The organism is Nostoc foliaceum FACHB-393 (assembly GCF_014698505.1).
Lineage (GTDB): Bacteria > Cyanobacteriota > Cyanobacteriia > Cyanobacteriales > Nostocaceae > Nostoc > Nostoc foliaceum_A.
The window spans coordinates 346,028-403,698 of record NZ_JACJTD010000002.1 but is presented as its reverse complement, the minus strand read 5'-3'; the positions used below and the strand labels follow the sequence as shown (position 1 = coordinate 403,698).

Genomic DNA, 57,671 nt, shown 5'->3' with positions numbered 1-57,671 from the left:
GATGGTGATGACGATAATACAAAGAGATATGAAACACCTTTAGCAAAATTAGATTTAGAGTTACTTCAGAAACTCAAGCTACTGTGTCAAACACATCAGGGAGATATAGGGGCTGCAATAGAGTTTGATATTGATACCCATAGAGCAAAAGTTGTCTTGCTATGGCAAAATGTAGAGCGTTATGAGTGGATAGACTTTAAAAACTTATTTATCTCAGAAGCAGATTTTATATCTACGACAAGCTCATGCGAAAAGACTGAATTAGAAAAACAAGAAGGGAATACCGCCTGCATAAAGATAATTAAAACAGAAAGAATTCCTTACAATATACTTAATCCAATACAAAATTGGAGCCAGGAAACTGCAAGTAGAATACAAAGACTCAAAATAGGTGACAGATGTACCTGGATGGATGCACCCAATTGGTGGAATCCGAAGGGAGAAGAAATCAATGATATTGCCCAAGATGGAAAAGTGCGTCTTGCTTATAGTGGTAGATATATTCCTAGAGAGGAAGTGATTCTTATTGAATCTGCGGAATAAAAACCAAGCAATTGATCGCCATTAGTCCAGAAACTGTTTCCGCTTATTGATGGGCTGAATTTTTGTCTAAGTCGTATTCTTTAAGTGCCAGTACCTGTAGCATTTCTAATTCTTCCCTTACAGATAAAGGCTGATACCCCAATGCAAATGCTTTGGAACTATCTAAAGAAACATCTGCTGGTCTAGGCGCTGCCATTTTCACATCTTGTTGCCGGCAGGATTTCAGACCAGTGCTAGGAAGTTGAAATACTTCCACTAATATCTTTCCAAAATCATAACGTGAAATCCGCTCTTTACCACCTAAGTGAATGATGCCGTTGACTTCTTCTAATGCTAATAAAAGTCCTTTGGCGGCGGTTTTTCCACTTACTGGGGTGCGAAATTCATCAATAAATAAATTTAGCTCTTTTTCAGCTTTTAAAGTTTCGATAAATGGCTGAATAAAGCTTTTAGCTGTGGGTGTTGCCGCACCAAACATCAAGGGCATTCGACACACTGCTGTCATGGGATATCTTTCTAGCATATCTGCTTCTGCGATCGCTTTCTGCTCACCGTAAAGATTGACAGGACACACGGCATCTGTTTCTTGATAGGGGGCATTTAAGCCATCAAAAACTAAGTCGGTTGAGGTAAAAGCACAAGGAATAGAATTATCCGCGCAAAGTCCGGCAATATTGCAGGATGCGATGACGTTAATTGCGTGCGATTCTTTGGGGTTTGTTTGACAAAAATTTGGTTGCGAATGTGCAGCAGTATGAATAACTGCTTCTGGTTTGACATCATTAAATATGCGTTTCAATTCCTGAAAATTTGTTAAGTTAGCTTTTAACATTTTCATACCAGGAATCTCTAAAGGATGGGATAAATAAGTGCCATAAATATCCCATTCTGGTTTGGCAAGCTGGCAAATATGCCATCCTAAAAAACCACTTGCCCCGGTGATTAACAATTTTTTCATGTCTAATTGTAAACCGCTCAAGAAAAATACCTTTCTACAGCAGGCTTATATTCTAATACGCTTGGATTTTATAGACGCGATAAATCGCCGTCTCTACAAGTGTTTTGGTCTTATCTAAACTCTATTGGCTTATATTTTACACTGAGCGGTGGTTACAACAGACTATTGCAGCAATTCCTGAAACTGCTTTTCACTACGCACTTTGATAAAATCTGGGTCAGTTTTTGCTAATTTCTTGTATTTATCAGGAACAAGCTCAATTGCTTTGTCTAAGTTCTCAATTGCCAATTCTAAATTGCTTTGTAAAGCATAAGAGCAAGCTTTGTTGTAATATGCTTGGTGTAAATCTTGCTTGATAGCGATCGCTCTATCATAAGATGCAATAGCATCTTTGTAGCGGTGCAGCTTTGTCAGAGCAATGCCTCGGTTAATTAAAGCTTCATACTTGTCGGGTTTGATGGCGATCGCTTTGTCGTAAGATGCAATAGCATCTTTATAGCGTTGCAACGATGTTAAGGCTATGCCACGATTATACCAAGCTTCATATTTGTCGGGTTTGATAGCGATCGCAGTATCGTAGGATGCAAGAGCATCTTTATAGCGTTGCAATGATGTTAAGCTGATGCCACGGTTAATCCAAGCTTCAGGACTCTCAGCTTTGATGGTGATCGCTTTGTCGTATGCTTTTATTGCATCTTCGTAACGGTGTCCATCTAATAAATTATTACCTTGATGAAAGAAATCTTCCGCTTTCTGGGTAGCCTTGGCTTCTTCTATGAAAAGCTGGGTTACATTACTTTCTTGCACAACTTGTGTAGTCTTTTCCGTTGATGAGTTTGCCCCACTACTACAGCCAAATGCCAAGAAAGCTATCAAACCAGATGCAACGAAGCAGTACCGAAAAACCATGCTATACCTACAAAACTTATAAGATGATGTTAAAAGTTGTTCATTTTTTGAACATTATCAAAATACACTAGTTTTCACCCATTAATTTCCTTCTCTTTTGAAAAATAACTTTGTTGAAGATGTATAGGAGCTTCTTAAATTCAAGTGTACGATACATTATCATATTAAATACACATAAAGCAATTGCTTAGAGCCTATTTCATTCAAAAAACAATTATTTGTGTTGCTATAGCAATGCTTGCAGGAGTTACGAACAAGAAGATCCCCGACTTATTAAAGAAGTTGGGGATCTAACCCTGTCGATAGAGAGGGAATCAAATAGAATTGCTATATCGTTGTTTAGGCGTAGCCCGTTGTAGACATCGCACTCGTGTAGTAATTTACCTTTTAATGAACAAGGGTGCGGTCATCCTATTTTTTAACTAAATGATGCTGTTATTTGCTTAATATTTCAAGCAAGTTTATTGCTCACTGCAACCATCTTCAGGCAGGTCAAAGACGACTTTCAACTGCACGTTGGGAATGATACGATAAAGAAACTAATGTAAAACGCAAAGAGGCGAAGCCTTACTTCGTGCTTTGCCTCTTTACATAAAACCTAATTAATGCCAAACACCGACTCGACAGTTGATTTAATCGAATCCCGCGCATCCTTTAAAGTTTGGCTAATGGGATGTTTTGCCTGCAAAAACACACGGGCACAATTACGTCCCGGCATTCCCGAAATGGAACCACCTGGATGAGTTCCTGCACCAGTCAAGAATAGATTCTCAATTGGCGTTTTGTAGTTGGCTATTTCTGGCAAGGGACGGAAAAATACCATCTGATCTAGGGTCATGTCAACATGGTAATAATTCCCTTTATAAGCACCTAATCTTTCTCCTAGTTCTGCTGGACTTTCTACACGCCGGGCGATAGTTGCATTCTTGACATTCGGTGCATAATCTGCCAATTTATCAACCACCCTATCTGCAACTTTGTTTTTCAATTCATCTGTCCAACCAGTCCCTTTTAAACCAGTGCCTTCTGCACCAGCAATTTGATAAGGCGCAAAATACTCAATCCATACAGTGTGCTTACCTGGTGGTGCTAATGTGGGGTCTAAGTAGCTAGGCATCACCACATACATTGATGGGTCAGCATCAGGAATTTCTCCTAAGCTACATTTACTATGAGCCTGTTCTACATGAGCCACGGAATCAGCAATCAAGATAGAACCAACGAGGTATTCGTCTTTGTGCGCATGGTATGGAAAGCGCAGTGGTTCGTCCAAAGCTAAGTCTATCTTGAGGATGGTTTCGTTGTTATTAACGATGCGGCGTTCTAATCTTTCCCATAAATCTGGGTCGGCTCCATCGATATCACTTTTATCAGTCATTTGTAAAAATAACCGCTTGGCATCGATATTAGAAATAACCCCGTATTTAGCGCGATATTCGGTGTTACCAGCCACTCGTACACCAACGGCTTTTCCATCATCAATTAAAACTTTTTCAACATGTTGGTCTGTGAGAATAACGCCACCTTTGCTTGTGACTAAATTCACCAAAGCTTGCACAAGTGCGCCAGTTCCGCCGCGCGGTCTTGCCATTCCCGGATTGTGACGCATCGCCATCATGATTGCACCAATAGCAAGGGTTTTTTGCGATGGCGGCGCACCAAGTTCTGATGCTAGTCTGGCTAATGGCGCTTTCAAAAATTCCTCATCAAACCACTCGTTAAGTAAATCCTCGGCGCTGGTTAACATGGTGCGAATAAAGTCCAGCGTTTTGTTTGGCGAACCAATAACCGAAAATAAATCTTTGAATTTTTTGATATCGTAGTTGCCAACGATATCTATAATTGACTTTGGCGGTGCATTAAACATCGGAATCATTGCACCGATCGCTCGCTGCCAATAGTCTACAAATTCTGCGTATTTTTTGGCATCACGTTCATTGTAACGGGCGATTTCTGCACAAGTCTTTTCCACTGACTTATGTCCTAAAAAATACTTACCATCAGGGTGAGGACAGAAAACAACTGGATCACATTCCAGATAATGCAAGCCGTATTTTTCTAGTTCTAATTCTTCAACAACTGGCCCCAAGTGAATAAATTCATGGTCGATAGCACACAAGTTAAATTTAAACCCAGGAGCCTCTTGAGGTAAACATTCTTCAGTTGTTGCTGCACCACCTGGAACAGAACGCTTTTCCAGTAACAGGACGCTATAACCAGCTTTTAGTAAATAAGCTGCACAAACTAACCCATTGTGTCCAGCACCGATAAGGACAACATCATACTCTTGCATAGTTGGAATTTAGAAATAAGTAGCTTTCTAAATAGTAGAAACATTTTACTACTTTTACATCATCCTCTAGTAACAAAAATTATCTTTAACTACTGCCAATACTACTAACTAAAGAGATGGTAAATTTGTCGATGATGGTATTTGCTTCACTTGAGTTTCTATCATCAGGATTAAACTACCAGTTTCTACTTTGATATCTTTAATATGAAAGACCATATCTTCCCATTTAAAAAATGGTATATTCATCCATTCTTTGGCTTTCTGCATTATAGCTGTAACTACTTCTATGGAAATTCCCCCTCCCTCAGTGCAGTTAAAACTTTCCAGCATCGCGGGTTGTGAATGAGTCCGTGGACGTGCGATCGCAGTGTAACCCAAAGGGCGAGTATTTTCCATTTCTTTTAACAGTACTCTTCCCCTACATTCTATTTTGCCATCACCAGGTAAAAATAATTCAATTTTTTGTGCCTCAAAACTCACAATTTTACCATCTACTTCGAAATCAAAATCTTGCATCTGACTGCTAACAAAATCTGATGCCAAAGCGCGGTTAATATCTGCTTCTGTGAGTACAATGCGAGCAATGGCATTGACTGGCTCATTGAGTTCTATTTGACCAAAAATAGCGCTTAAGGGATTGATAGCAATACTATCTGTTTGCAGTTTTATTTCCTGTACGCGGATGTCTTCTTGGATTACTAATCCTTTTCCTGCAACCGAAACTCCATCCGCTTGTCCCTGAACTATTTTCAACAGATCAGTTTGTACATCTATTTCAATTTTTTCTGCGTTATCTAGCTTTTCAGATATTCTTCTTTCAGCTTCCTGGGATAGAAATTGTTCCTCCAACCGATGCTCATCAGGCATGAATTAGTAAGCTCCTAAATGTCGTCTTACTAGTTACTGTAAAGGCTAGATGCTAAGGAGCGGATCTACATTGCGGTATATGCAAATTGGAGGATTGAGTAATCAAGTAGAAAGTATTGTTGGTCTTTTAAGTTTTGCTTTTTTGGTAACAACCATTTTCACACCACCGCTAGGGACAATCGTAATACCACGACGGACTGGATGCACTGGACGTTTATCAGTAAGGGTTAGTTGAAAATTCGATAATATTATGGCTGTTACTAATTTTAGTTCATACATGGAAAAGGCTGCACCAATGCAACCGCGATAACCTCCACCAAAGGGTAAATATTCGTAAGGTGAAAATTTGTGGTTGAGGAATCTTTCTGGACGAAACTGTTCTGGTTCTGGGTAAGTATCGGCTCGGCGATGTGCTAAATAAATACAAGGAACTAAAACTGTTTCTGATGTAAATTTCTGCCCCATAATTTCCACTCTATCTCTTACCATCCGCGGTGTACAAATTAAAGCAATAGGATGAATTCGCAGTGTTTCTTGACAGACGGCGGTGAGATAAGGTAATTCTGTAATTGCTTCAGGATTTGTAAGATCAGACAAGGTATTTAGTTCTTGCATTAGCCGATGTTTTACCTCTGGGTGAGAGTGAATTAAATAAAATATCCAAGCTAATACACCAGATGTCGTTTCGTAACCCAACAGCAATAATGAAACTAGTTGATCACGTAATTCCTCATCTGTCATCTGTTGTCCATTTATGTCACGCGCTGACATTAGCATACTGAGAATATCTGTACGCGTAGCGTCACTTTGCCAACGTCTTTCAGAAATTTCTGCATAGATGAGTTTGTCAATTTGCTCTCGTCTTTTTAAGAAAATTCCCCAAGGACTCCATGCACCTAAATCTTGTTGCAGCGAAGGGAAGAAGAACAGGCTAGAATACCAAGGTTTAGTTACATCTTCTAATAAAGAACTCAATTTTTCTTTTAATTCTTGGTAACGCGCACCATGAGTAATTCCAAATACCACTTGTAAGATAATTTCTAAAGTAATATTTGACATTAAGTTGTGTATACAAATATTTGTATCTGATGTCCAACTTTGTGTAAGTTCTTCAGTGATTTGGCAAATTGCTTGTCCATAAGATTTTAAATTATCGCCATGAAAAGCTGGTAGTAATAACTGCCGTTGTTGTTGGTGCGATCGCGCTTCTTGAAATACAATAGAATTTTCTCCAAACAAAGGTTTAAATACATGGGTTGCTTTCTTAAAATCTAACTTTTGTGCAGGTATAGCAAAACAATCACTAATTGCTTGGGGATGGCTAAAAAATACTATTGGTGGTGAATTTAAACCCATTACCCGCATTGTAAAAACGTCACCATACTTGGCAGAATACTTTTCTAAAGTTTTTGTTGGTTGAGCAATTAATTGCAGAGTTTGTAGCAATTCTAGGGTGCTTATCTTATCAAGTACTTTCATTGTTTATTCGATAATTTTATAATTTACTAAGCTGCAATTCATCCAATCTGCTTGCTTGGTATAAGAATTAATCATCCCTAGCCCTCCTTAAAAAATAGGGAATTAGAGCAAGCTTGAAAAAGTGTTTATGGTAATTTTCTAGAGTAGAATACCACTAGTTAAATCGTCTTAATAAATAAACACCATTAGCTTTTACAATGATAATAATAGTATTTTTGCTAAATATTTGGATGCATTTACGGAAAAGTTCCCTAAAGATATTTAGGGTGCACACCCACTTAAATTATGTCTTTTGGTGATGTAAAAGTGCCCTATATTGGTATATACATTCAGTCTTAAAACCCATTCTTTTTACAGTTGCAATATATTAAAATCCCCTATAGTCCTGATTAAAAGAGGGCTACAGGGGATTATATAAAAGCATTGAAAATCTATCTAAATGTATAGATGGAAGTTTAAAATTTGCTGAAGGCAACTATTAAACCCCGCAGTATCAAACAGTGGTTGTCTGGAGAATGGGGGACTTCACCTGACGTTGACTCGTCACAACCATCTCAATGGGACGATCTGGGCCTGTCACCAAACCACGGCGTTTAGGTCGCACTTCACGATTGTCAACTAGTTCTAATTCAAGGCTGGAAAGGATTTCGGCAAGTGCTAGCTTCATTTCCAACTGGGCAAATGCTAGACCAATACAACGTCTTGCACCACCGCCAAAGGGCAAATATTCATAAGGGGAAAATTGCCGTTCTAAAAAGCGTTCTGGCTTAAACTGCTTAGGTTCTGGATAAATATCTTCCCGTTGGTGGGTCAAATAAATGGAACCAAGTAAGACTGTACCCGGTTCTAGTTCGTAGCCGCCTAGCGATATTGGTGTTCTTACTTTTCTGGGAAAAGTTAGTATACCTACTGGGTAAATCCGCAATGTCTCGGAACAGACAGCGTTGAGATAAGGTAATTTGAAAACGGTGCTGGGATCTAGGTTACCGCCCAAGCTATCTAATTCTTGGAGAAGCTTTTGGCGCACTGATGGTATTTTGTGAATCCAGTATAATGCCCATGCTAAGGCTGTGGCTGTGGTTTCATGACCAGCGACTAACAGAGTCATCAATTCATCGCGCAACTCTTCATCAGTCATGGGTTGGCCTGCTTCATCCCTAGCAGCCATGAGTAAGCTAAGAATATCTGTGCGTGATGAATCTGGTTGTTCTCGACGTTCCCGAATTTCCTCGTAGATGAGTTCGTCAGCTTTTTGCTGCCGGTGCATCTGCTTTCCCCAGAAGTTAATCGGGCCAAAATCTCTTTGCAAAGCGGGAAAATAAAGCAAAGCCACAAGTAACCGAGAACTAGCCTTTTCTAAAAGATCGCCCAAAAATTTCTGTAGTTTTTCGGCGCGGGGCCCTTCATGTAGCCCAAATACAGCTTGCATAATCACCCGCAGAGTAATAGCTTGGGTTGCAGACCGAATATTAAAGGGTTTACCTATCTGGTATTGGCTAATGACTTGCTTGGTGACATCGGTAATCACCTGACTATAGTTCCGCATTCTTTCGCCGTGAAAGGGAGGCATTAACAACTGCCGTTGGCGCTGGTGTTCTGCGCCACTGATGGTAATCACAGAATGCTTCCCCAGCAAAAATTTAAACACATCATTCAAATCACCAGGCGCTTCTAATTCCTTGGTATCGTTTGTTAAAATCTGCTGTTGCGCTTGGGGACTGCTGACAATCACCAAAGGAGGAGAATTTCTCTCTAACCTGATAGTAAAAGTCTCCCCATAGCTTTTGGCGCAATCTTCCATGAATGACATCGGATTAGCAATCCAACGCACCATCTGTAAAAGGACTGGGATTTGTGGGCCATTTGGTAATTTCATAATTTTTTTTGCTACTTAAATATTTTTTTGCTACTTAAACTAATTGAAATTTTGGTTGCGTGACCATTTAAAGTACTTATTCTAACGTTGTAAAAAAGCAATAAACTGTTACAACCTCGAAGATGTAAAATTTTTGTTAAATTCAACAAGCATCTACAGTTTCACTAATCGTCAAAAGGTACTCAGCATGACTGCAATTTCCCCAAAGGCATCTTCAGCGCTTCCCAATTTTTCTGAAGGAATTCAATATTTTGGTGAAGCTTTACCAGATTTTGAAACTTATGGTGCAACACCTGCTATAGAGTCAGGCAAAGTAGCGATCGCATCTCCCACAGAACCAAATGCTGTATATCAAACTTTACTGGCTGCTGATGCTTTACGCTACCTAACTTTGCAAGTTACTGCTAGTAAAGCTTCTGGGCATCCCGGCGGATTCGCCAGCCAAGCGGAAGCTTACGCATCTCTTGTCATGCTGGGATACAAGAATATTATTACCGAAGTGGGACACCACGCCCCCGGATTTTATAGTGCCATGTTCTTGGATCGATCGCTAGAGGACATGGGAATTTTTACAGTCCAAGAATTGCGCGATCGCTTTCGAGAAAAGCACGGATTATTAGGACACCTTTCTGGTTTCATCCCTGGTATTCTCGCACCGGCGGGGCCTTTGGGACAAGGACAACACTTTGCAATGGCGGCTGCACTGTTACACAAAGATAAGTTGTTCCCCTTTACAGTTGGTGATGGTGGATTGGGTGAGCCTTATATTGTAAGTGCGATCGCTCACTTCCATACAGCTTATCCTGCTGTCACCAACTTCTTACCAGTGTTGGTGTGGAACGGTTACAGCCAAGAACATCACAGCATGGTTTCTTTGAAAACCAACGAACAGATGCAAGCATATTGGCAAGGTAACGGTTTTGATGAAGTTGTGTTAGTGGATGCCAAGGATTTCGACGATCAAAACCAACCAGGGGATTATGTTGATAGTACCGCCTTTTCCTTTGAGAAACGCCTAGCATTTACTCAGGCAGTACTTTCCGGTGTAGATAAAGCAGCGCGATCGGCATTAGGTGGTAAACTTACCGTCTTCATTATTAAACAACTCAAAGGTGCAGGAGTCCACGCGCGGGGTTCAAAATCTCACAACCTTTATCCCAAAGATACGCTAGATGCGCCGCATATTGTTAGTGCATTGCAAACCCGTGCTTTATCTGCGGAAGCTTGGCAATTAGTCAGAACAAATGCCGAACGCGCCGGTGGTGGCCCAGCAGCAAAAACTGTGGTGACAGAATTTGAATTCCCATTGCCAGAATTAGGCGAATTACCTTTAGAAGAATATGCAGTTGGTGGCGAACCAAAAGTTTCCACAACCGCAATGGGACGATTGGTAGGAATTGTTGGAAAAAAAGATCAAAATTTCCTCGTCACCAACGCTGATGGTAATGAAGCATCTGGAATTGCCAACATCAACCAAGCATTAAAGATTATTCACCCCACAATCGACGACTTATATAATCAAGCACCAAATGGACAAGTTTATGAACCATTGAGTGAAGATGCTTGTGCGGGTTTAGCTGCCGGTTTAGCATTAATGGGTGCGAGAACTTTGTGGTGTTCTTACGAATCTTTTGCCATCAACGGATTACCAATTTGGCAAACTGTAACCCAAGCAATGGCAGAATTACGCCGTCAAACTCCCTCGACTATTACTTTATTCACAGCAGGTGCGTTAGAACAAGGGCGCAACGGTTGGACTCACCAACGTCCTGAAATTGAAGCTTACTTTGCTTCGTTGATGCGAAATGGAAATGTTTTCCCATTATTTCCGCCTGATGCTAATAGTATTCAAGCCTGTTATGACTGGGCGTTGAAAACTAAGAATAAGGGAATTGTGATTACAGCTAGTAAGTCGCCATTGCCAATTCGCACAACTTTAGAACAAACTCGTCAAGGGTTGCGCGATGGTGCGGTGCTATTGCATGAAGTCGCTGGTGATAAACAAGTTGTATTTGCTGTGATTGGTGATATGACATTAATGCCAGTGTTTGAAGCTGCTGCTTTCTTGGAAACTGAAGGTATTGGTGCGAAGATTGTTTCTGTGATCAATCCTCGGCAATTATACCGTAGTCATGATACCGCATGGGATACCTGTTCCCAACCCGAAGGCGGTTTCTTAGATGATGCGAAATTTGCCGAATTATTTGATGGTGATGCGTTAATTGCGGTGACTGGTGGTGCTGCGGGGATGCTAGAACCAATTTTGTTACGGAGTACAGCCAAGCGCGACACCTTTGCTTGGAAACGTGGGGAAACTACAGCCAGTGCTGGCGAGTTGATGGCATTTAATGGATTGACTGCTGAAGCGTTAACAAAACGTGCGATCGCGTTAGTGCATTAAGGCTAAATGTAGCGCTCCTGCCTAAGTTTATCTTAGGTAGGGGTTGTTAAGAACATTATTTCATACTAGGTGGTATAGATACTATTAAGCTGCTGAATTGATCATGTTTATTACGAAAAATTAAGGCATCCTGACTTAGCCAACCTGTTAACTTTTTCGCACGATCATAATTTGCAATTAAATCAGAAAAAGACATTTTTTTAGTACAAAAAATGGGTTCATGATGAAAGGTACGGTTACGTAGCTCGCGTATTCCATGCAAATCGTTTCTGATAGAGGTAATATTTTTACCTAGTCCATAATATTTTTATCAATGCTCATTTTCTCTAGGCTCTAGCATCAACTAATACATCTTAAAATTTTAAATATTATTTGGCTGTATGCCATTCTAAATTAGAATATCAGCCGCGATCGCGCAATTTCTCTTCTAACAATAGGACGTACTTGTATGCTATGGAGTGAAACAATTGCCACAGTTTCCCCATCTAATGTGACAAATTCAACTTCATATCCTTTGCAACCCTGATGCACTAAAACAACTGTACCTATATCACCCTCTTCTAAACTATATTCTGGTATATCACTAGTCAAAATAACCCGATCAAGTTCTTGAATCATCGCTATCAATCTTGCAGCCTCAGCCAACTATAATATATTTAAGATTTTACACAAATAAGGATTGAACCATGACTAACACTCAAAAGATGGTTCGCTTAAATTTAGATTTGTCACCTGAACTAAATCAGATACTAGACGAACTAGCAAATAAAATAGGCACGAGTAAAAGTGATGTTCTGCGTCAGGCTATAACCTTGATGCAAATCATGGTTACAGCTAAAGAGGAAACCAAAAAATTAGGAGTCCCAGAAGCAGATCAATTGATAGTGAATGAAATCACTCTCTCATCTGAACAGCAGCCAAAACCCAATGCATCAGAAGGTTTTTTGGAAACCTTTGGAAGCTGGGAAGACACACGCACCGCAGAAGAAATTGTTGATGAAATATATTCAAGTGCGTTTAAACAGCATGACAGATAGAACAGATTTATCAAAAATAATTGCCCACAAAGGCGACAATCCACTAATTACTTCACCTGAAAATTTGCAGTCACAAGAAGATGTAGAACTTGAGCGAAAGCTGAGAGAACTTAAGTTTAAACAAGAACTAAGAAAAGATTGGATTTTATTTATTGTCAGGGATGTAGTAATTTTTCCCGCCGCAATCATTTTTATTTTTGCTGTCAGTGGTTATTCCCTATTTCTTCATATTCATGGGTAACTTATCTGATGACATATAGCAATTCTATCTGATCGGTGAAAAGCGCAAGGCTTAGATCCCCGACTTCTTTAAGAAGTCGGGGATCTTGTGCATTATCAGTAAATCTGCGTAACTAATTTTACAGACGACGAAGCCAACTTGCTACAAGTAGACTCATCTTTATATCCACACAAATTTTGCTGGATATAAAGTAAGTAGCTAATGGAAATAATCTAAAAATATGGGGCTTTTAATATTTTCTGTTGCTTTAGTCGCCATTGTTGCTGTAATTATCATTAATAGCTACAACGATTTAGTCAAGTATCGCAACCGTTACAAAAATGCTTACTCTCAAATCGATGTTCAATTACAGCGCCGCTATGACTTAATTCCCAATTTGGTGGAAACTGCCAAAGGGTATATGAAACATGAGCGAGAAACTCTAGAAGCAGTTATTGCTGCCCGGAATTCTGCAATTAATGCTAGCAGTAGTGCGGCACAAAATCCCGGCGATCCACAAGCGATGCAACAGTTGGGTAATGCTGAAGGAGCGCTGACAGGTGCGTTAAGCCGGTTGATGGTACTTTCAGAATCTTATCCAGAATTGAAAGCCGATCGCAGCATGACTCAGGTAATGGAAGAATTATCTTCGACTGAAAACCGGATTGCTTTTGCCCGTCAGGCTTTTAATGACGCGGTGACACTTTACAACACCAAGAGCGAATCTTTCCCCAGCAACCTTGTGGCCAATACTTTTAACTTTACTGTTGCAGAATTGCTGGCCGAAGCTACTCCAGAAATAAGAAATGCCCCACGCGTGTCTTTTTAGGTGTCTATGAATTTCTTTGAACATCAGGATCGGGCACGCCAAAATACGCAACAATTAATTGGGTTATTTTCCCTGTCGATCGCAGTCATGATTATGGCGATTTATATTGCCACTTTATTTCTGTTAGGCATGGCTCCCCGTGTTTGGTGGCATCCAGGGATATTTCTCTATGTGGCTGGGATTACAATAGTTGCGATCGCAGTGGGAAGCCTCTATAAAATTGCCTGTCTCCGTCAAGGAGGAAGCATAATTGCCCAAGAGTTAGGAGGAAGACTCTTACTCCCAGATACAGCCGATGAACAAGGGCGACAATTATTAAATATTGTCGAGGAAATGGTGATCGCTTCTGGTATTTCCGTCCCAGAAGTTTATCTCCTGGAGAGAGAAACCGGGATTAATGCCTTTGCTGCCGGATTTACGCCCAATGATGCTGTAATTGGAGTTACCCGTGGAACTTTGGAACACCTGAGCCGGGATGAACTACAAGGAGTCATCGGCCACGAATTCAGTCATATTCTCAATGGAGATATGCGGCTAAATTTGCGTTTAGTGGGACTACTCCACGGGATTTTGTTCATTTACTTAACTGGAGAATTGCTCTGGCGCATTCGCGGTAGCTTCCGTTTAGGAAAGGAAGACAAGGGTTTACCTATCTGGGCTTTTGGCTTGGCACTAATGGCAATTGGCGGTATCGGATTACTTTGCGGACGCTTGATTAAAGCCGCAGTCTCTCGCCAACGTGAATTTCTCGCCGATGCGTCAGCAGTACAATTTACTCGCAATCCTAACGGACTTACCGGAGTCTTCCAAAAACTCCAACAGATGGATTCACGTTTGATTGCGCCGGGTGCAGAAGCCGCCAGTCACATGTTTTTTGGTAATGCTCTCAACCCCTCTTTCTGGGAAGATATGTTTTCTACCCACCCACCGCTAGCAGAACGTATTCGCCGTGTTGGGGGTTTGAACGTTAGCCATTTGCCAGCAATGCCATCTCGCAATCAGACGCGTTCCCCTTCGCAGGAATCCCTAACAATGGGCTTTGCTGGTAGTTCTAACGCCATGCCAGAAAAAAAGGTTGTAAACCAAGTTGGAAGTGTCACACCAGAGCATTTTGCCCATGCTCAAGCGCTGTTATCGCAGTTACCAGAATCCCTGCGCTTGGGTGCGCGGGAGCAGGAAAGTGCAATGGCGATCGCTTTTGCGCTAGCGTTAGATACGGAAAATCTCCAGATCCAAGAACGTCAAATTGCTTGGTTACGCGAGGTGCAGCCTGCTGAGTTGGTAGACAAAACCTTGGAATTGAGCAGTGAAATTAGCCAGTTAGATCCCAGCATTCGCTTGCCACTTGTAGATTTGGCAGTACCCGTATTGCGCCAAAATTCTGCCAAAGAATGTCAAAGGCTTTGCAAATGCGTCCACGGTTTAACTGTAGCCACCGGAAGTTTGTCACTGTGGCATTTTGTGTTGCAGTTAATACTTTGGCATCGGCTCCAACCGAGTATAAATCCCACGTTGGTTACAACGGTAGAATTCACCTCCATCGAACAGATTTGGCCAGATAGCCTATTAGTACTGTCCGTAATCGCCCGTGTTGGAAACTCTCAACCAGATGCATCCACCGAAGACATCGCCTATGCTTTTCGTTCTGGAGTTTTTCGACTTCCCAAAGCCGGAGAGCAAGAAAAACCAGAAATACCACTAAGCTGTAATTTCACTGAACTCAAGAAAAGTATTGAGCGTCTGCGCCTTGCCAGTCCTAAACTCAAGCAAGCTATTGTTGATGCCTGCGCCCACACAGTACTTTTAGATAACAAAGTTACACAGTCAGAAGCAGATTTACTCAGAGCGATCGCTATGACGCTAGACTGTCCCATCCCTCCATTTTTAAATCCTCAGCGTAGCATTTCCAAACAGAAACAATCTTCTCCAAAGCGAAGTTAATGTAACAAGTGAGACGCGATTATTGATAAATAAACTAGTAATGTCCGTTTTTGCGGACTTTTCCATTATTCTTTCTTATAGTTGTAAATAGCTGTTTATCAGGACAATAACCTATTGCATTTTCACTACATTTACAAGCAATCGATTTATTTTCGTTTTGATTACTCTTATACTATAAATAGTTATCTTGGGAAAATAGTATAATATTGTACAAAAAAATATTTAGTTCACTAGAAGTATTAACTTGCCTGAAAAACTTTAGACAAAATGCCCGCATTCCAGAAATTTGATTGCTATATTAGATTAAATAACTATTCTGGCAAGGATTGAAAAGCTGTGCGGGATGATTTACAGGGCTTGGAAATTAGTCAGAATGAACTGCAAAAGCTGACTAATTTACCTGTCAATGATCAACTTTTAATCATCACTAATCCTCTCAAAAAATTAGCAAATCTATACATTAATAAAGTTAAAAGTTCGGAAGGGGCAACTGTAATTTTTATTGGGTTTGCTACATTTGTTTTTGGCTATCTTATATTTGATATTTTTCTAAAAATATTTGTATCATGGATAGCAATTCCATCCTGGTTAGCATTAATTATCTTAGGTCTTTGGATTGGCGGTCTTACGCAAACTATTTTATATTTAATATGGAAAAATAGAAGTAAAATTGTCAAAAATAACATGACAACTTCTCTGCAAATCTTGTTAAGTGATGTTGAAAGATATAATACTGTTATTAGAGCAATAGATATCAATGACCAAATAGAAGAAGCCGGCAATCCAGAAGTGCTTATAAAGCAAAGAGAGAGTGTTATCGAAGCGCTTAACCTCACCAAAGCTGATTTAATTCGCGCTTTGAAGACAGAAAGGATTTTGAGAGAAAATAAGAGCTTTATCCTTAGTAATACAGAACTATTCGTCAACAATTTAGCAACTTTAACAGCCATGCAAGTAAACGAACAGGCTACTGAGCATGGAAGGTTACTCAATGAAGCATTACAGATTGCATTAGATGTACAACACGAAATGAAAAGATTACAGACTCAGGGTTAAAACCAATACTCAGGGCAACGTGCGTAAAAGAAGTAAGTTGGAGAAAGCGTAGATGCTCCCGATAAGTCCATAGACGCTGCTGGATGGAGACATCCTCAATGGCTTTTTCTATAATCCTTCCCACGGTTGCGATCCCCGGTCTAACATAAAGAATATCAAGAAAGCGATCGCTTATCGGCATGGACTGGAAAGAAGTCAGAGGCAACTGGGTAATCATTCCCCGAAATCCCATAGGTATCATCCATTTTTTAGGAGGTGCATTTGTCGCAACTGCACCGCACATCACTTATCGCTGGTTACTCGAACAACTGGCAAGTAAAGGTTATGTTGTAATTGCTACGCCTTTCGTTAATACACTGGATCATACTGCGATCGCAAAATCTGTGCTGTTAAACTTTGACCGCACCATCGAACGCCTACACGATTCTGGGGCATTACGCAAGCTTTACTACCCCATCTACGGCGTTGGACACAGTATGGGTTGTAAACTTCACTTGCTGATTGGTAGCCTTTTTAAAGTTGAACGTGCAGGCAATATTTTAATATCTTTCAACAACTACGCCGCTAAAGAAGCTATCCCCTTAGTAGAACAGTTCAATTCTACTTTTGCGATCGAGTTTACCCCTTCACCATTGGAAACCAACAAGCTTGTCCAAGAGCGCTACAATATCCGGCGCAATTTATTAATAAAATTTAGCAATGACACCATTGATCAATCAGCAGCTTTAACCAAAATTTTACAAGAACGCTTTGATGACATGGTGACAACACAAACGTTACCAGGAACTCATACAACACCTTTAGGTCAAGATATTAAATGGCAAACTGGAACATCTTTCACCCCCTTTGATGCCTTAGGGCAATGGTTCAAGCAAGAAGCATACCGCGATTTAAACCAACTAAAAAATACCATCCTTTTGTGGGTAAATCCTCTTGCACCACCATAATATTTTATGACGTTAAAAAGTCATGAATTCGACTGGAAAATAGAATAAGTTAGTAGTCTCCTTATAGAGATACTACTAACTTATTAGCCCATATGATATTTTTATTCTCTATTTTTACAGCAAATTATTAATTAGTGTTTACTGCAATTTTATATGTTTCAAATACTAATAATTGATGATGATTATTCAATAAAAATACTCCTGAAAAGGATGTTGGAAAAACAGGGTTATGAGGTAGTTACTGCCAGTAGTGGCGAGGAAGGAATAGAAAAAGCACTGGCTTGCCGTCCAGCACTAATTATTTGTGATTGGATCATGCCAGGGTTGACTGGACTAGAAGTTTGCCATCGCATTAAGACAGACCCCAAATTTTCTACCACATTCTTTATTTTATTAACATCTTTAGATTCCGTTGCCGATTGTGTCAAAGGTCTAGATGCTGGTGCTGATGATTTTATCTCCAAACCTATCGAGCACAATGAATTACAAGCACGGGTAAGAGCGGGTTTACGCCTGCATCAGTTAAGTAGAGATTTGCAGGCTCAAAAGTTGCTTTTAGAATCAGAAATGTCAGAAGCCGCAGAATATGTGCGATCGCTGCTGCCTTTTTCTATGACTGAACCTTTCAATATAAATTTCCGATTCATTCCCTCACGGCAACTCGGCGGTGACTGTTTCGATTACTATTGGCTCGATGATGATTATCTGGCAATTTACTTACTCGATACTGCCGGACATGGACTCAAAGCTACTCTTCCCTCTGTTTCAGTACTGAATCTGCTGCGTTCACGTGCACTCAAAAGCCTAAATTATTATCAACCTAGTGATGTATTGAAGGCTTTGAATGATACCTTCCAGATGAATTATCAAAATGATAAATACTTTACAATTTGGTACGGAGTTTACAACCGAATCAACCACCAGTTAATTTACTCTAGTGCAGGTCATCCACCAGCCGTTTTAGTAACCGGCACATCTCCAAGGAAGTCTGAAGTCAAACTCTTGAAAACACCCGGTATGCCTGTTGGGATGTTTCCAGAGGCAAAATATGTTGATGGTTTTTGCAATATTGAAAAATTCAGCACCCTTTACATTTTTAGTGACGGCGCTTATGAAATCACTAAATCAGATGGCACGCTTTGGAGTTTAGATGCTTTTATTCAGCTACTAGTTAGCTTACAACATCCTGTTGATTGCCAACTTGATCGCGTACTGAGTTATTTAATTGCTCTGAACTCCAAAGATGCTTTTGATGATGATTTATCTATTTTGCAAATTAACTTTGATGAATTAAGTTTTGGAGACTAAAACCTGATTAAATGCCTCTTGGCTGGGAAATATTTCAAATACTTTATCCATATTAGTGAGTTCAAATAATATCCTAACTTGCTCATTAATTGAGCAGAGAACAAGTTTTGTATCCGCCGCTCGCAAGGTTTTAAAAGCTAATACTAAAGCTCCCAACCCTGAACTATCCATAAACGTTACATCTTGAAAATCAACTAACACAATTTTTGCACCAGTTAATAAAATTTCAGTAATATTTTGTCGAAATTCTTGTGAAGTTGTGGCGTTTAAATTACCATTGAGCTTAATAACTTTTACTTGTTCTCTCATAATTATGTCACGCTGATTTGTGTAAATGATGGTCTGATTTCGCTATTATATACCCATGATATAACATTTAAAAATGCTGGCAACATAAAATCTAAGATTGAAGATTGAGTACTTATTAATAATTGCTCCGGTTAGATAAACATTAATTGTAAATATTTCACTCTGCTTTTTTGTAATGAAAAAAACATTATTAACTGAATTAAATATAGTTTTCTTACTAGGAAAGACAAATTATAAATAAACAAGGCAAGTAAGTCGGCACGGTAAAAAACATGTATATTTAGTTTTGTAAAAAGGTTGGCATGACCGATTTATAAGCTGTTGGTTGATTTGGTGTTTCATCATATAGTTTAATTTTTTAATGCTGCTTACCTACATCAATGAGATGTAAGAATATACTGATATACAATCTGAACTTATTGCTTTTCAGATTATTGATTAAATATTTTTGCAAAACTAAGATTTTCCAATAGACCTCATGATCATAGCCATCATTAAAAGAGTTATGGATTTGTAATTTCTCACTCCTGATTCCTAACTCTCTTAAACAGGACTCACCTTGGCTCTGTAAAGCAGTTTCTCACCTTGAAGGTAACCAGTGTAGCGCACTTTGACTGTTTCTCCAGGTTGTGCAGTTCCCTCCATCAATTGGTGCAGGTGGGGATCATAAGGTAACTCTGCTCCTACAGGTGCGATCGCTTCCACTCCCCACGCCTGTAAAAGCTTTTCTAGAGGTTTCTGCACCAACGGGACTATTTTGACTGCTGCTAACTGGGGATTCTCCTGCGCTTTCTGTGCTGCTGTTGGCCATTGTAATAATAAAGACTCCAGCAGTTGCAAACTTGACTGCTGGAGTTCTTGTAGTAATATCTCTCGCTGCTGTTCTATTTGTTGCTGCGATCGCTGGTACTCTTTTCTTAAATCTACAATTTCTTCTAATAATTCCTGAGTCGGTGCTGCTTTCTCTGGTAACAACTCTATGGTTGAAAAATTTGCGATTAATTCATTCAATGGCATCTGTAGCACTGGCGACAGCTTGAGCAGCACATCTATCCGCATTTGCTCTAGCTTTCCTTGGCGTAAACGCAAAAGTTGACGCTCTGAGACACCAGCAGCGCGACTCAGCGCTTTAAAACTAGAAATACCCACCTGTTGCATTAAATCTTGCAACTTTTGGGTGAAATTAATATTGGCCATTAGTCATTAGTCATTAGACATTGGGAATGGGGAATGAGGCATTTTTATCTTCCTAGTCCCTAGTCCCCATTCCCTATTCCTATTCTTCCAGCAAACTTCTCAACATCCAAGCTGTCTTTTCGTGTACTTGCATCCTCTGAGTCAATAAATCGGCAGTAGGTTCGTCGTTAACTTCCTCTATCACGGGGAAAATAGACCTTGCAGTTCGGACTACGGCTTCTTGTCCTTCCACTAGCAAACCGATCATTTCCACAGCTTTCGGAACTCCAGGAGTTTCTGGAATCGAACTCAGTTTGGCATATTCGCTGTAGGTTCCTGGCGCAGGATAGCCAAGCGCTCTAATTCTCTCGGCTATTAAATCAACTGCTAAGGCTAATTCTGTATACTGGGTCTCAAACATCAAATGCAATGTCTGAAACATCGGCCCTGTTACATTCCAATGAAAGTTATGAGTTTTCAGATAAAGTGTATAAGTGTCAGCCAACAGGCGAGATAACCCCTCGGCAATTTTAGCCCTACTCACCTCGTCAATGCCGATATTTACATTTTTGACTGTTGCTTTCGATGACATAATTTTCTCCTAATTAGGTTATATGTAATTGGGGGTTGAGAATTGGGTATAGGGCATTGGGCATTGGGCATTGGGAAAAGACAAGGAAGAGGGGGGAGACAAGGAAGAAACTTGTTCAATAATTCTCCCTTGTCCCCCTTGTCCCCCTTGTCCCCCTCATCTCCCCATTCCCATTCTCTATGCCAAGTGCATCTTTAAAACACTGCGGGGTGCTTTACGGACTCTGGCTAAAACGGTTTCTTTGCCTAAACGCTGGCAAGCCTCATACCGATGGCAACCAGAAAAGCCATAATATTGTCCATCTACTTCTAGGACATCAATAGGTTCTTGCTGCCCAATCTCCGCAATTGATTCCATTAAGGCTTGTACTTTATTTGGATCGTTTGCACGGGGCAATGGCCGTTTTATTTGATTTAATGGAATTTCTTGGACTCTAACCATAAGGAGTTTATCCAACTAGTTCTGTTTTGTGCCTCTAAATAAATCATAGTCATTATGACTTCGTTTTGCAACTTATATTTGGGGCAAAATTGGTAATGGTATCATTGGAGCACTCATGCGACAAAAAAACCGCGCTACAAAGCAATTGGACAATCAGCTCCAACACCGCATTAAGGGGCAGAATAAGGTAGCCATGAAATTTTCGCTTTGGCGTTTTTCCCACACTGTGCTGGCCACATTTTGTCTATTGGGGCTGACTGCTGCATCAGGGCCTGAGAGTAACATCCAGGATATGGAACTGAAAATTGGGATTGTGCAGCGATTTGGCTCACAACCGACAGCCAAGCTGCAACTAGAACCCACAAAAGGCGATCGCTTAAAGCTAAAATTTAAAGCGGGTAACAAGCAGCAAACCCTAATTACCAAGAACCCTGTAAAGCTGGAAACAGTCATGCAGGCTTTACCCCAGCCAGCAGTCGATGAAGTGATAGTTTTGGGCACGTACCGCACCTTTGAAACTGCGGAAGACAGTGCTAACAAATGGCGTTCTCAGGGAATGGAAGTGGAAATAGCCCAGCCAGAACGTTGGCAGGTTTGGGCAAAACGAGATATTTACAACACTCCTTTACTGCGGCGCTTGCTATTGCAAAACATCCAAGCTAATACTAAAGAAAAAGTATATCTTGATACTAGAGTTTTGAAACAAGTGCCACGAGTTAGTTGGGTAGTGGATGGTAACCGCTATAGCCCGAATGATTTGGAAATCAGTACTGATAAAAACTTGATTCGGGTAAATAAAAGCGAAAAACCAGAGAACGCTCGTCTTTACGCTGGGCGACTAAATTTGCAGCCAAACGCTTATGGCACATACACTCTCGTTAACCAAGTACCTTTAGAAACTTATTTGCGTGGGGTTGTCCCTTACGAAATAGGTATAAATGCACCAACAGCAGCGCTGGAGGCCCAAGCAATTCTTGCGCGGACTTATGCTTTAAGAAATTTACGCAGGTTTGCCGCAGATGACTATCAGTTGTGTGCTGATACTCACTGCCAAGTTTATTATGGGCTGAATGGAGCAGCTGCTAAAACAGACCAAGCGATCGCTTCCACCAGAGGTAAGGTAGTAACTTATAAAAACGAACTAGTAGATGCTCTATATTCTTCCACCACAGGTGGCGTTACCGCCTCCTTCAGCGATGTCTGGAATGGCGATGATCGTCCCTATCTGCGCCCTGTACTGGATGCTGCGACTAATTTTTGGAACTTGTCTAAGCAGAGTTTAGCAGATGAAAAGAACTTCCAAAAATTTATTAATACCCAACAAGGATTTAATGAAAGCCAGTGGAATATGTTTCGTTGGCACAAGGAAACCCCTTTAGAGGATATTACCAAGGACTTGCAGAAATTTTTGCAGGTGAAAAATAGTCCCCATGCCAAATTTAAGACAATTCAGGCTATGGCAGTAGTGAAGCGAAGCAAGAGTGGACGCATCCTTGAACTCGCGGTTAAAACTGACAACAGTACCTTTATTCTCCACAAAGACGAAGTTCGCAGTGCCTTTGCTGCTCCTACGAGTACGCTTTTTTACATAGAACCTCTGAACAAAGGCAAACCAGAACTGTGGGGATACGCTTTTATTGGTGGTGGATTGGGACATGGAGTCGGCTTGAGTCAAACTGGCGCTCAAAATTTAGCTAAATTAGGTTGGTCGAGTCCAAAAATTCTCCAATTCTACTATCCTGGTACTCAGATTCAAATTCTCAGCAAAGAGACTAAGCTTTAAGCGAGTCGGTATTCAACTTGCATCTATCTTTAGATAGGAATCTGGAGTAAACAAAAGGTAAATGGGAGGCAGCGCGGTTTTCTCCCTACTGAAAAATTAAGCAGGAACACAAAATTTACTGTGTTCCTGCTTAAAACAAAATTAGGCTTTTTGTCAAAGTCGCTTTAAGAAGTACACGCGGCATTGGGAGGGTTTTTACCCTAGATGCGGTGTTTTTATTTTTTCAACATCAGTAACTCTTGCAAGAGGTTTATTGTTGAGGTTCTTAGCTCTTAATAGAGTTCTTCTTCTTTGTGAGTTTCGATTGTCACGTCAGAGGTTGGGTAAGCCACACAGGTTAGTACATATCCAGCTTCTATTTGATCATCATCTAGGAATGACTGGTCACCCTGATCAACGGTACCCTTAACGAGTTTACCTGCACAAGTCGAGCAAGCACCAGCGCGGCAAGAGTAGGGCAAGTCAAGACCAGCTTCTTCGGCAGCATCTAGAATATAGGTATCGTCCTCAACCTCAAGTGTTTGGTTCAGCCCTTCGGCCTCGTTGATTAGTGTCACTTTATAAGTTGGCATTGAGTAATCCTCTCTTTTGCAAACGGCAGTATAAGTTATCTTAAGGCAAAGGTCACGGCTGTTCTGTGGGATTAGCCGCTGGTTTAAATTTGCTTCAATTCTGATACTACGAGAAAAATTAAACGATGTAACTGGAAATTGAAGCCGATTAGTAATGAAATTTAGTTGCTTAATCCCGATAAGTTTTATTTATGTATTTACTGCCACAGTCAGGTTGTGATTAGAAAAAATTATCTTATAAACGAGAAAAAATGAGTGAAATTAATGTCACTTGTATTTTATAGGTCTTACGCAGGAGAGATTTCCCAACTCCCTTAAAAAGCAGGGCTGTTTCATTTCCTAGAAGGCCTTGATTTACAAGTGCTATAGCAAAAAATTAGGTGATTAAAAAATCTGATTAGACAATTATCATAGTGATGCCTTTAGCAAGGCTTCTCTACGAGACGCACTCGCGTTCGGCAACGCACTAAAATTTACTGAATTGAATCGGTAATTTTTTTCCCAATTTCCTAAAATTTTTCGCTCATTGTCTTGACAAAGTCCCTATTTTATGAAGGAACAACCTTGCCCTCAAAAAAGGGGCTTTTCTTTTGAAGTCTCCCTTTTGAGCATACGTACTTCTGCATAGGTTCAAATAAATTCTTATCCATCCTTGAGGGGGTAGAACGAATGTTGTAGAGTCTAGACTGGTGAAGTCATTGGATTCTCGATGAACAGAGAATCTCACCGTTAGAAGCGTGAGAAGCTCGAAAATAGAACTAGTGAGGATCATGTATAATTCAGAAGCAGCTTTGGAAAAAGCAAGAGTGCGTGTAGGTTTGATCGGTACTGGGTATGCGGCAAAGTTTCGGGCTGAGGCATTGCTCAATAATGAGCGATTGCGATCGCAGTTAATCGCAGTTGTTGGGCATACCGCAGAAAAAACAGAAAACTTTGCCAAAGAGTACCAGATTGAAACGTTGAGTTCTTGGCAAGAGCTAGTAAAGCGTGAAGATATAGACCTAGTGGTGATCTCTACTATTAATCGAGATCATGGTGCGATCGCTCGTGCAGCACTTACCAACGGCAAACATGTGATTGTAGAGTATCCTCTTTCGTTGGATGTAGTCGAAGCAGAAGAACTGATTGCCTTAGCCAAAGCACAACAAAAACTCCTGCACGTTGAACACCTGGAACTTTTGGGTGGTTTACATCAAGCCTTGAAGAAAAACTTAGCCAAAATTGGTGAAGTGTTTTATGTTCGCTACAGCACCATCAATCCTCAGAATCCTGCGCCCCGCAAATGGACTTATAACCACGAGTTGTTCGGTTTTCCCTTAATTGGTGCGCTGTCTCGCCTACATCGTCTCACCGATTTATTTGGTAAAGTATTTACTGTTAACTGTCACCAGCGATATTGGGAAATAGAACCGGAATATTACCAAAGCTGTTTCTGCACTAGTGAAGTATCGTTTAATAGTGGACTTTTAGCTCAAGTAGTCTACGGCAAAGGTGAAAGTATTTGGCAATCAGAACGCAAGTTTGAAGTTCACGGGGAAAAAGGTGGTTTAATTTTTGATGGTGACACAGGAATTTTCATCCAGCCAGGGGAAACAACACCCATAGAAGTTGGCCCTCGCCGGGGTTTATTCGCCAAAGACACGAGTATGGTGTTAGACCATCTTTTTAATGGCACTCCTTTGTACGTTACCCCAGAAGAGAGCTTGTATACCCTAAAAGTTGCTGATGCTGCACAAAGGGCTGCACAGACAGGGTTAACTATGTTTATGAAAGATATCTAAATAAAAATTAATGAAAACCGAACTAATTGTTATTTTATCCCAACGAGAATTAGACAAAATGCGTCAAGCTGGGCGTTTAGCAGCTAAACTTCTCCAGCATTTGGAACCGTTTGTGAAGCCAGGGGTTAGCACTCTTGAACTAAATGATGAAGCCGAACGTTGGACGCAAGCACATGGAGCAAAAAGCGCACCTCTTGGCTATAAGGGCTATCCTAAATCGATTTGCACCAGTGTAAATGAGGTAATTTGTCACGGCATTCCCAATGCCAAGCAAATTCTCAAGGATGGTGACATTATTAATATTGATGTAACGCCGATTGTTGAAGGTTACCACGGCGATACATCTAAGACATTCTTTGTGGGTACTCCTTCGCCAAAAACGAGAAAGCTGGTAGAGGTGACAGAGGAGTGTTTGCGCTTAGGTATTGCTGAAGTTAAACCTGGGGCACGGATTGGCGACATTGGTGCAGCGATTCAAGAGTATGCTGAAGCACAAGGCTTTTCTGTAGTGCGAGATTTCGTTGGACACGGCATCAGTAATATTTTCCATACTGCGCCGGATGTTCCCCACTATGGTACACGCGGTAAGGGCAAGCGCCTCAGACCAGGGATGGTTTTTACTATTGAGCCAATGATTAATGAAGGTACTTACGAAGTCGAGGTTCTCAGCGATAAGTGGACTGCTGTAACGCGCGATCGCAAGCTTTCTGCTCAATGTGAGCATACCTTAGCTGTAACTGAAGATGGCGTTGAAATTCTCACCCTACCTGAAGGCGAGAATTACTGGAACCTAGATAAAACAGGTAGTTAGAATAATTAAGAGCAGCAATACCTGCTCTAGTTATGAACCTGGAAGGATAAATCTCGATGGTTTCAGCCACTCATAATACAGGTACTCTTAGCTATGAGGCATTCGTTGCTGGCTATCTGGATGATGTCCGCTACGAGTTAATCGACGGAGAACTAATCGACTTGGAACCCACTGGACTTCATGAACAGGTAGCTGGGTTAATTAATCGTAAGCTCAACGTAGCAATTGATCTACTCAATTTGCCTTGGTTTATTCCCATGAAATGTCTGATTAAACCATTAGGTCAAAATTCAGCCTTTAGACCCGATGTTGTGATTCTTGATCAGACGAGTTTGGCGAATGAGCCATTATGGAGAACTGAACCAGTGATTACACTAGGCAAATCTGTAAAATTGGTCGTGGAGGTTGTTAGTACCAATTGGCAGAATGACTATGCCCGGAAAGTGGAAGACTACGAAGCTTTAGGTATTGGGGAGTATTGGATCGCAGATTATCTAGGGCTAGGAGGCAAACGCTACATCGGCTTATCCAAGCAACCTGTGATTACAATTTATCAATTAGTCGATGGAACTTATCAAGGACAACAATTTAGGGGAACAGAACGCCTCATCTCCCAAACATTTCCAGACCTGAATTTGACCGCAGAACAGATATTTTTTGCGGGTCGGTAGAGTTAGAGATTAGGGAACACGTAGCACTCTCTGGAGAGAAGCATAGCTGAGTGCTGAGTAAAAAACCAGTTGTTTCAAGACTTTGAGCAATCAAGACTGTCCTAATCTGTGTGACTACGGCTATATTTAAACTGTGTTTTACTCCTGAATTCTGAATTCTGAATTCTGTTGTAACTATCTTCCCAACTTATTAGGAATACCTTCACAACCACCAGGAATAGTACCTCTAGTTTTTTCGCCACCCCAAGTGCAACAGTAGTTACGTGTAGACTCAGACATCCGTTGCACATTGCTGAAATCGGCATTTTCCACCACAGCACCAGTTTGTTCGCCGGTTTCATAATCTGGTGGTTCAGTGCGACTGCGGGGTGATGCTTTATCTACTACGCCATAGAATAGGCGAATCCCGTTGATATCAGCACCATTGAGATTAGCACCGTATAAAATTGTGCGGGAGAGGTTGGCTTTTACTAAATCACAACCGGACAGGTTAGCGCGGACAAGATTAGCTTCGCTGAGGTCAGTCCAACGTAAATCAGTACCAGAAAGGTCTGCTGCGGCTAGCATTACGCCTAAATCAATGACACGCACACCTTCGAGGCGGTCTTCTGCATATCCGCCAGTACCATCAAGAATGGCTCGACCTAATAGGCGATCGCGTTTTAGGGGTGAGAGCAACTTGGAACGTGAGAGAAAGCGGAGAATTTTAGCTTTACCACTGCCATCGACACTACTTAAAATTGCCGCAGTGCGTCCTTCAGCGATCGCTCTTTCTTGGGGCCAATCTTCTAATAATCCTTCTTCATCTAATACTAAGTCTGAAACACCTTGGAAATAGGAATCAATTGTCTGCTGCTGGGTGATAATATTTTGCTGAACTGTTAGCAGGTTTTGCTGAATTGTCAAGTCTTTGGAAATGACATATTGTCGCCACGCCACGTAAACGGCGATGATGGCGATGAGAATTTGCCCCAAAGCACCAAACCATTCTGCTAGGCTACCAGCAGTTTCCCAGTTAATCTGGCGTCCTAAAAGTAGCAAGCGATCGCCTACACCTGTGAACCTGATCAAGCCGATGATCGCTACTATTAGTCCCAAAAATGCAACAAACAGGGTGCGTTCTTGGGGTGAAAACCACTCGTCTAAAACTTCTTGCAACCAAGGCAATAATATCGCTAGGGATAACAGCAAAGTCATCAGCGTTCCGATAATGCCGATGATCCAGTTATTGAGAATAACTCCAATAAAAGTGATGGCGATCGCTATAAAAGTAATCAGCAATGCCCTTGGCTTAACTATGAATTGCTTGGCAGTGGGTTGCTGAAAGTCAGAACGGGCTTGTTTGAGAGCAGTTGTATGTTGCGGAGATTGCAAAGATGTGATCGCTGCGAGGGCTTGTTGTGTCGCTAGTGCTTCTGAAGTGAGGTTATTCTCAGTTGCACTACTGTCAAAGTCATCCGGTTGCAAGTCAGTTTCGGGAATTGGTTCTGGGGTTGGTAGATTAGAGGAATTGGATTCAATCGTCATGTTTTCTATTTTGCCCCCTCAATCCAGGTTATGCAGCGTTCCTACCGCAGTAAATTGTTAAAAAACAGGCTAAAGATTATCCTGCTTGTCTTTCTGGCAACTACCACTATTGCCCTGACAGTCATTGCTAGACCAGTTGCTCACCTGACTTTAACAGCCTGGAGCGATCGCGATGACCGTCAACTCCTGCCTGCTGGCACGGTCGATGATGCCAGTCACCTGAATCAGACACAGGTGACAATTAGGCAGGTTAAAAGTCAGCCTGGAGTTGCTGAGGTGCTACTACAGTCTGTACTTAGAGATGCCTTACGTCAAGGTAAAAAGGTAGCTATATGGGGGCAATACCCTGTGGGTTCGCCTTTGGCGTTCTCCTAGAGTAGCCACTTCTCTGCGAGACGCTCTCGCGTTTGCGTTGCGTCTACATGAATTGCCCTTACAACATGGGTCTATTTGCTATCAAATGATAAAAATATATATTGTGGGGTGGGCATCTCGCCCGCCCTGATTAATTAAGCGTGCAAGATATCCACCCCACAAAATTGAGTAATTTATAAGTTCCAGTCCTTTGCACTCACCTAAGGTGCAAGAGCATTGCCCCGAATTAGGCTACCAATGGTTTTGGCAGTAATCTTCAATTGAGTAATGGGATTAGCTGGGACAACCGTCTTATACAGATAGCTATCGAATGTTAGCCGCTGCACATCGAGGTCATCACACATTTCCACAAAAGCCTCGCGGGTAGCATCGGAACGATAGAACACGGTTTGCAGAATGTCCAACACCTTGTAGGTGAGTCCGTATCTTTTATCCCAACGCTTCAGGTAAACCTTGAGGTCGCCTTCTGTAGGAATACGGCTACCACTGTTAGATGTTTCTACAATGGTTTCAGCACACATCCGTCCAGATTTAGCGGCAAAATAAATACCTTCGCCAGAAGACTTGGTAACGTAACCAGCAGCATCTCCCACCAAAGCGATGCGACCGACAACACGACGGGGACGGGGATGTTCAGGAATGGGGTGGGCTTCGACTTTGATGATTTTACCGCCTGCTAGCTTCTCGGAAGCACGGGCGCGGATACCAGCTTGTAACTGTTTGATGCTGGCTTTATTGATGTGCATCGTACCAGTACCGACAGCTACGTGGTCATATTTGGGGAAAACCCAAGCGTAGAAATCGGTAGAAACGTCATCACCGACATACATTTCGGCGAGGTCGTTGTAGTAGGCCATTTTGTCTTCGGGTAAGCGAATTCGCTCTTGGAAAGCGATCGCATAATTGTAATCCCCAGCGTCCATTTCTTTGGCAACGCGGGAATTAGCCCCATCTGCCCCAATAATTAGATCCACCTTCAGGGTTTTAGCAATCCCCTGTGATATACCGTCTGTATGGTCAATGTAATGGATGGTATAGGGATCAGTATTGTTTCCTGGTATATCAAGTTTATGAACAGTGGCATTAATTAAATTTGCGCCTAGTTTTGCCGCGCGATCGCGCAAAAAGCCGTCTAGCACTTCCCGGCGGCACATTCCTATATATTCATCTTCATTTATCAGATTGATATCAACCTCGCGATTGGAAGGCGAAATCATTTTCATCTTCCGTACTCGGCGATCGATAATCTCTGGTGGTAAGTCAAATTCACTCACCATACATAGGGGAATTGCACCCCCACAAGGCTTTGCATTGTCTAGCTTCCGCTCAAACAGGTAGGTTTCAATCCCAGAGGCTGCCAGTGTTTCAGCGGCAGATGAACCAGCAGGGCCTGACCCAATAACAGCAACCCGTAGTGTCAAAGGTCTTTCTCCCAATCTTCACATTTACCGAGAGCATACTACCACGGTATTTCTGGTGATTTGGCGCTTTCCCTTCATGTTTCTGCTGAAATGCAATATTCCTTAATGTTTCGATACGAATTGGGGATTGGGAATTGGGCATTAGGACTGGGAAGAATGAAAAAAAATGCCTAGTCCCGAATATGCAGCACTCTTTGTTCGATTCTCTTAGCAGACAAGTCAGCATTGCCGCAATTACTGGCTATCAAAAGCATATTTCCCCACACAAAGGCTTTGCTTGCGCTCATCGCTTGTTATATGGCGGTGAATCTTGCTCTGGATACTTCAAGCGGGTAATTGCTAAAGAAGGGTTAAAAGCAGCTTTTATCAATACCCGTGAACGATTTCAAGCTTGCGAGCAAGCTAATCAAATTTTGCGATGCCTTGCAGCAAGCCGCTACGCCTCTACGCAAATTGAGAATTCAGAAGAACCCACAGAGGACGAAAAAGCAGGTAAGCAGCCACGACAAAAAGCATCTGGTAAAGTTGCTCAAAAATCTTCATTTATTAGCAACAGCAATACCTACTGTTTTGATTGTGCCGAGATGGTTAGCATGATTCCTGATTGTGGCGTTGCTGATTGTGATTCTCTAGATTGTAGTGGTGCTGATTGTAACTTCCTCGATTGCGGCAGTTGCGGTAGCTAAATCTTGTTCATCTACAAATAATTATGTATGGTATATGTAAGACACAGTAATCCTATCAAGGATCTGTAGATTTAGTTGCAGAGGTACAGAGGCAGTGGGCATAGTAGTTGAGAATGTATCCAAACAATTCGGGAGTTTCAAAGCAGTTGATCAGGTCAGCCTGGAAATTAAGAGTGGTTCGCTAGTTGCGTTGCTCGGGCCATCCGGATCAGGTAAATCTACGCTACTACGGTTAATTTCAGGTTTAGAAATGCCAGATAGCGGTAAAATCCTGCTTACTGGTAAAGACGCTACGTACCAAAGCGTGCAACAGCGGAATATTGGGTTTGTGTTTCAGCACTATGCCCTATTCAAGCATCTGACTGTCAAGCAGAATATTGCCTTTGGCTTAGAAATTCGTAAAGCACAGCCAAAAAAAATTAAGGGGCGGGTAGAACAGTTACTAGAATTGGTGCAATTGAGCGGATTAGGCGATCGCTATCCATCACAACTTTCTGGTGGTCAAAGACAACGGGTAGCATTAGCAAGGGCACTGGCAGTAGAACCCGAAGTATTACTGCTAGATGAACCCTTTGGCGCACTTGATGCTAAAGTCCGCAAAGACTTACGGGCATGGTTACGCCGCCTCCATGATGAGGTTCATGTTACCACAGTTTTCGTCACCCACGACCAAGAGGAAGCAATGGAAGTCTCCGACGAGGTTGTGGTCATGAATAAAGGGCGTGTAGAACAGGTGGGTACACCAGCAGAAATTTACGATAATCCTGCCACAGCATTTGTGATGAGCTTCATAGGCCCAGTGAACGTATTACCTAGCAACTCAAAGATTTTTCAAAGTAGCGGATATGATGCGCCACACCCACAAGTATTTTTGCGTCCGCAAGATGTAATTTTGGAAAAGGTTGCCAACGGTGCCACTACGGCTGCTACAGTGAGCCGATTAATACATTTGGGTTGGGAAATTCAGGTGGAATTAACTTTCGATGACGGGCAAGTGTTGATGGCACATTTAACACGCGATCGCTTTAACCAATTAGAGTTAGAACCTCAACAGCGAGTCTATGTGAAACCAAAGGATGCAAAGTCCTTTCCAGTGTCTTATTCAATTTAGACTTTTGTCAGTTTTTCAAGGTTCCTAATCCTTAGTTAATCGCTGTGTAATTCAGCTATTTGCTGGGGATTTTAATCTTAAAGTAGGCTAGAGCGATTATCACAATTGAAAACTGCCATAACTTAATTTTCTAAAATCTGGATTTCATCAAGTTGATTAATCACCACATTCGCACCTCGGACATTATCCGACTTACCCACCCAAGTGATACCGATACAACCTGCGGCTTTAGCATCACGCGCCATTTGCATATCACCAACTGAATCACCCACCATCAATGTAGCGCCTGGTTCGACTCCCAAAGCTTGGCAAGCTTGCAAAAATAGCATTGGATCTGGTTTACTTGGCCCCTCATCTACTCCCATTTCCAACTGGATATAATCATTTAATTGGTGATTCTTTACAAACTTATGTACTTCATCGCTTGTTGCAGCTGAGAGGATACCAAGTTTCAAACCCCCTTCTCGTAGATATTTCAACAAGTCTAAGCTACCCACAAACAGCGGTGAAGGAGTTTTTTCAATATATTTTTCTGCTTCATCTAAAGCTTGACGGGCTATTTTTAAGGACTCAAACCATCCTCTTCCTGTTTCGGCAATATATGCCGCAGCCGCAACTTCTGTTTCACGGCGACTCGCTACTGATATCAAACCCGCCGGATCTAGAATATTCCCATTGATGCCAAATGCCATTAATAGGGGTTCCCCAATACCGGGAACTTGAGCATCTATTAACCTTGCTGCTCTTTGTGCGAGCGATCGCAAGTACGTTTCTGAATCTTCTAGAGTACCATTTTTGTCAAACAAAATTGCCTGAATATTATCAAAAGTGATGTTTCTACATTTAATAGTTGCCACAATATCTCACCCCACTTATTTAGTTAGAAATGAAGAGTTATGAGTTTTTATTATTAACTATTAACTCCTAACTATTACCAATTCTCCACATAAAAAAAGAGGGAAAAACCCTCTTTATCCAATTATTTAATACTCTTACTTAAAAACAAGTAAAACTATAAAATGTATTATTCTTCAATAGCTGCTGGAATTTCCTCTTCAGTTTCCGTCGCTGCTGGAATCTCTTCTTCAGTAATTTCCGCAACTACTGAAGTTACTTCCTCAAGTTCTGCTGCTGGTGGAATTTCTTCTTCAAGTTCCACTGCTGGTGGAATCTCCTCTTCAAGTTCCGCTGCTGGTGGAATATCTTCTTCTGCTACAACTTCCACAGGTGCAGCAGCCGCAGCAGTAGCACCTTGTTGCTTGGCTAGTAGCTGTTCACGATACTTAGCAGCCATTTCTTCTGCCTTATCGTAGACCAAATCCCGGTTTTTAATCATGTCACCGGGTTCGGGTTCTAGCTGCTTGGTAGATAGCGAAATCCGACCTCTTTCTGCATCCAAGTCAATGATCATAACTTTCACTTCATCATTGACATTGAACACGCTATGGGGTGTATCAATATGTTCGTGAGAAATCTCAGAAATGTGCAGTAGACCACTGACACCACCAATGTCGATGAAAGCACCGTAGGGCTTGATACCACGAACTGTACCAATTACTACTTCGCCGACTTCTAGGCGGTTCATCTTGCGCTCAACCAGTGCCCGACGGTGAGATAGAACTAAGCGGTTACGCTCTTCGTCCACCTCTAGGAATTTCAATGGTAAATCTTCGCCTACCAATTCTTCTTTAGGTTTGCGGGTACTGATATGAGAACCGGGGATAAAGCCACGTAATCCCTCAATTCGTACCAATGCTCCACCGCGATTGGTTGCAAATACGCCAGAACGGACAGTAGCATCTTCTGCTTGCAACTGTCGCACGCGCTCCCAAGCCCGCATATATTCAATACGGCGAATGGAAAGGGTTAATTGACCATCTTCGTTTTCATCGGTAAGGATGAAAAATTCTCGCGTTTCGTTTGACTGTAAGACTTCTTCCGGGCTATCTACCCGGTTAATAGACATTTCTTGTATAGGAATATATGCTGCGGTTTTAGCACCAATGTCAATCAGAGCGCCGCGCGGCTCTATACTGAAAACTGTTCCTGGGACAACATCACCAGGGCTAAAATGATAATCGTATTTGTCAAGTAGAGCAGCGAAATCTTCGTGAGTGAATCCAATTTCTGTAGCGGTTAAATTCTGATTGACCATGCTGATTTGTTCCTGGTTCTAGTCTCCGTAAAGGTTGTGCGACAAGCGCGATGTGCTATGCAAACAGTTCTATGGCAGCTTACATTAACATCCATTTTCATCCTAGCGCAGAAAAGCTAGTATTAACACATATCTACTCCCAAGATTGGAAATTATATCACAATATTAAAAATGATTGGTTATTTACTTAGTAGTTAAAACCAACAAAGGACATACAAGATAATATCCGTTGCTACTAAGGATCGTAGCAACGGATACTAAAATTAAATCCGCTTAAAGGTCTGGTATATAGGATCTACTTATCTTTTGGTTTTTCAAAGCGAGGGGGTTCGCGAAATGCGATCGCAAAAAAGATAGTACCTATACACAGAGTAAAAATCAAGATGTACGCAACGCTTTCCATATTATGATTTCCTGCCTATCCAGCTAGTAATGAGGGATTAGGGATTGGGTACTGGGTATTAGGGACTAGGAAAACTTTTCCCAGTCTCCAGTCCCCAGTTTCCTGTCCTTTAAAGGGCTTCTTTCCGGCGGGTTGACTTGTCACCCACTTTCTGGAACAGACCCCACTCAACTTGTTCTTCTAGATCCGCATCAACACCAGCAAATACGTCTCGGTAGATTGTCCGAGAGCCATGCCAGAGGTGACCAAAGAAGAACAGCAGAGCAAATACAGCATGTCCAAAGGTAAACCAACCTCTAGGACTGGTGCGGAATACACCATCAGAGTTCAAGGTTTCCCGGTCAAATTCAAAGATTTCACCACCTTGAGCTTTACGAGCATACTTCTTCACATCAGCTGGCTCTGTAAAGGTTTTACCATTCAGATCGCCACCATAGAAGCTGACGGTGACACCAGATTGCTCGAAGCTATACTTAGATTCTGCCCGACGGAAGGGAATGTCAGCGCGGACAATTCCATCTGCATCGGTCAAAATTACTGGGAAGGTTTCAAAGAAGTTGGGGAGACGACGCACGGTCAATTCCCGTCCTTCAGAATCTTTGAATACGGCGTGACCTTGCCAAGACTGAGCAATACCATCACCCTTGACCATAGGCCCTGTACGGAATAGACCGCCTTTAGCGGGGCTATTACCGACGTAATCATAGAAAGCCAGCTTTTCGGGAATCTGCGACCAAGCTTGTTCAAGGGTTGCACCTTGGGCAACACTTGTTTGGACGCGCTGCTGAATTTCTTGACGGAAGTAGCCTTGATCCCATTGATAACGGGTTGGGCCAAACAATTCGATGGGAGTGGCGGCATTACCGTACCACATAGTACCAGCAACAACGAAAGCAGCAAAGAAAACTGCTGCAATACTGCTAGAAAGTACTGTTTCAATGTTCCCCATCCGTAGGGCTTTGTAGAGCCGTTCGGGGGGTCTAACTGTGAGGTGGAATAAGCCTGCAATAATACCAACAACGCCAGCGGCAATGTGGTGAGCCACAATGCCACCAGGGTTATATGGGTTAAAACCATCTGGGCCCCATTCTGGTGCGACTGCTTGCGCGGCTCCAGTTATACCGTAGGGGTCAGTAACCCACATGCCTGGGCCAAATAGTCCGGTGAGGTGAAAAGCACCAAATCCAAAACAAAGTAGACCAGATAAGAACAGGTGAATGCCAAACATTTTTGGCAAATCTAAAGCGGGTTCACCAGTGCGGGGATCTCTAAAGAGTTCTAAATCCCAGTAAACCCAGTGCCAAACGGCAGCTAGGAACAAAAGCCCTGAAAGAACAATGTGAGCTGCTGCAACGCCTTCAAATGACCAGAAGCCAGGATCAGTTGCTGCGCCACCAGTCACGTTCCAACCACCCCAAGATTGGGTAACGCCCAAACGCGACATGAAGGGAAGGACGAACATCCCTTGACGCCACATCGGATTGAGAACAGGATCGCTAGGGTCATAAACAGCCAGTTCGTAGAGTGCCATCGAACCAGCCCAGCCTGCTACTAAGGCTGTGTGCATTAAGTGTACAGAAATCAGCCGCCCTGGATCATTCAGAACGACTGTATGTACTCGGTACCAGGGTAGTCCCATCGACTACGCTCCTCCTCGATGAGTTAGTTTACAAAGCAATTTTCTTACTGAGATTCTAAGGAACGAAACTCGCCACTCAGAAAACTCTCTCTTGTTTTTGTTATTGCCACAGCCAGAACCTTACCACAGCCTAGTCTTATTAAGTCAGACAACGTGGGTGCTTTGGCAATGCTTACTCGCTTCGGGAGATTTACCCTGTAGGGTAGCCATCACTAAGCAAAAATGAGAATGTTTTAAAAAGTGTAACTATTGATGGAATTGTTTGCAAGCGTGTAAATTGATGCGATCGCGTAGCATCTCAAAGTTTTTTCGCTACCAATCCCTGTCGGGGATTAAATTTGCTTATCTTTTCTTTATGAGGGGAGTGGGGAAGGAGGCAGGGAGCAGAGGGAGCAGGGGAGGCAGGAGGGAGATGAGGGGGACAAGGGGGACAAGGGAGAATTATTGAACAACTTTCTTCCTTGTCTCCCCCCTCTTCCTTGTCTCCCCTCTCTTCCTTGTCTTTTCCCAATCCCCAATGCGCCACTATCTACTGAACCACCAATTGGATGTTTTGCAGGTGACACTTCGCCTCAGCTGTACCCAGGCGTTCGATTACCTGTTCGGCGCTCATCAGACGCTTGAGTACTACTTGGCCTATGGTCTTACTGGCAATTACTGGTGTTGTTGGCTTCACTTCCACTGTTAAAACGGCTTCTTCAACTCGATAAAGCCATAGCAATTCGTTGTGTTCCACTAAACAAATATTCATTCGCTGAATATCTGGTTGACGTCGCCATGCAGTTATTTGCCAGAGTCCATCAGATGCCCAGACTCTAGCAACTGCCCATCCCTCAGATAGAAAGAAATACTTCACGCTCTTAGTCTCACTTTTAGACTTTCAATCTGTTGTTTACGATATTGCGATCGCTTTATTCGCTGATGTATAAACACTAGATTTGTAAGTAAAACCATGTAGCCGTTCTCTACGAAAAACAACTTCACGGGTGTTTGTACCCCAGTAGCAACATGCAAAGTTTTAATGTACACTACTTGGCCTACCGTCAAAGCTTAACAAATCTATTCACTAGTAATTATGAATTTACGACAAATTTAGTCAATGTTTAAAATCTTAATTAAATAAAAGCTTTTTATTACTTAACGAATATCAAAGTTTATCTATTTGTTACTGTTTTTTGGTAACAAATAGTGCGATTGCACAAAAGCAATAAACTTAACTATGAAGTTGAGTAGCCGGCATAAATTTTAGAGTTAGTTGCCAACTCAGTCATAATATCTAGAAAATTTTTTCATATCTGGCTGCAAGTTAGGTTTATCTATATACGTAATACGTATACTTAGCCACAGGCATTGCTGTAATTAATTGTAAAAATCAAGCACAATATTCACAAATGTAGTAAAATTGCTGACCGCTGATATTAAATATTTTATTGCTATGACCTGGTTTTCCTTGTCCGTGAAACGGTGGGGTAGGATTACACAATTCCTATCTTTGTTCTGTCTATGTTTATGTTTAGTTGTTAGTTGCACTCCTCGCCCACAGCCAACTACGCCACCATCGGGTTCTGTGAATAGCCCTACAGGTGATGGTCGTATTACTATAGGTACAACAGCGAAACCGAGAACCCTTGATCCGGCTGATACTTATGAGTTAGCATCCTTAGGTTTGGTGTTTAATATGAGCGATCGCCTCTACACCTACGAACCAGGAAGCACAGAAATTAAACCCCAGCTAGCTACAGCATTACCTAAAGTTAGTCAAGATGGCTTAACTTATACCATCCCCTTACGTCAGGGTGTAGTTTTTCACGATGGAACTCCCTTCAATGCCCAAGCAATGGCGTTTACCATCAACCGCTTTATTCAAAATAAAGGAAAACCCTCTTTTTTACTAGGTGATATAGTAGATTCGGTAAAAACTACAGGCGAGTATGAGTTAACCATTCAGCTGAAAAAGCCCTTTGCAGCGTTTCCCTCACTGTTGGCGTTTCCTGGGGTGTGTGCAGTTTCACCAAAAGCTTACGAACTAGGTGCAGGTAAATTCAAGCCGAATATTTTTGTGGGGACTGGCCCTTACAAGTTAGCGCAGTATGGTACTGATTCAATACGATTTGACCCATTTGATAAGTATTGGGGAGAAAAACCAGCTAACAAGGGTGTTAATCTCCAAATTCAAACTAGTCCGGTTAATTTGTTTAATGCTTTCCGTACAGGCGCAATCGATGTAGCTTACCTGTCACTACAGCCAGATCAAAATCGTAGCTTGGAAGAAGGTGCTAAAAAAGGGGATTGGCAAGCGATCGCTGCTCAAGGTAGCGTAGTAAGTTATATGGTGTTAAACCGGAATCAGCAGCCTTTAGATAAACCAGAGGTTAGAGCTGCGATCGCGTCAATCATTGACCGTCCACTTTTAAATCAGCGAGCCTTACTTGGTCAAGCAGATCCGCTTTATAGCATGATTCCCACGACATTCAATGTTTCCCAGCCATTATTTAAAGATAAATATGGCGATGCTAACTTTGAGCAAGCAAAAAAATTATTAACTACTGCTGGTTTCTCCAAAGAAAATCCCGCAAAAGTACAAATTTGGTATCCTTCGAGTTCGCCTACTCGGAGTTTGGCAGCACAGACACTCAAATCCCTTGTTGATGCCAAGATGGATGGAATTCTGCAATTTGAAGTCACCCAAGCGGAAGGGCCAGCCTTTTTTAAGGACATTTCCAAGGGATTATATCCAGCAGCTTTACTTGATTGGTATCCAGACTTTTTAGATCCAGATAATTACGTCCAGCCGTTTTTGTCTTGTGATAAAGGTTCAGTTGCCAAAGGATGCGAAGATGGAGGCAGTCAAACTCAGGGTTCGTTTTACTATAGCGAAGCCATGAATAAACTGATTGATCAGCAACGCAAAGAACTAAATCCCCAAGCGCGTCAGAAAATTTTTACCGAAATTCAAACGCAAGTAGCGACTGATGTACCTTATGTTCCTTTATGGCAAAGCAAAGACTATGTATTTGCCCGAAATGGTGTGAGCAGCGTCCAACTTAATCCTACCCAAATTCTGGTTTATCAAAGAATTAAAAAGTAGTCATTGGTCATTGGTCATTGGTCATTAGTAATAACTGTTGACCATTGACTTTTGACTATTAAATAAAATATTTTATGCTCAATATATTTCTAGTTAATAGCTAAGATAATTCTAAAAACTGCATTTTAAATTTTGAATTGCTTATGTCTCGTTCTAAAGCTTTACAGTATTACATTGTTTCTCGCTTGCTTCTCGCGCCACTTCAGCTATTAACAATCATCACGATTGTATTTCTTTTACTAAGAGCAACACCAGGAGATCCAGCAGATGCAATTCTCGGTGGACGTGCGCCAGAAGCTGCTAAAGAGGAATTGCGAAAACAACTTGGTTTAAACCTTCCCCTGTGGCTACAGTACCTAAACTATTTAGGAAGCATACTACGCTTTGACTTGGGAACTTCTTTAATGAGTCGCGGACAGAATGTTTGGGACATAATTGGGCAATATTTCCCGGCGACGGTGGAGTTAGCAGTATGTAGTATGGCGGTTGCACTCATCGTTGGAATTGCGGTTGGGACTCTTTCCGCCTCTCGTCCTGGGACATATTTTGATGTCGGTGGGCGCTTATTTGGGATCATCACCTACGCACTCCCCATGTTTTGGGCGGGAATGCTTTTGCAGTTGATTTTCTCAGTCCAATTGGGTTGGTTTCCCAATTCCAACCGCTTTCCGCCCAATCTTCCGGCTCCCACTACTGTCACTGGATTGTATACAATTGATAGCTTACTCGGTGGCAATTTCACTCAGTTTTTCACATCTTTGCATCATCTTGCCCTACCAAGTCTCACACTAGGAATTTTGCTCAGTGGGATTTTTGAGCGAATTGTGCGAGTGAATTTAAAGCAAACTTTGCAAGCAGATTATGTAGAAGCGGCTAGAGCCAGAGGTATTGGTGAAAATAAGATTTTAGCCTCTCATGCTTTAAAAAATGCTCTAATTCCAGTAATTACAGTTTTGGGATTAACCTTTGCGTCTCTTTTAGGTGGGGCAATTTTGACAGAGGTAACATTTTCTTGGCCTGGGTTAGCTAATCGACTGTATCAAGCGATCGCCGATCGCGATTATCCCACAGTCCAGGGAGTGCTGGTATTTTTTGGTGCGATCGTTGTGAGTGCCAGCATTTTAATTGATATTTTAAATGCTTATGTAGATCCACGAATTCGATATTAATCAAGAGTTATTTATTTAGTCTTTTTGCAAAAATTCTTAATACCAATTCACGAAAACCCTGATACATATATATTTATCGTAAGGGCATGGCATTGCCATGCCCCTATCAACGTATTTGCTATTCTGAGGGCTTATCTTCTTAAACTACGAGGATCTAGTGCATCTCTCAGCCCATCACCGAGTAAGTTGAATGCTAGCACTGTCAGGATAATCAGCACAGCAGGCGGCCAAATTAACCAAGGTTGCAACACCAAAATTGAAGCGTTACTAGCCAGAGAAAGCATATTTCCCCAAGATGGGTCTGGTTGTTGAATGCCCAAGCCGATGAGACTCAATATCGCTTCTGCGCCAATAAAGCTGGGAATTGCAAGAGTCGCAGAGATAATTACATAACTAGCCGTTTGCGGTAAAACGTGGCGGAGGATGATATAAATTGGGTTCCCGCCCATCGCGCGTGACGCTTGGACAAATTCTCGCTCTTTAATTGATAGTACCTGTCCTCGAATGACCCGTGCTAAACCAGCCCAGCTAATAACCGAAGTAATCACCACAATTAGCAAAAAGCGCTGGGTACTGCTTAAACCAGCTGGTAAGACTGCGCCCAATGTCACCAAAAGATAAATACTAGGGAAAGTCATTAGCACTTCTGCCAAGCGCATAATCAGGCTATCAGTGACACCGCCGAAATAGCCGGAAATCCCCCCTATGAGCAAACCGAGGGGATAGGTAATGATAATGCCAAAAATCCCGATAAACATACTGATGCGACCGCCATGTAGGAGGCGACTAAATTGGTCGCGGCCTTGGTCATCAGTGCCTAATATGTTGACTTTTGCACCAGTTGTTGTGCCAAATAAATGCCAATTTAAGGGAATACCAGGAAAGATTGTGACTTCATCCCAATTTGGGGGTAGCGGCAAACTCATCTGCAACAAGCGGTATTCTGGCCCAGAGACAAATAGACGCAGGGGTGAGGGCTTTGTCAAGTCTACAATGAGTTTGCGATCACCTGTTTCTAAATTAGTGTCTCCCTGAGTCGTGGGATAAACATGGGGCCCGATAAACTGCCCTGACTGAGAAACCCAGTGTATCTTAGTTGGTGGCAGCAGTGAACCATTCGGCTGTGAAGCATAGGGATCATAAGGAGCCACAAAATCAGCCGCAATTACTGCTATGTAGAAAATTAAAAGCAAAATTGCCCCAAATCGTGCCAAAGGATTTTTCTTCAGTCGTCGCCACCAATCCATAGTAGTTAGGAGTTATAAATTATGACTTATGAGTTATTAAACTTTTATCTTAATTTATAACTCATGATTAATAATTCTTAACTCCAAACTTCCAACTCCTAATTCTCAAATCCCAACTCTCAACTCCTAACTCCCAACTTCTAACTTCTCTAAATACCGTTGCTGTTCTTGCTGTTGTTTTTCATGTTCTACAACAAACACATTTGAGTAGAGATTAGCGAGAATTTGTTTTCCCTGTTGTGTCAGTGACAGATAGTGCAGTCCCTCTTGGATATAGGGATAGACACCATTCCAGTAAAACTTCGCGTAGTTATTACGTAAATCGGCAGGGGTTTTATAGCCCAAAACTTTATTTACACCAGTTTCTTCAAACTCGTAAAATAAAGAAGTAATTTTCTTCAAGTAACGCGGGTCACTTAGTTGACCAATTAAATCAGCAGCACGTACTAATCCTGCAAAGCACTTTGTATCTTGATGATCTTCTGCCGCAGGTACAGGAAATCGAGTCAATTCAATATTGCTCTTAATTGCCTCAGCATCTATTAACTTGTGACCTCCAAAACGCTCATCAATAAAAAGCTTGGCTCTATCAACATGATACGGCGTGAGACTGGCATCAGAAGCGCCAGCAGCTACAGAAATCATTTTGCCATTTTTACCTGTGGCATATAAGTCTGCTGCTTCTCGATCTTGTCGGCAAACTCCCTTAACGTAGCCAATATCATGACACACTAAGGAGATAATACAATGCAACCAGTCTTCGCTGGAAACACCGCCTTCTCTAATGTGTTTGCCACGTAAGATTTCTTGCCCCACTAGGGTGACAAGGACAGTATGTTCGACATTGTGATAAAGGGCATCGCTATTGGCAATGTTTTCCAAAGCCATGTTACCAGCCCAGGCGATAATGTCCTGATAATCATTTTTGAAGCAGCCATAGGTGCGACGGTAGCCTTCTCGAATTTCATTTACAAAGGCATCAATTAAAATTTCAGTGGCATTGAACATATTTGGTTACTCTGGTAAATACCAATTATTTATTGATTTCATTGATTGATTTCAAAATTCCATTATCAGGGCCACCCTTGCTGGAATTTAAGGCAATGGAGTTTGCTCCTTTGTAACTCACGTGTAGCTGTGGACGCTAGCTTGACCTATGCCTAGATATATGGCTTTCTAGCAGCACAAAGGCTGTAGAGGGATTATGATTTGCGTATAAAATAATTTTTAGTGTAAAAAAGCATATAAATAGTTCAAATTTTAATTAGATAAATCTAGATTATATTCATCAGTTTTTCATATCTAACCATTGGTTGACAGTGATCTAAATACATATGGTGTGTGACCTAGAGTATCTAAATAAGATGAAATATTTTTTTGTATTATAATTTACATAAAATTCATAGGTATAATTTGCTAGTAATTTCTCTTAGTTAAAAAGTTGTATTATATACTGTTTTACGAGAAAGACATTTACGATGAAATGCGTCATAGTTTATATGAAGTAAATAAATTTCAAGTTTTCTTAAGAAAATACCAAGATTGGTATGCATAGACAGAAAGTGGAGGTGGGACTGTGAGCGATGAAAGTGTTTCAGAAGTCGAGGTGGAACAACCCGTAACATCTGAAGATGGTGGCTTTTTGAGCAAATCAGATCAAAAACCAAACAGGGCATGGTTGAAACCATTATTCTTAGGTGCTGGTTTAGGAATCGCGATCGCCTTTGGTGGGATGGGTGTAATCAGCCGTCTTCCATCCCGTCAACAAAGCGCGGTAGCGGATAAAAAAGTTAACCCAGCGATGACAGTTACCATCGCCACAGTAGAAACCGCCCGTGTTTTCCGTACCCTCAAAACTACTGGAACTGTAGCAGCACACGATTTAATTCCAGTCTTACCGCAGGCAAACGGCTTACAAATCAAAAGCATCCCCGAAGATGTAAAAGAAGGGGCTTTTGTCAAAAAAGGCCAAGTGTTGGCGGTGTTGGATGGTTCCATACTGCAAAGCCAAATTAGCCAAGCAAAGGCAGATGTGGAATCAAAACAAGCAGATGTGGAATCAAAACAAGCAGATTTAGCAGCCAAACAGGCAGATTTAGCATCGAATAAAGCTATAGTGCAGCAAAAACAAGCAGATTTAGCTCAAGCTAAGGCGAAGTTAGAAGAAGCAGCCAAGAATTATCAGCGCTATCAACAACTAGCTGACTCTGGAACGATTAGTAAGCAAGAACTCGATACTCGTTCTTACGCTGTGAAAACTGCCATAGAAGTTGTGAATCTGTCCGAAGAAAATGTGCGTAGTGCCCAGGCCAATATCGGCAGCGCCCAGGCTAATATTGGTAACGCCCAAGCTATCATCAACAAAGCCAAAGCTGATGTTCGCAGCAGTGCCGCTAGGGTGCAACAACTACAAACTCAGTTGGGACAAACTGTGGTGCGATCGCCGGTTTCTGGAGTAATAGCTGAGAAACTGGCTAGAGTAGGTGATGTGACTGGTGTACCGCCGCAAACCCAGGTGGGAACTGTGATTGGTGGTACGCAAAAGCTATTTTCGATTATCCGAGATGAAAAGTTAGAACTTCAGGCTAAGGTGCCCGAAATTCAACTAACTCAGGTAAAAATTGGCGCATCCGTGCAAATTACTTCTGATGTCGATCCGCGCGTGCGATCGCAAGGACGAGTCAGAGACATACAGCCACAGGTTAACGATCAAAGACGGGAGGCTACAGTCAAAATTGACTTACCACCAACAACTTTACTTAAACCAGGGATGTTTGCTAGTGCTGCAATTACTACTAACTCAGGAATGAGAATGGTAGTACCACAAAAAGCAGTGCAATCCCAAGCCGATGGAAGTGTAATTGTATTTACCTTATCGAGTGGAGATATAGTCCGCAGCCAAAAAGTAGAGTTAGGAGATCCCACCAATGGCGACAAAGTGGAAATCAAGAGTGGGTTGCAATTAGGCGATCGCGTCGTAGTTGATGGTGCAGGATATCTCAAAGATGGCGACAAGGTTCGAGTCGCAAATTGAAGAAGAAGTCAGAATTCTGAATGCAATCAGTGGGGGATTCAGACTCTTTGATGTGAGATGTCTAATCCAAAATCCAAAATCCAAAATCTAAAATTTCCTAATGTCCTTTAATATCTCAGCTTGGTCGATCAAAAAACCTGTTCCCACGATAGTTTTATTTTTAATTTTGACGATTGTGGGTTGGTTCTCCTTCATATCCTTGGGGATTGATACTAACCCAAATATTGATGTGCCAACAGTTTCGATAAAAGTCAGCCAACCGGGTGCAGGCCCAACAGAACTAGAATCCCAAGTGACGAAAAAAATTGAAGATGCCGTCGCAGGGTTGGGCAATATCGATTTTATGATTTCCACAGTCAGCGATGGGAATTCTAATACGACAATCAATTTTGTTTTGGGAACAGATAGCGATCGCGCCACCAATGATGTTCGCAATGCGATCGCTCAAATTCGTCAAGATTTACCCCAAGATATCAACGATCCAATTGTGGAACGCCTGGAATTTTCCGGCGGCCCGGTGATTACTTACGCAGTTAAATCAGATCAGCGTTCTGTAGAAGAATTAAGCAACCTCGTAGACCAAACCATTAGCCGCGCCTTATTAGGAGTCCGTGGTGTGGCACAAATTCAGCGCGTGGGTGGAGTTGACCGAGAAATTCGGATTAACCTCAATCCAAACCGCTTACAATCTCTAGCTATCACCGCCACCCAGGTAAACGATCAAATTCGCGCTTTGAACATTAACTTACCCGGCGGACGGGCCGAAGTTGGTGGTAGCGAACAAAGTATCCGCACCTTAGGAAGTGCCGACAGTGTGGATATGTTGAAAACCTACGAAATCCTCTTACCACAAGGTGGTTCCGTACCCTTATCCACCTTGGGAACCGTAGAAGATAAATTTGGCGATGTGCGTCAATCCGCCCGCTTGAATAATCAACCTGTGGTAGCTTTCCAAGTGTTGCGTAGTACTGGCAGCGTTCTGGTGAGTGTGGAAGAAGGAGTAAAAGCAGCAGTCAAAGAACTGGAAAAAACCCTTCCCGCAGATGTCAAACTGGATTTAATTTTTACTAGAGCCGATATTGTTCGCCAATCCTACCAAAGCACCATTGATGAATTGATTCAAGCTTCGGTGCTAGCGGTCATCGTTATTTTAGTATTTTTGCGGGACTGGCGAGCAACATTAATTACGGCTGTTGCCTTACCCTTGTCAATAATTCCCACCTTCGCAGTGCAGCAAGCCCTTGGTTACACCCTCAACAACATGACTTTATTGGCATTAGCGTTGGCGGTGGGCAACTTGGTAGATGATGCCGTCGTGGAAATTGAAAACATGGAACGGCACATGGCTATGGGTAAATCATCTTGGGAAGCTGCTTTTGATTCTTCTAACGAAGTAGGATTAGCGGTAATAGCAAGTGCAGCGACGATTATTGCTGTGTTTCTGCCCGTTGCCTTTATGGGTGGGATTCCGGGGCAATTTTTTCAACCATTTGGTGTTACCGTTGCCGTTTCTACAATTTTCTCCACTCTTGTAGCGCGGATGGTTACGCCGATGATGGGGGCGTATCTTTTGAAAGAGAAGGGGGCAGGGGGCAGGGAGCAGGGGGCAGGGGGAGTAATAAAATTTTTGAATTTCAAATTTACACTTCCAGGTAGCGGGAACGGAAGTAGAAATAGAACTCAAAAGCGTCAGGGTTTTCAACCTTATAGATCACTTCTCCAGTGGGCGTTACGCCATAGATTGACAACAATGGCGATCGCTTTAGCTTTCTTCATTGCCAGTGCGATGCTGGTTCCCTTAATTCCCAAGGGTTTTGTTGATGATGGTGACTTCGGAATTTCCAACGTATCTATAGAATTACCTCCTGGTTCTACTTTGTCAGACGTTAATAAGGTAGTCACACAAGCGACTGATATTATTCGGCAAAACTCAGTAGTTGAACGTGTACTAGCAATAGAAGAGATCAATTCTGCAACCCTTGCCATTAATCTCAAACCCAGAGAAGAACGAAATATTTCTCAAAAACAGTTTGAGGAAGAAGTACGCCCTTCTTTTGAGGAAATACCGGGAGCTAGAATTAGTTTCCAAAGTCAGTCACCTGGTGACAGCCGTAAAGGTTTATCAATTGTTCTGAGGAGTGAAAATCCCGAAGCATTGAGTCAAGCTGCTGATGCTCTAGAAAAGCAGATGCGATCGCTAGCCGGATTGGTAGAAGTATCTTCGACTGCGAGTTTAGTTAAACCAGAGATTTTGGTAATTCCTAACCCACAACGGGCAGCAGATTTGGGAGTTACAGTGCAAGCGATCGCTCGGACTGCTTCCCTTGCCACCATCGGCGACAATGATGCAAACTTGGCAAAATTTAATTTGAGCGATCGCCAAATTCCCATTCGTGTACAAATCGATCCGAAAGCGCGGGCTGACATCAATACAATCACAAATCTGCAAGTCCCCAGTCAAAATGGCAGCTTGATTCCCCTCGTCGCAGTTGCAGACATCCGCTTTGGTAGTGGCCCTGCTACCATCAACCGTTACGATCGCGCCCGTCAAGTTGCCGTAGAAGCCAATTTGCAAGGAATTTCTTTAGGAGAGGCAGTCCAGACAATTAACCAACTACCTGCGATGCAAAACTTACCGCCAGGAGTAGTACAGCAACCTTCAGGCAGTGCCAAAATTATGCAAGATATTTTCGGTCGCTTGGGCGGTGCATTAGGACTGGCATTAATGTGTATCTATGCGATTCTGGTGCTGCTGTATAACAACTTCCTCCATCCATTATCGATTATGGCAGCCTTGCCCTTTTGTTTAGGCGGCGTATTGGTAGCGTTGATGGTTGCCCAAAAGCCCTTGGGACTTTATGCCCTGATTGGTGTAGTGTTGCTGTTGGGGATTGTCACCAAAAACTCGATTCTGTTAGTTGACTATACAATCATCAACATGCAGGAAGGTAAAACCCAACGTCAGGCACTCGTTGAATCGGGTGTGTCACGTCTGCGCCCGATTATGATGACTTCTTTAGCAACTATCGCAGGTACTTTACCCCTAGCATTAGGAATTGGCGCAGGTTCTGAAGTTCGCCAACCAATGGGAATTGCTATTATGGGCGGTTTCACAACTTCCACCCTACTGACACTGCTGGTAGTGCCAGTGATATTTAGCTACATTGACAACTTCCAAACTTGGTTTATGCATACATTGCGCTATGGCTTTGGCAAGAAACCATCGCGCCAATAATTATTTATTGTAGAGACGGCGATTTATCGCGTCTCCCGCCTCGTGCCCAATTTGTGCGATCGCATTTATCAGTGGGAATCATAACAAACAGATTCACTACGGTAAATATCAATGGCTTACCAAAACATCACCGCCTCCCTTTCCCCAGCAGATATCCAAGAAATTAAAGCAGCCTTTGCGACTATCCAAGCAAAAATGCCTTTTCTGGTGACTCTTAGTGCAGAAGAACGACGCAACTTATTTAAGATGGGCGATAAAAGACTAGCTTTTGTCAACAATAGCTTGATTGCTGCCCAATCTAACCGAGACATTTTACCAGCCAGCTTTGATTTAGATGAATTTGTGCGGGATTACCAACTAGCCGCTAACCTCACCGAAGTTTTGATTGGATTGCGACAACTGACAGAACAGGTAGATGATACCCTAATGGCAGTCGGTAGCGAAGCAATGGGTAGTAGTTTGACAGTTTATGATTACGTCAAGACTGCTGCTAAGAAAACTCCAGGGTTAAAAACTATTGTTGAACAATTAGGCGAACGGTTTAAAGCTATTAAAAGTAAACCCGCCAAAGCTACTGTCGATTCTTAAAGGCTTTTAAAAAAGCCTTTAGTGTGTAGCCAATACTTTGAGATCCCCCTAAATCCCCCTTAAAAAGGGGGACTTTGACTCCGGTTCCCCCCTTTTTTAAGGGGGGTTAGGGGGGATAAAAACGTTAACTGAACCCTATTTATCGCCTTAAAAAGGATGACTTTAATTCCGGTTCCCCCCTTTTTTAAGGGGGGTTAGGGGGGATCTCCAATGACTATGCACCAAAACCCACGCAGTATTGGGTAGGGGGCATAACGACCAGAAACTATGACAAACCAACTCAATAGCAGCAATCTCTATCTACCTTACAATCCAAAGCTTGTAGAAAGAGCAAAAGAACTTCGTAAAAATATGACCCCAGCAGAAAAAAAGCTGTGGCATGAATATTTGAGAAATTTCCAATATCGGGTTTTAAGACAACGACCGATTAATCATTTCATAGTTTATTTCTACTGTCCTACTTTACAAACAGTGATTGAAATTGATGGGGATAGCCATTTTACAGATGAAGGTCAAGATTATGATCTGGAGAGAACAAACATTTTGGAAGGCTATGGTTTAAAGATTATTAGGTTTACAAATAGTCAAGTTTTAAATCACTTTGATAGTGTGTGTGAGCAGATACAGCAGATGATCCCCCCTAACCCCCCTTAAAAAAGGGGGGAACTGGAATTGAAGTCCTCCTTCTTAAGGGGTATTTAGGGGGATCTCAAAAAACGAACCGGTAAAACTTCTTAAAGTCCCCCTTCTTAAGGGGGATTTAGGGGGATCTCCAATGACTATGCACCTTAACCGAATCATATTGAGAGTCTCCCGATTTGCAAAACGAGATGTATATTTTGGTCAATGAACCTCAAAGCATCGCCGCTGAACCTCAAAGCATCACCGATGAACCTCAAAGCATCACCGATGAACCTCAAAGCATCACCGATGAACCTCAAAGCATCATCGATGAACCCCAAAGCATCATCGATGAACCTCAAAGCATCATCGCTGAACCTCAAAGCATCGTCAATGAACCTCAAAGCATCGTCAATGAACCTCAAAGCATCGCCGATGAACCTCAAAGCTTCGTTAATGAGCCTTTAATACTCGTCCACAAGCATTAGAGGCTCTAAATCAGGAATTAGGAATTGCAAGCTTGGTATTATACCGATAGCCGCGTGTAATCTGCCGCCTTGCCCTGATTTATGCTCATAACTCCCCGCCACACTAACAAGCTCTCCCTCTTTTCCCTTTTCTGTTTCACCCTACTCCTGACTTTCCTCCTCTCTCTACCTTGGGTAAACGCTAAAGAAACCCCCAAACCCAAACCCCAAGATTGGCAGATTAACGGTATATTAGCCGCCCTTGATGATGAACACGACCAAGTTAAAGGATATGCATGCTCTCAAGCAATTAGTTGAATATAATCTCAAAGATTTAAAATCCCTGGTGAAGAAACCAGAGGATATTGCCGAGAAAGCTGCCAATATCCTCAAGAATGAAAAGGTGGACGCCGACGTTCGTAGAAGTGCGGCATCGGCATTGGGAAAAATCAGACAACTGAAATTAAAAGAGGTTGCTGTAGTTTTGAATTATGTCTACGAACCAAATCAGGGAAGTTTTGGTTATGGTCAGAATAATTATGAATTTTGGCGATTTTGGACTTATTTCCTGGGTGGCGGCACTGATCAAGTGCAAACTTTACTAAAATGGCTTGGCAGACCTCAAGCAACTCCCGATAATCTGAAGCACCCTGAAGGTGTCAAAACACTAGAAGAATTCCGTACTACCTGGAAACTCAGTCAAGAATTTCCACGTTTACAACAAGACTTAGCTAGGCAAATTGCTGTAGTTGCCAGAAAAGTCTCTTGGCAACAACAAGATATTTTGATTTTAGAAACTCACTACCACAACCTGAAAAACGCCGGCTACAACGAAGCTGACTCACTGCAATCAGTCATAATTAACCTCAAAGGTTGGCAGTGGTTTTTCAACGCCAGAATTACTATCCTGTCTCACGCTGCCTTTTGGCTTGCTCTCATCTTTGCCTACCCCAAATTCCCCCAAATCCAAGCCATCTTCTTCTGGAACCCTTGGGTACGCCGCATCTTAGGCATGGTCTACGTAGGCTTTCTCCTCACCTGGTTTCCCCCCTTCCGCCGCAAATTATTTGAACCCTTCAAACCTTCTCTATTAGCCGATGCCGGGTTAGATAATTTTCATGACCATTCATACTTCCCAGAATCTAAAGTTAAAGTCCCCACTTCAGGAGACATCCTCCCCATAACCGCAGCCCTACCCAGTATTCAAGGACAAATTATCTTAGAAGGAGATTCCGGCTTAGGCAAGTCGATGTTTCTCCGTCATCTGTTGAAAAACTCCCAGCGCATCGTCGTTTATCTCCCCGCCCAAAAATGTCATAAAGGCGTAATTGAAGCCATCCAAGACAAGCTACACGGCCAAGCCCAAGATGCCGGCTTCCTGAAAAACCTGATTTACAGTGGCGCCATAGATATCTGCATCGACGGACTCAACGAAGTCACCGCCGAAACCCGCGCCAAAATCTGCCAGTTTGTGGAAAGCTATTTCCGGGGCAACATTATCATGACTACCCAGCCCCTAGAGTGGACACCCCCCTCAACAGCCAAAACCTACTACTTGCAGCCCCTTGAGCAACAACAAATTCAAGAGTTTTTGATCTCCCGTCAGCCGCGACTACCCAAAGATGCCAAAATTCAAGGTGCTGATTACGTCCAAGCTTGCACCAATTATTTAACAGAAGTCCTCAATAACCAACAAGCCAAAGAAGAGTTAGATGCTGTCCGCCGCATTCTTTCCAATCCAATGGATCTAACAGTGGTAGCGCTGATGTTATCACAAGGTAAACAGCCAAACTTGTTTCGCTTGCAAGAACAGCAATACAACCTGATGGCGGCAGAATACCAGCAAGAATGGAAACAAGAATTTCCGCTCAAAAGATTTTCCGCCGCCGTCTACCAAATGCGACTCGAAGACAAACAAGCCCTACCTGGAGATGAATTTCACCAAGTTGTCATGTCTTTAGAAGACGAGAAATACAAAATGGTAGTCAGCCGTCAGTGGCAAGAAGATGAAAAAAGCGAAGCCAAGAAGAAAGAATGGTACTTTCGCCACGATAAAATCATGGATTTCTTTTTGGTGCAAAACTTTCTCGGCGAAAGTGATTCAGCCGAAGGACTATTAGTTGATAGAATGGGCGATCCGCGTTTTCGTGGTGTTTATTTCTTGCTAGCAACCCTACTTGAGGAAGATGCAGCCCAAGAACTGCGAGAAAAATTGATTCAATACGCGGCGGATACCAAAGACAATACAGTGAGTAATACCTTTGTGCAGTTATTGCGAACGAGTAAGAAAGTTAAATCCCAATACAGTTCAAAATGAGCAACAAAACCCTCATGTAGAGACGCGATTTATCGCATCTTCTTTGTTTGTGTAGCCACGTTTACGCGGTGTACCGTAGGCAATTCTATTGCCTTGGCTCTAAGTGCGATCGCATTCATCGCTATGATCGAGTGAGTAACTAGGAGTTGATCTGAGAAATGCCTAACCCGCTATACGATCAAGATTTGCAATTATGGATTGAGCAAACCATTCAACAGTTACAAAATCATGAATTTGAGGCGTTGGATATTGAGCATTTGATTGAGGAACTAGTTGATTTGGGTAAAGCAGAAAAAAATGCACTCAAAAGCAATCTGACAATTTTGTTGGCGCATTTACTCAAGTTACGCGTTCAGTATGATGTCCCCGATAGCATGAAAGGAAGCTGGTATAGCTCCATACTTGAACATCGTCAGCGAGTTATCAATAATTTGGCAGATACTCCTTCTCTCAAAAGTTTTCTGGTAGAGGCGGTGGAAAAAGCCTACCCAGATGCTCGTAAGCTAGCCATTAAGGAAAGTAAGCTAGGTAAGTTTGGAATTCGCATACCCCACGAAAGTGACTATCCTACCGTTTGTCCTTTTTCGATTGAGCAGATTCTAGATGAGGATTTTTACGGGCTGTAGAAAATTGCTTCTGCTGTTATGTTCTTTTACATCTAGATAGATAGACAGGTGAACCGAAAGGTTCTACAATCTGAACTGATTGTGGTAATATTACCTATTGCCCAATCCAAATCTGCATAGTAAAGATTTTCTAGTGATTGCGTTTGATTGCGGAAGCACTAAATTAATATAAGAAAGTCTTGAGTAAAGGGCAGCAAACAAATGGATGTAAAGCTGATTCTAGCTGGATTAACAGTTATATTCACGATTTCGTGCTTATTTTTTGGCACGAAAAATGGATTCTATGATTCAGATAACTATCACGGAAATGGCTCGGCACATTGAGATAAATCTGTAGACGCTTAGGCGACTTGCCGTAAGGCGATTTGGCTAAGAGCGCTCAGAACTTGCAAAGAGAAAATAAACAAGAGGCATCCTTTACCTCCTAGTTTGAAGGCTTCTCTCTCGTTAGCCCACTTTTCCGAACCAGTGCGGGTTCGGTGGAGGCGTCCTCCCCAATCAAAAATCTGTATTCTCAGGGTGTAGGGGCGCACGATAAAACTTACCCCTAAGTCACAAAACCAAAATTTGTGTAACTTTTGGCTTTTGGGATATGTCCATGATGATGAGGTTTGAGGGGAGGAGAGCATGAGGGATAATCTGTCGGCATCTTCTCGCGTAGATGCTGCGGAAGTGGGTAGTGAATTAGAATGTTTGCCCTATAGCGTCCAGCATTACGATGAGGGCGTGTGTTTATTGGTAAAGATGGGGCCACACCGCATCCTATTGGACTGTGGTATGGAAGATATCTCATTGCTGGCTAAGGGGCTTACTAAGTCGATACGTGGAGCTAGTTCGCCCCTACCAGCAGATTTAGTTTTGATTAGTCACGCCCACCCAGATCATGCCAGAGGCTTACTGGCACTGCATAAAGCTTATCCTAAGTTACCTATTTATGGCAGCGAAGTAACCAGCAAGTTACTGCCACTGAATTGGCTAGACCAAGACGCTGAGAAAATTTCCCAATTTTGTCATGCCTTGCCGTTGCGATCGCCTGTGGAATTCCAAGAGGGTTTGGTGGCAGAATTATTTCCCGCAGGGCATCTACCAGGGGCAGTGGCAATTCTCCTTACCTACACCACCAAGCAGCGTACTTACAAGCTACTGTATACGGGTGATTTTTTCCTGTCAAACTCCCGGCTGGTAGAAGGTTTGCGTTTAGAGGAACTGCGGGGCTTGGACTTGGATGTACTGATTATTGAAGGCAGTTATGGTACATCCCGCCATCCCCATCGCCGCAACCAAGAAAATCAACTAGCAGAACGGATTAATCGCGCGATCGCTGACCATTGTTCTGTAATCCTTCCCACCCCGGCTTTAGGATTGGGTCAAGAACTGCTAATGCTCTTGCGGTCACATCACCACTTCACCGGACGAGATTTAGATATCTGGGTAGATGGTGCTGTCGCTACTGGCTGTGATGCTTATCTAGAACTACTTCCACACCTTCCCCCATCTGTACAGAACTTCGCCCGCCATCAACCCTTGTTTTGGGATGAACGGGTGCGTCCCCGCGTGCGTCGTTTACAACCAGAACATCGTGCCACTGTGGGCAAGTCACCCTGTATAGTCCTTACCGACTCTACGGATGATTTAGGTAAGCACTGCCAGCTAGACACAGGCCCTTGGCTAATCCTCCTACCAGAAAAAATTGATATAAGAGTTAACAAAGAATATTTAGCACCTACCACTGTCGAAACCTATCTCCTGGCTCAACATAGTGATGGCCCTGGTACTACGCAGCTAATTCATAATTTGCGACCCCAGCATGTAATTTTTGTCCACGGTTCTCCTGCCTACTTGGCAGACCTGACTAGCTTAGAAGAGTTGCAAAACCGCTACCATATACATTCCCCGGCGGCTGACACCTTAGTAGAACTGCCTATCGGCGATACATTTTTACAACCGGCAGCACCAGAAACCAACTACGAAGGCGAACTGACAGAGATGGGAACAGTAATCACAATCACCCTAGCAGATGTGATTACTACTGATCCTCGTTGGCGACAATTTGCCGATACTGGTTTAATCGAAGCTCGTTGGCAAGGGGAAGAACTAGTATTAAGGGGATTGTCTCAACGAGAATTGCTCAACCAAAATAGCGATCGCTATACATGGACAGATGTAGACTGTTGCGGTACCTGCCGACACCAAAGGGGGCAGCGGTGTTGGAACCCAGCTTCCCCGTTGTATAACTTTAAGGTAACTCTAGAAGGTTACTGTCCTGCCTTTGAAGGTTTGAATGATAGCCAATAGTCATTAATCCGCTGCCCTTTATCATTTTTAATTAATGACTAATGACTAATGACTAATGACTATTAACTAATGACTAATTATTCTGGATTCGAGTCAGTGTAACGGTTGTGAATGCGTTCAGCTTCGGGACAGTCTTCTGTCATTAGAGGTTCCACATTCCCGCGCGGTACTGAAGCCAATTTTTGCGTTACAGCACCAATGCTCTCGAGGCGAACCATTTCTTCCCAAGAACAAACTTCGTCCTCTTCTTCTGTTTCATAGCGTAGGGTCACTAAATCTCCCTCTATGTCGATGATGCGGGCGCGTTCAATCCAGCGTTGCTGGTCCCGCAAGAAAACACATACCTCGCGCCCATCGCAACAGAGTTGATAAATCTTGCGGTGTAGCATGTACTGTTTCTGCCTTTTTAAACAACGTAGTTAAACCTGTCAAATCTGGGTTCTACCCCATTACATTACACCTTTAAGAGGTTAATTTCACTGTTCGGAACAACTATGCTTCATGACCCAATCCCAAGACTTGCTTATATTTGTCAAAATCTTAGGAAATATTGGGTAATAAATCAATGGTTGCTCTAGCAATGAACTCAATCTCCTTCTGGCTCATTCTACGGAATGTCTGCTTCAGAGAAGTCAAACAATTCGGAACCTGTCCTAACCAGGTTCATATTTGTTGATGAGTCATTCTTACCATTATGTAATAAAGAATACTCCAAAACAATTGTTGATTGCGGTTGTTTAACTTGCCTACTTTTACTCATTGGCATTACTGGGAAGTCCGGGGACTTAGCTTTACTTTTACCCATGTGTATCTGATCTTAACTCATTCTCTTGCTGACCTTGATGGTTTTCAACAACAACATCCAAAGAGTTTTGAGTTTTTGAGATTTTTGCCTGATTCAGCACTCAGGAAAAACGAAAGGAGATAAGAGTAGGGGCATAGAAGAGAAAGACTTCCTTACACAAAGTTCCTGCTCCCCTGCTTGCCCTGTGGAAGTATCAGCAAGATTTATATGGTATGGGAAATTCTATGAGCGCATTCGACGAGGATGCTTCCCGTTTAATTTGACCGGCGCGAACTGCATCGTATAGGGCTGCAATGACTGGCAAATCCTCTGACTGATAGCATTTAGTTACCAGCACTTGATGGAGTAAACCCTCAGATTCAACACTAAGATATCCAGTTTGGAAAGCAGATTCAATGATTGTGCGAATCATCTCGGTTAGGGCAGAGTAAACAATTTGTTACCTCAAGTGTGGAACATTTTCCTGTATTACTAATTGATATGGAACATTGGTATCATGTGATTATAGTTACAAGTAATTAGTGATTCATATCACAAGAATGCTTCATAATAAGAGTTTTTGATGGGACTGCTTAGTGATGTACAGTCAAATTTTAATACAATCCTGTTCAGCATTAATGTCTAAAAGCTACATGGTTTGGATGGTTTGGCAAAATTAAACTATAGAAAAAATTTTAGACAAGTATCCAAAAAATATAGTGAAACATAAGCAATCAAGCCAAAAACTGGCGGAAATCTTCATCCTTTTTACTTAATTGCACCCAGTCTAGGTTTAAAGACTGGAATTTTTGCACCAAGCGATCGCAAGCCGGACGTTCGGTAGCGTAATGTCCAGCATCGATTAAAATGAGATTGCGATCGCGGCTTTCTTGAAATTGATGAAATTTACAGTCAGAAGTCAGATAAGCTTGAGCACCACTTTTGGCGACGGCTGAAATAAAACTAGCCCCCGAACCACCCAAAACGGCAACTCGTGAAATTGTTTGCTGTAAATCAGCACTTGGGGAAAAAATCAGATTAGGAGGAGCAAGTCGCGTTTGAATGGCTGCAAGTAACTCCTGTAATGTCATAAATGGCTCTAGCGAACCAATACGACCATATCCTAATCCTGCTTGTGTAGATTCTATGGGAGTGACTTCTTTAAGTTCTAAAATCTGAGCTAAAACATCAGCAGTCCCATCTTGCACTTGGTCGAAATTCGTGTGGGCAGTGTAGATACCAATATTGTGCTTAAAGGACAACCGTACCATTTCTGCGATCGCTTCACCACTGCGTAAAGATTTGGGAGGAGTAAAAATCAAGGGATGATGAGCAAAAATCAGATTAGCATTTTCTGCGATCGCTTCTTGCATTACTGCCAAAGTCGGTGTCAAACATACTAAAACCCGTGCTTTTTCCTGCAACAATCCTGGTTCAATCTGCCAGCCGCAATTATCCCAGCTTTCACACCAAGCGGGATTTGCCCATGTTTCAAACCAAGTAATTAAGTCAGCAATTTTCATAATTATGTTCTTCAGCAATTTTTTATTGCTAATCAGTGTCTCTGTGGTTGAATATTTAATTTTAATGCTAATTGCTGGCGCATCTCCTGGAAAGGTTTGTTCCATACAGGGCTGTCATCCCAGTTCCACACTGCCACTGGAATCAGTTGTTCTTCAGCAAGATAAGTTAGTAGACGGTATTCATCTTCTGGTTCACGAGAAAATGTGAATGGATTGCGGTAGCCGCTATCACATAGTTTATAGGATGTTATTTGTCCGTGATTAATCCGTTGTAAAATTTCCTTACCTTTGACGAGCAAATAATCCAAAAAAACCAGACTAAAAGGCTCTATATGTTCGCGCTTTTGTGGGTCTTTTTGTACCCATCTTGCCCACTCAAATCCATACATAAAATCGTGAACGTAACGGAAGCGTATTTCCGTTTTATTTCCGAACATCTCTGTCAGAGAGACCATCTTTTTACCAAAAAGCTTTAAAAAAGGAACAGCACCCTCTTCTGCCATTAAAGCTTGTCTGAGCATACTACTCACCATAAAATCAAAATCCCAGAAGATATTTTC

At 42.2% G+C, this 57,671-nt stretch carries 51 protein-coding genes and 1 pseudogene (2 of these 52 running past the window's edge); 26 read left to right on the top strand and 26 right to left on the bottom strand.

Annotation, left to right across the window (positions count from 1 at the left end; genetic code table 11):
* Positions 1-543, top strand: the 3' end of a protein-coding gene (locus H6G92_RS03375) for a hypothetical protein (RefSeq protein WP_190890727.1). Its footprint begins 912 nt before the window's first position; 543 of the gene's 1,455 nt are visible here — the last part of the coding sequence; the start codon falls outside the window, past its left edge; its stop codon occupies positions 541-543.
* 43 nt (positions 544-586) lie between these two features.
* Here the strand turns inward: H6G92_RS03375 and H6G92_RS03370 are convergent, their stop codons facing one another.
* The 6 genes from H6G92_RS03370 to H6G92_RS03345 form a co-directional block, all read right to left on the bottom strand.
* Positions 587-1,501, bottom strand: coding sequence for an SDR family oxidoreductase (locus H6G92_RS03370; RefSeq protein ID WP_190890724.1), 915 nt, complete (start codon positions 1,499-1,501; stop codon positions 587-589).
* A gap of 162 nt (positions 1,502-1,663) precedes the next feature.
* Positions 1,664-2,410: a tetratricopeptide repeat protein gene (locus H6G92_RS03365; protein WP_190890721.1), complete on the bottom strand. Its 747-nt coding sequence runs from the start codon at positions 2,408-2,410 to the stop codon at positions 1,664-1,666.
* Positions 2,411-3,008: 598 nt separating this feature from the next.
* Entirely contained in the window at positions 3,009-4,703 is a 1,695-nt protein-coding gene (gene crtO / locus H6G92_RS03360) for a beta-carotene ketolase CrtO (protein WP_190890719.1), read from the bottom strand.
* Between the two features lie 108 nt (positions 4,704-4,811).
* The gene (locus tag H6G92_RS03355; RefSeq protein ID WP_190890716.1) at positions 4,812-5,570 is read right to left on the bottom strand and encodes an LmeA family phospholipid-binding protein; all 759 of its coding nucleotides are present in this window, start codon (positions 5,568-5,570) and stop codon (positions 4,812-4,814) included.
* A gap of 102 nt (positions 5,571-5,672) precedes the next feature.
* Positions 5,673-7,049 carry a cytochrome P450 gene (locus tag H6G92_RS03350; protein ID WP_190890714.1) on the bottom strand — a complete coding sequence of 459 codons (1,377 nt, stop codon included), beginning with the start codon at positions 7,047-7,049 and terminating at the stop codon, positions 5,673-5,675.
* Between the two features lie 493 nt (positions 7,050-7,542).
* Positions 7,543-8,925, bottom strand: a complete 1,383-nt coding sequence (locus tag H6G92_RS03345) for a cytochrome P450 (RefSeq protein WP_190890711.1) — start codon at positions 8,923-8,925, stop codon at positions 7,543-7,545.
* A 187-nt stretch (positions 8,926-9,112) separates the two neighbouring features.
* Here H6G92_RS03345 and H6G92_RS03340 point away from each other — a divergent pair, with 187 nt between their 5' ends.
* Positions 9,113-11,326: a phosphoketolase family protein gene (locus H6G92_RS03340; protein ID WP_190890709.1), complete on the top strand. Its 2,214-nt coding sequence runs from the start codon at positions 9,113-9,115 to the stop codon at positions 11,324-11,326.
* A 393-nt stretch (positions 11,327-11,719) separates the two neighbouring features.
* Here H6G92_RS03340 and H6G92_RS03335 read toward each other — a convergent pair whose 3' ends face one another.
* Positions 11,720-11,944, bottom strand: coding sequence for a DUF4926 domain-containing protein (locus H6G92_RS03335; protein ID WP_190890707.1), 225 nt, complete (start codon positions 11,942-11,944; stop codon positions 11,720-11,722).
* Positions 11,945-12,012: 68 nt separating this feature from the next.
* Here H6G92_RS03335 and H6G92_RS03330 point away from each other — a divergent pair, with 68 nt between their 5' ends.
* The 7 genes from H6G92_RS03330 to H6G92_RS03300 all read left to right on the top strand — a co-directional run bounded on the left by H6G92_RS03330 (position 12,013) and on the right by H6G92_RS03300 (position 18,664).
* The gene (locus tag H6G92_RS03330; RefSeq protein WP_190890705.1) at positions 12,013-12,363 is read left to right on the top strand and encodes a ribbon-helix-helix domain-containing protein; all 351 of its coding nucleotides are present in this window, start codon (positions 12,013-12,015) and stop codon (positions 12,361-12,363) included.
* Positions 12,353-12,604: a hypothetical protein gene (locus H6G92_RS03325; RefSeq protein ID WP_190890703.1), complete on the top strand. Its 252-nt coding sequence runs from the start codon at positions 12,353-12,355 to the stop codon at positions 12,602-12,604. Before H6G92_RS03330 ends, H6G92_RS03325 begins: the two co-directional genes overlap by 11 nt.
* Positions 12,605-12,824: 220 nt before the next feature.
* A complete protein-coding gene (locus H6G92_RS03320) occupies positions 12,825-13,412 on the top strand; it encodes a LemA family protein (RefSeq protein ID WP_190890700.1) in 588 nt (195 codons plus the stop codon).
* A 6-nt stretch (positions 13,413-13,418) separates the two neighbouring features.
* Positions 13,419-15,353, top strand: a complete 1,935-nt coding sequence (locus tag H6G92_RS03315; protein WP_190890698.1) for a M48 family metallopeptidase — start codon at positions 13,419-13,421, stop codon at positions 15,351-15,353.
* A gap of 336 nt (positions 15,354-15,689) precedes the next feature.
* The gene (locus H6G92_RS03310; protein WP_190890696.1) at positions 15,690-16,409 is read left to right on the top strand and encodes a hypothetical protein; all 720 of its coding nucleotides are present in this window, start codon (positions 15,690-15,692) and stop codon (positions 16,407-16,409) included.
* A gap of 179 nt (positions 16,410-16,588) precedes the next feature.
* Positions 16,589-17,356, top strand: a complete 768-nt coding sequence (locus H6G92_RS03305; protein ID WP_190890694.1) for a DUF1350 family protein — start codon at positions 16,589-16,591, stop codon at positions 17,354-17,356.
* Between the two features lie 153 nt (positions 17,357-17,509).
* The gene (locus H6G92_RS03300) at positions 17,510-18,664 is read left to right on the top strand and encodes a SpoIIE family protein phosphatase (RefSeq protein ID WP_190890691.1); all 1,155 of its coding nucleotides are present in this window, start codon (positions 17,510-17,512) and stop codon (positions 18,662-18,664) included.
* Here H6G92_RS03300 and H6G92_RS03295 read toward each other — a convergent pair.
* The 4 genes from H6G92_RS03295 to H6G92_RS03280 form a co-directional block, all read right to left on the bottom strand.
* The gene (locus H6G92_RS03295) at positions 18,647-18,973 is read right to left on the bottom strand and encodes an STAS domain-containing protein (RefSeq protein ID WP_190890689.1); all 327 of its coding nucleotides are present in this window, start codon (positions 18,971-18,973) and stop codon (positions 18,647-18,649) included. The two genes, H6G92_RS03300 and H6G92_RS03295, sit on opposite strands and share 18 nt — an antisense overlap.
* 543 nt (positions 18,974-19,516) lie before the next feature.
* Positions 19,517-20,170 (bottom strand): nucleotide exchange factor GrpE, encoded by a 654-nt coding sequence (gene grpE, locus H6G92_RS03290; RefSeq protein ID WP_190890687.1) that lies wholly within the window; start codon positions 20,168-20,170, stop codon positions 19,517-19,519.
* Positions 20,171-20,249: 79 nt separating this feature from the next.
* Entirely contained in the window at positions 20,250-20,741 is a 492-nt protein-coding gene (locus tag H6G92_RS03285; protein WP_190890685.1) for a Dps family protein, read from the bottom strand.
* Between the two features lie 177 nt (positions 20,742-20,918).
* Positions 20,919-21,182, bottom strand: a complete 264-nt coding sequence (locus tag H6G92_RS03280; protein WP_012410090.1) for a ParB N-terminal domain-containing protein — start codon at positions 21,180-21,182, stop codon at positions 20,919-20,921.
* Between the two features lie 115 nt (positions 21,183-21,297).
* Here H6G92_RS03280 and H6G92_RS03275 point away from each other — a divergent pair, with 115 nt between their 5' ends.
* The gene (locus H6G92_RS03275; RefSeq protein ID WP_190890682.1) at positions 21,298-22,965 is read left to right on the top strand and encodes a SpoIID/LytB domain-containing protein; all 1,668 of its coding nucleotides are present in this window, start codon (positions 21,298-21,300) and stop codon (positions 22,963-22,965) included.
* A 272-nt stretch (positions 22,966-23,237) separates the two neighbouring features.
* Here H6G92_RS03275 and H6G92_RS03270 read toward each other — a convergent pair whose 3' ends face one another.
* Positions 23,238-23,537 carry a ferredoxin gene (locus tag H6G92_RS03270; protein ID WP_190890680.1) on the bottom strand — a complete coding sequence of 100 codons (300 nt, stop codon included), beginning with the start codon at positions 23,535-23,537 and terminating at the stop codon, positions 23,238-23,240.
* 770 nt (positions 23,538-24,307) lie between these two features.
* Here H6G92_RS03270 and H6G92_RS03265 point away from each other — a divergent pair.
* From H6G92_RS03265 to H6G92_RS03255, 3 genes are read left to right on the top strand one after another with little or no spacing between them, the layout of a single operon-like run.
* A complete protein-coding gene (locus tag H6G92_RS03265; protein WP_190890678.1) occupies positions 24,308-25,318 on the top strand; it encodes a Gfo/Idh/MocA family protein in 1,011 nt (336 codons plus the stop codon).
* Between the two features lie 10 nt (positions 25,319-25,328).
* Positions 25,329-26,129 carry a type I methionyl aminopeptidase gene (gene map / locus H6G92_RS03260; protein ID WP_190890675.1) on the top strand — a complete coding sequence of 267 codons (801 nt, stop codon included), beginning with the start codon at positions 25,329-25,331 and terminating at the stop codon, positions 26,127-26,129.
* Positions 26,130-26,185: 56 nt separating this feature from the next.
* On the top strand, positions 26,186-26,800 hold the full coding sequence (locus H6G92_RS03255) for a Uma2 family endonuclease (RefSeq protein WP_190890673.1): 615 nt from the start codon (positions 26,186-26,188) through the stop codon (positions 26,798-26,800).
* Between the two features lie 174 nt (positions 26,801-26,974).
* Here H6G92_RS03255 and H6G92_RS03250 read toward each other — a convergent pair whose 3' ends face one another.
* Positions 26,975-28,327 carry a pentapeptide repeat-containing protein gene (locus H6G92_RS03250; protein ID WP_190890671.1) on the bottom strand — a complete coding sequence of 451 codons (1,353 nt, stop codon included), beginning with the start codon at positions 28,325-28,327 and terminating at the stop codon, positions 26,975-26,977.
* A gap of 30 nt (positions 28,328-28,357) precedes the next feature.
* Here H6G92_RS03250 and H6G92_RS03245 point away from each other — a divergent pair, with 30 nt between their 5' ends.
* Entirely contained in the window at positions 28,358-28,702 is a 345-nt protein-coding gene (locus tag H6G92_RS03245) for a hypothetical protein (protein ID WP_190890668.1), read from the top strand.
* A 200-nt stretch (positions 28,703-28,902) separates the two neighbouring features.
* Here the strand turns inward: H6G92_RS03245 and chlP are convergent, their stop codons facing one another.
* On the bottom strand, positions 28,903-30,123 hold the full coding sequence (gene chlP / locus H6G92_RS03240) for a geranylgeranyl reductase (RefSeq protein WP_190890665.1): 1,221 nt from the start codon (positions 30,121-30,123) through the stop codon (positions 28,903-28,905).
* 182 nt (positions 30,124-30,305) lie between these two features.
* Between chlP and yidD the strand changes: the two genes are divergently transcribed.
* Together yidD and H6G92_RS03230 are read left to right on the top strand one after the other, a co-directional pair.
* Positions 30,306-30,809, top strand: a complete 504-nt coding sequence (gene yidD / locus H6G92_RS03235) for a membrane protein insertion efficiency factor YidD (protein WP_190890663.1) — start codon at positions 30,306-30,308, stop codon at positions 30,807-30,809.
* A 94-nt stretch (positions 30,810-30,903) separates the two neighbouring features.
* The gene (locus tag H6G92_RS03230; protein ID WP_190890660.1) at positions 30,904-31,920 is read left to right on the top strand and encodes a sulfate/molybdate ABC transporter ATP-binding protein; all 1,017 of its coding nucleotides are present in this window, start codon (positions 30,904-30,906) and stop codon (positions 31,918-31,920) included.
* Positions 31,921-32,042: 122 nt separating this feature from the next.
* Here H6G92_RS03230 and H6G92_RS03225 read toward each other — a convergent pair whose 3' ends face one another.
* The 5 genes from H6G92_RS03225 to H6G92_RS03205 all read right to left on the bottom strand — a co-directional run bounded on the left by H6G92_RS03225 (position 32,043) and on the right by H6G92_RS03205 (position 36,973).
* The gene (locus H6G92_RS03225) at positions 32,043-32,777 is read right to left on the bottom strand and encodes an HAD family hydrolase (protein WP_190890658.1); all 735 of its coding nucleotides are present in this window, start codon (positions 32,775-32,777) and stop codon (positions 32,043-32,045) included.
* Positions 32,778-32,944: 167 nt separating this feature from the next.
* Positions 32,945-34,075 carry a 30S ribosomal protein S1 gene (locus tag H6G92_RS03220; protein WP_190890655.1) on the bottom strand — a complete coding sequence of 377 codons (1,131 nt, stop codon included), beginning with the start codon at positions 34,073-34,075 and terminating at the stop codon, positions 32,945-32,947.
* 295 nt (positions 34,076-34,370) lie between these two features.
* The gene (locus H6G92_RS03215) at positions 34,371-34,478 is read right to left on the bottom strand and encodes a photosystem II reaction center protein T (protein ID WP_012409025.1); all 108 of its coding nucleotides are present in this window, start codon (positions 34,476-34,478) and stop codon (positions 34,371-34,373) included.
* 109 nt (positions 34,479-34,587) lie between these two features.
* On the bottom strand, positions 34,588-36,117 hold the full coding sequence (psbB, locus tag H6G92_RS03210; RefSeq protein ID WP_190890653.1) for a photosystem II chlorophyll-binding protein CP47: 1,530 nt from the start codon (positions 36,115-36,117) through the stop codon (positions 34,588-34,590).
* Positions 36,118-36,646: 529 nt separating this feature from the next.
* Entirely contained in the window at positions 36,647-36,973 is a 327-nt protein-coding gene (locus H6G92_RS03205) for a hypothetical protein (RefSeq protein ID WP_190890650.1), read from the bottom strand.
* Positions 36,974-37,552: 579 nt separating this feature from the next.
* Between H6G92_RS03205 and H6G92_RS03200 the strand changes: the two genes are divergently transcribed.
* The gene (locus H6G92_RS03200) at positions 37,553-39,205 is read left to right on the top strand and encodes an ABC transporter substrate-binding protein (protein ID WP_190890648.1); all 1,653 of its coding nucleotides are present in this window, start codon (positions 37,553-37,555) and stop codon (positions 39,203-39,205) included.
* A gap of 143 nt (positions 39,206-39,348) precedes the next feature.
* A complete protein-coding gene (locus H6G92_RS03195; protein WP_118169532.1) occupies positions 39,349-40,374 on the top strand; it encodes an ABC transporter permease in 1,026 nt (341 codons plus the stop codon).
* A gap of 131 nt (positions 40,375-40,505) precedes the next feature.
* On the opposite strand, the gene H6G92_RS03190 is transcribed toward H6G92_RS03195, so the two are convergent.
* Positions 40,506-41,621, bottom strand: a complete 1,116-nt coding sequence (locus H6G92_RS03190) for an ABC transporter permease (RefSeq protein ID WP_190890645.1) — start codon at positions 41,619-41,621, stop codon at positions 40,506-40,508.
* 126 nt (positions 41,622-41,747) lie between these two features.
* Entirely contained in the window at positions 41,748-42,629 is an 882-nt protein-coding gene (locus tag H6G92_RS03185; protein ID WP_190890643.1) for an Npun_R2479 family HD domain-containing metalloprotein, read from the bottom strand.
* 568 nt (positions 42,630-43,197) lie between these two features.
* Between H6G92_RS03185 and H6G92_RS03180 the strand changes: the two genes are divergently transcribed.
* The 7 genes and pseudogenes from H6G92_RS03180 to H6G92_RS03150 all read left to right on the top strand — a co-directional run bounded on the left by H6G92_RS03180 (position 43,198) and on the right by H6G92_RS03150 (position 52,509).
* A complete protein-coding gene (locus H6G92_RS03180; protein ID WP_190890640.1) occupies positions 43,198-44,655 on the top strand; it encodes an efflux RND transporter periplasmic adaptor subunit in 1,458 nt (485 codons plus the stop codon).
* A 100-nt stretch (positions 44,656-44,755) separates the two neighbouring features.
* Entirely contained in the window at positions 44,756-47,890 is a 3,135-nt protein-coding gene (locus H6G92_RS03175) for an efflux RND transporter permease subunit (RefSeq protein WP_190890638.1), read from the top strand.
* Positions 47,891-48,001: 111 nt separating this feature from the next.
* On the top strand, positions 48,002-48,478 hold the full coding sequence (locus tag H6G92_RS03170) for a hypothetical protein (protein ID WP_190890635.1): 477 nt from the start codon (positions 48,002-48,004) through the stop codon (positions 48,476-48,478).
* A gap of 267 nt (positions 48,479-48,745) precedes the next feature.
* The gene (locus tag H6G92_RS03165; RefSeq protein WP_190890633.1) at positions 48,746-49,132 is read left to right on the top strand and encodes an endonuclease domain-containing protein; all 387 of its coding nucleotides are present in this window, start codon (positions 48,746-48,748) and stop codon (positions 49,130-49,132) included.
* 176 nt (positions 49,133-49,308) lie between these two features.
* Positions 49,309-49,587, top strand: coding sequence for a hypothetical protein (locus H6G92_RS03160; protein WP_190890631.1), 279 nt, complete (start codon positions 49,309-49,311; stop codon positions 49,585-49,587).
* Between the two features lie 361 nt (positions 49,588-49,948).
* Positions 49,949-51,883: pseudogene (locus tag H6G92_RS03155) on the top strand (NACHT domain-containing protein); the annotation flags it as partial.
* A 158-nt stretch (positions 51,884-52,041) separates the two neighbouring features.
* The gene (locus H6G92_RS03150; RefSeq protein ID WP_190890629.1) at positions 52,042-52,509 is read left to right on the top strand and encodes a DUF29 domain-containing protein; all 468 of its coding nucleotides are present in this window, start codon (positions 52,042-52,044) and stop codon (positions 52,507-52,509) included.
* Between the two features lie 341 nt (positions 52,510-52,850).
* Here the strand turns inward: H6G92_RS03150 and H6G92_RS03145 are convergent, their stop codons facing one another.
* The gene (locus tag H6G92_RS03145) at positions 52,851-53,138 is read right to left on the bottom strand and encodes a hypothetical protein (RefSeq protein WP_190890626.1); all 288 of its coding nucleotides are present in this window, start codon (positions 53,136-53,138) and stop codon (positions 52,851-52,853) included.
* Between H6G92_RS03145 and H6G92_RS03140 the strand changes: the two genes are divergently transcribed.
* Positions 53,137-54,804: an MBL fold metallo-hydrolase gene (locus H6G92_RS03140; protein WP_190890624.1), complete on the top strand. Its 1,668-nt coding sequence runs from the start codon at positions 53,137-53,139 to the stop codon at positions 54,802-54,804. The genes H6G92_RS03145 and H6G92_RS03140 overlap by 2 nt on opposite strands.
* A gap of 77 nt (positions 54,805-54,881) precedes the next feature.
* On the opposite strand, the gene H6G92_RS03135 is transcribed toward H6G92_RS03140, so the two are convergent.
* The 4 genes from H6G92_RS03135 to H6G92_RS03120 form a co-directional block, all read right to left on the bottom strand.
* Complete coding sequence (locus tag H6G92_RS03135; protein WP_012408115.1) at positions 54,882-55,193, bottom strand: DUF6679 family protein; 312 nt, start codon at positions 55,191-55,193, stop codon at positions 54,882-54,884.
* Between the two features lie 609 nt (positions 55,194-55,802).
* Positions 55,803-56,021, bottom strand: a complete 219-nt coding sequence (locus H6G92_RS03130) for a hypothetical protein (RefSeq protein WP_190890622.1) — start codon at positions 56,019-56,021, stop codon at positions 55,803-55,805.
* A 301-nt stretch (positions 56,022-56,322) separates the two neighbouring features.
* The gene (locus H6G92_RS03125; protein ID WP_190890781.1) at positions 56,323-57,111 is read right to left on the bottom strand and encodes a Nif3-like dinuclear metal center hexameric protein; all 789 of its coding nucleotides are present in this window, start codon (positions 57,109-57,111) and stop codon (positions 56,323-56,325) included.
* Positions 57,112-57,143: 32 nt separating this feature from the next.
* On the bottom strand, positions 57,144-57,671 hold the 3' portion of the coding sequence (locus H6G92_RS03120; protein ID WP_190890620.1) for a hypothetical protein. It continues 222 nt past the right edge of the window; the window shows 528 of its 750 coding nt (coding positions 223-750); the start codon falls outside the window, past its right edge; the stop codon is at positions 57,144-57,146.

Excerpts from the sequence above, each read along its gene's own strand:
- H6G92_RS03370 (WP_190890724.1), bottom strand. The coding sequence starts at position 1,501 with ATGAAAAAATTGTTAATCACCGGGGCAAGTGGTTTTTTAGGATGGCAT.
- H6G92_RS03365 (WP_190890721.1), bottom strand. The coding sequence starts at position 2,410 with ATGGTTTTTCGGTACTGCTTCGTTGCATCTGGTTTGATAGCTTTCTTG.
- crtO (WP_190890719.1), bottom strand. The coding sequence starts at position 4,703 with ATGCAAGAGTATGATGTTGTCCTTATCGGTGCTGGACACAATGGGTTA.
- H6G92_RS03355 (WP_190890716.1), bottom strand. The coding sequence starts at position 5,570 with ATGCCTGATGAGCATCGGTTGGAGGAACAATTTCTATCCCAGGAAGCT.
- H6G92_RS03350 (WP_190890714.1), bottom strand. The coding sequence starts at position 7,049 with ATGAAAGTACTTGATAAGATAAGCACCCTAGAATTGCTACAAACTCTG.
- H6G92_RS03345 (WP_190890711.1), bottom strand. The coding sequence starts at position 8,925 with ATGAAATTACCAAATGGCCCACAAATCCCAGTCCTTTTACAGATGGTG.
- H6G92_RS03340 (WP_190890709.1), top strand. The coding sequence starts at position 9,113 with ATGACTGCAATTTCCCCAAAGGCATCTTCAGCGCTTCCCAATTTTTCT.
- H6G92_RS03335 (WP_190890707.1), bottom strand. The coding sequence starts at position 11,944 with ATGATTCAAGAACTTGATCGGGTTATTTTGACTAGTGATATACCAGAA.
- H6G92_RS03330 (WP_190890705.1), top strand. The coding sequence starts at position 12,013 with ATGACTAACACTCAAAAGATGGTTCGCTTAAATTTAGATTTGTCACCT.
- H6G92_RS03325 (WP_190890703.1), top strand. The coding sequence starts at position 12,353 with ATGACAGATAGAACAGATTTATCAAAAATAATTGCCCACAAAGGCGAC.
- H6G92_RS03320 (WP_190890700.1), top strand. The coding sequence starts at position 12,825 with ATGGGGCTTTTAATATTTTCTGTTGCTTTAGTCGCCATTGTTGCTGTA.
- H6G92_RS03315 (WP_190890698.1), top strand. The coding sequence starts at position 13,419 with ATGAATTTCTTTGAACATCAGGATCGGGCACGCCAAAATACGCAACAA.
- H6G92_RS03305 (WP_190890694.1), top strand. The coding sequence starts at position 16,589 with ATGGACTGGAAAGAAGTCAGAGGCAACTGGGTAATCATTCCCCGAAAT.
- H6G92_RS03300 (WP_190890691.1), top strand. The coding sequence starts at position 17,510 with ATGTTTCAAATACTAATAATTGATGATGATTATTCAATAAAAATACTC.
- H6G92_RS03295 (WP_190890689.1), bottom strand. The coding sequence starts at position 18,973 with ATGAGAGAACAAGTAAAAGTTATTAAGCTCAATGGTAATTTAAACGCC.
- grpE (WP_190890687.1), bottom strand. The coding sequence starts at position 20,170 with ATGGCCAATATTAATTTCACCCAAAAGTTGCAAGATTTAATGCAACAG.
- H6G92_RS03285 (WP_190890685.1), bottom strand. The coding sequence starts at position 20,741 with ATGTCATCGAAAGCAACAGTCAAAAATGTAAATATCGGCATTGACGAG.
- H6G92_RS03280 (WP_012410090.1), bottom strand. The coding sequence starts at position 21,182 with ATGGTTAGAGTCCAAGAAATTCCATTAAATCAAATAAAACGGCCATTG.
- H6G92_RS03275 (WP_190890682.1), top strand. The coding sequence starts at position 21,298 with ATGCGACAAAAAAACCGCGCTACAAAGCAATTGGACAATCAGCTCCAA.
- H6G92_RS03270 (WP_190890680.1), bottom strand. The coding sequence starts at position 23,537 with ATGCCAACTTATAAAGTGACACTAATCAACGAGGCCGAAGGGCTGAAC.
- H6G92_RS03265 (WP_190890678.1), top strand. The coding sequence starts at position 24,308 with ATGTATAATTCAGAAGCAGCTTTGGAAAAAGCAAGAGTGCGTGTAGGT.
- map (WP_190890675.1), top strand. The coding sequence starts at position 25,329 with ATGAAAACCGAACTAATTGTTATTTTATCCCAACGAGAATTAGACAAA.
- H6G92_RS03255 (WP_190890673.1), top strand. The coding sequence starts at position 26,186 with ATGGTTTCAGCCACTCATAATACAGGTACTCTTAGCTATGAGGCATTC.
- H6G92_RS03250 (WP_190890671.1), bottom strand. The coding sequence starts at position 28,327 with ATGACGATTGAATCCAATTCCTCTAATCTACCAACCCCAGAACCAATT.
- H6G92_RS03245 (WP_190890668.1), top strand. The coding sequence starts at position 28,358 with ATGCAGCGTTCCTACCGCAGTAAATTGTTAAAAAACAGGCTAAAGATT.
- yidD (WP_190890663.1), top strand. The coding sequence starts at position 30,306 with ATGCAGCACTCTTTGTTCGATTCTCTTAGCAGACAAGTCAGCATTGCC.
- H6G92_RS03220 (WP_190890655.1), bottom strand. The coding sequence starts at position 34,075 with ATGGTCAATCAGAATTTAACCGCTACAGAAATTGGATTCACTCACGAA.
- H6G92_RS03215 (WP_012409025.1), bottom strand. The coding sequence starts at position 34,478 with ATGGAAAGCGTTGCGTACATCTTGATTTTTACTCTGTGTATAGGTACT.
- psbB (WP_190890653.1), bottom strand. The coding sequence starts at position 36,117 with ATGGGACTACCCTGGTACCGAGTACATACAGTCGTTCTGAATGATCCA.
- H6G92_RS03200 (WP_190890648.1), top strand. The coding sequence starts at position 37,553 with ATGACCTGGTTTTCCTTGTCCGTGAAACGGTGGGGTAGGATTACACAA.
- H6G92_RS03195 (WP_118169532.1), top strand. The coding sequence starts at position 39,349 with ATGTCTCGTTCTAAAGCTTTACAGTATTACATTGTTTCTCGCTTGCTT.
- H6G92_RS03190 (WP_190890645.1), bottom strand. The coding sequence starts at position 41,621 with ATGGATTGGTGGCGACGACTGAAGAAAAATCCTTTGGCACGATTTGGG.
- H6G92_RS03185 (WP_190890643.1), bottom strand. The coding sequence starts at position 42,629 with ATGTTCAATGCCACTGAAATTTTAATTGATGCCTTTGTAAATGAAATT.
- H6G92_RS03175 (WP_190890638.1), top strand. The coding sequence starts at position 44,756 with ATGTCCTTTAATATCTCAGCTTGGTCGATCAAAAAACCTGTTCCCACG.
- H6G92_RS03170 (WP_190890635.1), top strand. The coding sequence starts at position 48,002 with ATGGCTTACCAAAACATCACCGCCTCCCTTTCCCCAGCAGATATCCAA.
- H6G92_RS03165 (WP_190890633.1), top strand. The coding sequence starts at position 48,746 with ATGACAAACCAACTCAATAGCAGCAATCTCTATCTACCTTACAATCCA.
- H6G92_RS03160 (WP_190890631.1), top strand. The coding sequence starts at position 49,309 with ATGTATATTTTGGTCAATGAACCTCAAAGCATCGCCGCTGAACCTCAA.
- H6G92_RS03150 (WP_190890629.1), top strand. The coding sequence starts at position 52,042 with ATGCCTAACCCGCTATACGATCAAGATTTGCAATTATGGATTGAGCAA.
- H6G92_RS03140 (WP_190890624.1), top strand. The coding sequence starts at position 53,137 with ATGAGGGATAATCTGTCGGCATCTTCTCGCGTAGATGCTGCGGAAGTG.
- H6G92_RS03145 (WP_190890626.1), bottom strand. The coding sequence starts at position 53,138 with ATGCTCTCCTCCCCTCAAACCTCATCATCATGGACATATCCCAAAAGC.
- H6G92_RS03135 (WP_012408115.1), bottom strand. The coding sequence starts at position 55,193 with ATGCTACACCGCAAGATTTATCAACTCTGTTGCGATGGGCGCGAGGTA.
- H6G92_RS03130 (WP_190890622.1), bottom strand. The coding sequence starts at position 56,021 with ATGATTCGCACAATCATTGAATCTGCTTTCCAAACTGGATATCTTAGT.
- H6G92_RS03125 (WP_190890781.1), bottom strand. The coding sequence starts at position 57,111 with ATGAAAATTGCTGACTTAATTACTTGGTTTGAAACATGGGCAAATCCC.